Origin of the sequence: Flavobacterium antarcticum DSM 19726 (assembly GCF_000419685.1) — a bacterium.
Taxonomy (GTDB): domain Bacteria; phylum Bacteroidota; class Bacteroidia; order Flavobacteriales; family Flavobacteriaceae; genus Flavobacterium; species Flavobacterium antarcticum.
The window spans coordinates 288,358-332,738 of record NZ_ATTM01000005.1 but is presented as its reverse complement, the minus strand read 5'-3'; the positions used below and the strand labels follow the sequence as shown (position 1 = coordinate 332,738).

Annotated in this window: 39 protein-coding genes and 3 tRNA genes (1 of these 42 running past the window's edge); 17 read left to right on the top strand and 25 right to left on the bottom strand. The window is 35.3% G+C overall.

The window, feature by feature from the left end:
• Window positions 1-4,225 precede the first annotated feature (4,225 nt).
• The 4 genes from folE (at window position 4,226) to lgt (ending at window position 7,767) form a co-directional block, all read left to right on the top strand.
• Window positions 4,226-4,897, top strand: coding sequence for a GTP cyclohydrolase I FolE (gene folE, locus YWA_RS0110920; RefSeq protein ID WP_022828546.1), 672 nt, complete (start codon window positions 4,226-4,228; stop codon window positions 4,895-4,897).
• Between the two features lie 112 nt (window positions 4,898-5,009).
• Complete coding sequence (gene cysS, locus YWA_RS0110915) at window positions 5,010-6,488, top strand: cysteine--tRNA ligase (RefSeq protein ID WP_022828545.1); 1,479 nt, start codon at window positions 5,010-5,012, stop codon at window positions 6,486-6,488.
• A gap of 23 nt (window positions 6,489-6,511) precedes the next feature.
• A complete protein-coding gene (gene yidD / locus YWA_RS0110910) occupies window positions 6,512-6,760 on the top strand; it encodes a membrane protein insertion efficiency factor YidD (protein ID WP_022828544.1) in 249 nt (82 codons plus the stop codon).
• Between the two features lie 71 nt (window positions 6,761-6,831).
• The gene (gene lgt, locus YWA_RS0110905; RefSeq protein WP_022828543.1) at window positions 6,832-7,767 is read left to right on the top strand and encodes a prolipoprotein diacylglyceryl transferase; all 936 of its coding nucleotides are present in this window, start codon (window positions 6,832-6,834) and stop codon (window positions 7,765-7,767) included.
• Between the two features lie 343 nt (window positions 7,768-8,110).
• Here the strand turns inward: lgt and typA are convergent, their stop codons facing one another.
• On the bottom strand, window positions 8,111-9,907 hold the full coding sequence (gene typA, locus YWA_RS0110895; RefSeq protein WP_022828541.1) for a translational GTPase TypA: 1,797 nt from the start codon (window positions 9,905-9,907) through the stop codon (window positions 8,111-8,113).
• A gap of 175 nt (window positions 9,908-10,082) precedes the next feature.
• Between typA and YWA_RS0110890 the strand changes: the two genes are divergently transcribed.
• Window positions 10,083-11,798, top strand: coding sequence for a PAS domain-containing sensor histidine kinase (locus YWA_RS0110890; protein ID WP_022828540.1), 1,716 nt, complete (start codon window positions 10,083-10,085; stop codon window positions 11,796-11,798).
• Window positions 11,798-12,214 (top strand): response regulator, encoded by a 417-nt coding sequence (locus tag YWA_RS0110885; RefSeq protein ID WP_022828539.1) that lies wholly within the window; start codon window positions 11,798-11,800, stop codon window positions 12,212-12,214. Before YWA_RS0110890 ends, YWA_RS0110885 begins: the two co-directional genes overlap by 1 nt.
• 78 nt (window positions 12,215-12,292) lie before the next feature.
• Here YWA_RS0110885 and rpsT read toward each other — a convergent pair whose 3' ends face one another.
• The 5 genes from rpsT to proS all read right to left on the bottom strand — a co-directional run bounded on the left by rpsT (window position 12,293) and on the right by proS (window position 14,569).
• Window positions 12,293-12,544, bottom strand: a complete 252-nt coding sequence (rpsT, locus tag YWA_RS0110880; protein WP_022828538.1) for a 30S ribosomal protein S20 — start codon at window positions 12,542-12,544, stop codon at window positions 12,293-12,295.
• 157 nt (window positions 12,545-12,701) lie between these two features.
• A tRNA-Glu gene (locus tag YWA_RS0110875) sits at window positions 12,702-12,773 on the bottom strand.
• A 51-nt stretch (window positions 12,774-12,824) separates the two neighbouring features.
• Window positions 12,825-12,896: transfer RNA gene (locus YWA_RS0110870), tRNA-Glu, on the bottom strand.
• Window positions 12,897-12,941: 45 nt separating this feature from the next.
• A tRNA-Glu gene (locus YWA_RS0110865) sits at window positions 12,942-13,013 on the bottom strand.
• 77 nt (window positions 13,014-13,090) lie between these two features.
• Complete coding sequence (gene proS, locus YWA_RS0110860) at window positions 13,091-14,569, bottom strand: proline--tRNA ligase (protein WP_022828537.1); 1,479 nt, start codon at window positions 14,567-14,569, stop codon at window positions 13,091-13,093.
• Window positions 14,570-14,670: 101 nt separating this feature from the next.
• On the opposite strand from proS, the gene YWA_RS0110855 reads away from it, so the two are divergent.
• The 4 genes from YWA_RS0110855 to YWA_RS0110840 all read left to right on the top strand — a co-directional run bounded on the left by YWA_RS0110855 (window position 14,671) and on the right by YWA_RS0110840 (window position 19,199).
• Window positions 14,671-15,609, top strand: coding sequence for a hypothetical protein (locus tag YWA_RS0110855; protein ID WP_022828536.1), 939 nt, complete (start codon window positions 14,671-14,673; stop codon window positions 15,607-15,609).
• A gap of 76 nt (window positions 15,610-15,685) precedes the next feature.
• Window positions 15,686-17,176 carry an OmpP1/FadL family transporter gene (locus tag YWA_RS0110850; protein ID WP_022828535.1) on the top strand — a complete coding sequence of 497 codons (1,491 nt, stop codon included), beginning with the start codon at window positions 15,686-15,688 and terminating at the stop codon, window positions 17,174-17,176.
• Window positions 17,177-17,400: 224 nt separating this feature from the next.
• On the top strand, window positions 17,401-18,717 hold the full coding sequence (gene rimO, locus YWA_RS0110845; protein WP_022828534.1) for a 30S ribosomal protein S12 methylthiotransferase RimO: 1,317 nt from the start codon (window positions 17,401-17,403) through the stop codon (window positions 18,715-18,717).
• A 17-nt stretch (window positions 18,718-18,734) separates the two neighbouring features.
• A complete protein-coding gene (locus tag YWA_RS0110840; protein ID WP_022828533.1) occupies window positions 18,735-19,199 on the top strand; it encodes a hypothetical protein in 465 nt (154 codons plus the stop codon).
• Between the two features lie 11 nt (window positions 19,200-19,210).
• On the opposite strand, the gene YWA_RS0110835 is transcribed toward YWA_RS0110840, so the two are convergent.
• Complete coding sequence (locus tag YWA_RS0110835) at window positions 19,211-21,400, bottom strand: B12-binding domain-containing radical SAM protein (protein WP_022828532.1); 2,190 nt, start codon at window positions 21,398-21,400, stop codon at window positions 19,211-19,213.
• Between the two features lie 143 nt (window positions 21,401-21,543).
• Here YWA_RS0110835 and bshC point away from each other — a divergent pair, with 143 nt between their 5' ends.
• Together bshC and YWA_RS0110825 are read left to right on the top strand one after the other, a co-directional pair.
• Entirely contained in the window at window positions 21,544-23,133 is a 1,590-nt protein-coding gene (bshC, locus tag YWA_RS0110830; protein WP_022828531.1) for a bacillithiol biosynthesis cysteine-adding enzyme BshC, read from the top strand.
• 100 nt (window positions 23,134-23,233) lie between these two features.
• A complete protein-coding gene (locus tag YWA_RS0110825; protein WP_022828530.1) occupies window positions 23,234-23,653 on the top strand; it encodes a nucleoside-diphosphate kinase in 420 nt (139 codons plus the stop codon).
• A gap of 95 nt (window positions 23,654-23,748) precedes the next feature.
• Here YWA_RS0110825 and YWA_RS0110820 read toward each other — a convergent pair whose 3' ends face one another.
• From YWA_RS0110820 to YWA_RS0110755, 13 genes are all read right to left on the bottom strand, one after another.
• Entirely contained in the window at window positions 23,749-24,045 is a 297-nt protein-coding gene (locus tag YWA_RS0110820; protein ID WP_022828529.1) for a DUF721 domain-containing protein, read from the bottom strand.
• The gene (locus YWA_RS0110815) at window positions 24,045-24,467 is read right to left on the bottom strand and encodes a lipocalin family protein (RefSeq protein WP_022828528.1); all 423 of its coding nucleotides are present in this window, start codon (window positions 24,465-24,467) and stop codon (window positions 24,045-24,047) included. The genes YWA_RS0110820 and YWA_RS0110815 overlap by 1 nt, the downstream gene beginning before the upstream one ends.
• Window positions 24,468-24,590: 123 nt before the next feature.
• Window positions 24,591-25,571, bottom strand: a complete 981-nt coding sequence (ftsY, locus tag YWA_RS0110810; RefSeq protein ID WP_022828527.1) for a signal recognition particle-docking protein FtsY — start codon at window positions 25,569-25,571, stop codon at window positions 24,591-24,593.
• A 136-nt stretch (window positions 25,572-25,707) separates the two neighbouring features.
• Window positions 25,708-25,860: a DUF4295 domain-containing protein gene (locus YWA_RS15555; protein ID WP_022828526.1), complete on the bottom strand. Its 153-nt coding sequence runs from the start codon at window positions 25,858-25,860 to the stop codon at window positions 25,708-25,710.
• A gap of 73 nt (window positions 25,861-25,933) precedes the next feature.
• The gene (rpmG, locus tag YWA_RS0110795; RefSeq protein ID WP_017495179.1) at window positions 25,934-26,116 is read right to left on the bottom strand and encodes a 50S ribosomal protein L33; all 183 of its coding nucleotides are present in this window, start codon (window positions 26,114-26,116) and stop codon (window positions 25,934-25,936) included.
• Window positions 26,117-26,142: 26 nt separating this feature from the next.
• On the bottom strand, window positions 26,143-26,379 hold the full coding sequence (rpmB, locus tag YWA_RS0110790) for a 50S ribosomal protein L28 (RefSeq protein WP_022828525.1): 237 nt from the start codon (window positions 26,377-26,379) through the stop codon (window positions 26,143-26,145).
• 71 nt (window positions 26,380-26,450) lie between these two features.
• On the bottom strand, window positions 26,451-27,704 hold the full coding sequence (locus YWA_RS0110785; protein ID WP_022828524.1) for a CinA family nicotinamide mononucleotide deamidase-related protein: 1,254 nt from the start codon (window positions 27,702-27,704) through the stop codon (window positions 26,451-26,453).
• Window positions 27,705-27,713: 9 nt separating this feature from the next.
• Window positions 27,714-28,061: an Hpt domain-containing protein gene (locus YWA_RS0110780; protein WP_022828523.1), complete on the bottom strand. Its 348-nt coding sequence runs from the start codon at window positions 28,059-28,061 to the stop codon at window positions 27,714-27,716.
• Window positions 28,062-28,673: a fumarylacetoacetate hydrolase family protein gene (locus YWA_RS0110775; protein WP_022828522.1), complete on the bottom strand. Its 612-nt coding sequence runs from the start codon at window positions 28,671-28,673 to the stop codon at window positions 28,062-28,064.
• 69 nt (window positions 28,674-28,742) lie between these two features.
• Window positions 28,743-29,114: a four helix bundle protein gene (locus YWA_RS0110770; RefSeq protein WP_022828521.1), complete on the bottom strand. Its 372-nt coding sequence runs from the start codon at window positions 29,112-29,114 to the stop codon at window positions 28,743-28,745.
• Window positions 29,115-29,179: 65 nt separating this feature from the next.
• Window positions 29,180-29,950, bottom strand: a complete 771-nt coding sequence (locus YWA_RS0110765; RefSeq protein ID WP_022828520.1) for a 3'-5' exonuclease — start codon at window positions 29,948-29,950, stop codon at window positions 29,180-29,182.
• 445 nt (window positions 29,951-30,395) lie between these two features.
• The gene (locus YWA_RS0110760; protein ID WP_022828519.1) at window positions 30,396-31,703 is read right to left on the bottom strand and encodes a dihydrolipoamide acetyltransferase family protein; all 1,308 of its coding nucleotides are present in this window, start codon (window positions 31,701-31,703) and stop codon (window positions 30,396-30,398) included.
• A gap of 76 nt (window positions 31,704-31,779) precedes the next feature.
• The gene (locus YWA_RS0110755) at window positions 31,780-32,904 is read right to left on the bottom strand and encodes a glycosyltransferase family 2 protein (protein ID WP_022828518.1); all 1,125 of its coding nucleotides are present in this window, start codon (window positions 32,902-32,904) and stop codon (window positions 31,780-31,782) included.
• A 134-nt stretch (window positions 32,905-33,038) separates the two neighbouring features.
• Here YWA_RS0110755 and YWA_RS0110750 point away from each other — a divergent pair, with 134 nt between their 5' ends.
• The gene (locus YWA_RS0110750) at window positions 33,039-34,889 is read left to right on the top strand and encodes a CocE/NonD family hydrolase (RefSeq protein WP_022828517.1); all 1,851 of its coding nucleotides are present in this window, start codon (window positions 33,039-33,041) and stop codon (window positions 34,887-34,889) included.
• A gap of 664 nt (window positions 34,890-35,553) precedes the next feature.
• On the opposite strand, the gene YWA_RS0110735 is transcribed toward YWA_RS0110750, so the two are convergent.
• Complete coding sequence (locus tag YWA_RS0110735; RefSeq protein ID WP_022828514.1) at window positions 35,554-35,772, bottom strand: hypothetical protein; 219 nt, start codon at window positions 35,770-35,772, stop codon at window positions 35,554-35,556.
• Window positions 35,773-36,038: 266 nt separating this feature from the next.
• Here YWA_RS0110735 and YWA_RS0110730 point away from each other — a divergent pair, with 266 nt between their 5' ends.
• Window positions 36,039-37,901, top strand: coding sequence for an ABC-F family ATP-binding cassette domain-containing protein (locus tag YWA_RS0110730; protein WP_022828513.1), 1,863 nt, complete (start codon window positions 36,039-36,041; stop codon window positions 37,899-37,901).
• Window positions 37,902-37,961: 60 nt separating this feature from the next.
• The gene (locus YWA_RS0110725) at window positions 37,962-38,471 is read left to right on the top strand and encodes a hypothetical protein (protein WP_022828512.1); all 510 of its coding nucleotides are present in this window, start codon (window positions 37,962-37,964) and stop codon (window positions 38,469-38,471) included.
• 142 nt (window positions 38,472-38,613) lie between these two features.
• On the opposite strand, the gene YWA_RS0110720 is transcribed toward YWA_RS0110725, so the two are convergent.
• Both YWA_RS0110720 and YWA_RS0110715 read right to left on the bottom strand, forming a co-directional pair.
• The gene (locus tag YWA_RS0110720) at window positions 38,614-39,027 is read right to left on the bottom strand and encodes a type II toxin-antitoxin system VapC family toxin (RefSeq protein WP_022828511.1); all 414 of its coding nucleotides are present in this window, start codon (window positions 39,025-39,027) and stop codon (window positions 38,614-38,616) included.
• The gene (locus YWA_RS0110715; RefSeq protein WP_022828510.1) at window positions 39,027-39,266 is read right to left on the bottom strand and encodes a DUF6364 family protein; all 240 of its coding nucleotides are present in this window, start codon (window positions 39,264-39,266) and stop codon (window positions 39,027-39,029) included. The genes YWA_RS0110720 and YWA_RS0110715 overlap by 1 nt, the downstream gene beginning before the upstream one ends.
• 306 nt (window positions 39,267-39,572) lie before the next feature.
• Between YWA_RS0110715 and YWA_RS0110710 the strand changes: the two genes are divergently transcribed.
• Window positions 39,573-40,829: a BamA/TamA family outer membrane protein gene (locus YWA_RS0110710; protein WP_022828509.1), complete on the top strand. Its 1,257-nt coding sequence runs from the start codon at window positions 39,573-39,575 to the stop codon at window positions 40,827-40,829.
• 4 nt (window positions 40,830-40,833) lie between these two features.
• Here YWA_RS0110710 and YWA_RS0110705 read toward each other — a convergent pair whose 3' ends face one another.
• A complete protein-coding gene (locus YWA_RS0110705; protein ID WP_022828508.1) occupies window positions 40,834-42,381 on the bottom strand; it encodes an SDR family NAD(P)-dependent oxidoreductase in 1,548 nt (515 codons plus the stop codon).
• Window positions 42,382-42,575: 194 nt separating this feature from the next.
• Between YWA_RS0110705 and YWA_RS14955 the strand changes: the two genes are divergently transcribed.
• On the top strand, window positions 42,576-43,427 hold the full coding sequence (locus YWA_RS14955; protein WP_022828507.1) for an O-methyltransferase: 852 nt from the start codon (window positions 42,576-42,578) through the stop codon (window positions 43,425-43,427).
• Here YWA_RS14955 and YWA_RS0110695 read toward each other — a convergent pair whose 3' ends face one another.
• Window positions 43,428-44,381 carry the 3' end of an inorganic phosphate transporter gene (locus YWA_RS0110695; protein ID WP_022828506.1) on the bottom strand. It continues 1,296 nt past the right edge of the window, so 954 of the gene's 2,250 nt are visible here — the last part of the coding sequence; its start codon lies beyond the right edge, outside the window — the gene reads right to left on this strand; its stop codon occupies window positions 43,428-43,430.

Sequence of the window (44,381 nt, the reverse complement as noted above, 5' to 3'; positions counted from 1 at the left end):
GTAGATGGTGTGTCTTCTGCTATGGTAGCAAATGGCAATGGTTTTACTAGTAAGGTTACCGTTACCGTTTTAATATTGGGACACGATGCACTTGTAATTTCACAATAGAAACTTCCACTGTCTGCTTCGGTAGCATTTTGAATCGTGTAGGTATCTGTAATTTCTCCTGGAATTGCTGTTGTTCCTTTGTACCATTGGTAGGTCAAGTTTGTTCCTGTAGCGCCAACATAAAACATAGTTGTACTGCCTACGCAAATTTCTTTGTTGGTAGGTTGTGTNGCGATTCCTGGTGCTTGGTTTACTGTTACTGAAGCCGTGTTTGAGNTGATGACTCCACAAGAGGCAACAGTTACTTGACAAACATAATCTCCTGAATCAGCTACGGTTGATGCNGTNAAANTAAAAGTGGTTGCAGTCGCACCTGCAATTGGGTTTCCGTTTTTGAACCATTGNTANCTTACGCCTGTNCCGCCTGTTGTGGCAACNCTTAGTGTNACCGGTTCGCCTGAACAAACGATTGTAGTTGGTACNGGTTGTTGNGTAAATGTNGCTCCTTGGTTTACATTCACTACCGCTGGGGCTGAAGTGACTGCTGGGGCACAGATTCCGCTTACCGTTACCGTATAGTTTCCTGCTTCGGCAAGAGTCACAGTTGCATCACTATACGTATTGGCTGTTTCTCCNGGAAGNAGGGTTCCATTTAAATACCATTGGTAAGTAATTCCTGTTCCTGTTGCCGTAACGCTCAAGTTGATGCCTTGTCCTTCACAAATGGTTGTTCCTTGTGGNTGANCNGTTATCGCTGGTAATTCGTTTACAATTACTTCGGCNGTAGTGGATGTTANACTTTGGCATGGGTTTGTNATTACTACGGTATATATTCCTGCACTGGTTGTAGTTGCAGAGGTAATNTTCAATGTTGTATTCGTTTCTCCTGTNAAAAGAGTCGCTCCTTTAAACCATTGGTACGTTAAATTTGTTCCTGTTGCTGTAACGCTTAAATTAATAGGTTGTCCCGCACAAACTGTAGTAGAGGCTTGGGGNTGAACTGTTATGTTNGTTACTTGTGTAATCACTAGGGTNGCNGGATCTGAAAGTACAGGCGTTCCACAAATTCCCGAAACTTCTACTGTGTAATCTCCTGCATCCGCTACGGTTGCATTGGTTACGGTGTAATTAATGCTTNTTGCTCCTGGAANTANTGTTCCGTTAAAGAACCATTGGTAGGNTAAACCATCTCCTGTTGCTGCAACGCNAAATNTNTTGTTTGTATTTACACAGATTGTAGCTCCTGCAGGTTGTGTGGTNATTACCGGGTTTTTATTTATTGAAATCACTACATTTCCGGTAAGGGTTTGTGAACAAAGTACGGTATTGGTCACTTCAACGCTTANTAATGTATACGTAGTTTCTGTGGAAAGTAAAGGCGTATCAAAAGATGCATTTCCTGTTGCGTCTAAAGTGATGGTTGCATTTGCAGTTCCATTGTTATATGTCACAATAGCGTTTGGCGTTCCGTTGAAGTTTAGGGTCGCTTTTGTTCCTTCGCAAATCGTAGTATTTACAGCAGCCATTGTTGCCGTTGGCAATGCATTTACAGTTAAAACAGCACTTTGTCCTGTGATTGCGTCTGAACAAGGTGGCGTACTGTTGCTTTGTACGTTCGTTAACTCATAAGTATAAGAACTTGTTGCCGTTACGGTTTGAATACCTGTTGGAATTGTAAAACTTCCTGAGGCAGGAATTTCAACTGTAGCTTGCGTTACACCGTCTCTAGTGTAAGTCACCGTCGATCCCGGTGTTCCCGTGATTTCTAATCCTGTTGCTGTTCCTGAACAAATTACAGCGTCGGTAAATTTGACGATGGAAGCCGTTGGCAAACCTACCGAAATTAATATAGAAGCATTTAAATTTTCCACACAAGCAGGTGTCGTGGTTCCCGTAACATCTACTAAAGTAAAAGTGGTATTTACACCTAAAGCTGAAGTGTCAAAACTCCCATTTCCTGTTGCATCTAAAGTCACTGGATAAGTAGTCGTTCCATCACTAAATGTAACTAAAGCTAGAGGAGTTCCGCTGAATAATAAAGTAGTTGAAGCATTGGTACAAATTGTAGTTGAAGTGGATACAAAACTAGCAGTAGGTTTTGGGTGAACGGTTAAAATAGTAGTAAAAACTTCTGACGGCGTACCGTTCTGAGTAATTACAAGTGTATAATTAAATGTTCCCGCGGTTGCTGGTACAGGTACACCAACTGGATCTTGCACTGTAGATACTACAACTCCGTCGTTATCTTTCCACTCATAAGTAGTAGTTTGTCCCACCACTTCCGTGTAATCAGCAAATAAATCAAACGTTAACGTTCCCTGACAAACAGGCCCCGAATTACTAACAGTTGCAGACAAACACGATTCTATAACGACGATTGTACTGGCATTAAAAGCCGGACAACCACCTGGTGCTGTGTTTTCAGCAATGTCATAATTAATAGTATACGTTCCCGCTGCAGCACCCATTAGATCTAATACTCCAGTGGTTGGATTGATACTTAATCCTGTAGGTGGGTCAACTGTATAAATTCCTCCATCTGTTAATCCGTCTACTGGATCGAAAACCGGTGCTAATGCATTTGTAGAATTAAAACAGAACGTAGAAGTGTCCACATTTGTATCACTTGCATCTTCAGGATAGGTAAAATCTCCCGCTGGAGTACCGCCTATTACTTTAAAAAGTCTGACATTTATACAAGAACCTCCAAATGCTTCTCGAATCAAAACAAAAACATTAACTGGATCACCGTTTTGAATAAAAAGTATAGTTTCGTTCCCTACGGTCGGTATTTGATTAGTATCTAATTGATTCTGGGCATCTTCTACATCCAAGAAATATAGTATTTCATAATCAGAAGCATTAGGCACTCCGTCCAACATCGCTGCATTTTGATTTATATCTACTCCATAAGGAAATACATTGGTACAAATATTTATGTTTTGCGGATCTAAAACAGGCAAAGGATCTGCAATCTCCAATAAAAAATAATCAGGATCCGTTGTAACGGTACTACCATCACATCTTGTAAATGTTGCCGTAACGGAATAAGTTTGAGCAAAATCAGGGCAAACTTCAATTGTGCTAAAATCTGCACCTGTACCTTCAAGAATAATCACCCCTGCCTCATTTTTCCAAACAAATTTAACTGTTTCTGTTCCCGTTCCTGAAGGAGTAAAACGCCAAGCTTCATTATTTGTGGCCCAAGTTCCTGTATTTCTATTTGGAGTTCCTACAGGAGATCCAGGCATTCCTGGCCAAGCGGCTTTTGTTCCAGTTGCATTTTGAATTCCTAAAACACCTTCGTTCCAGCTTGCAGTACTAGGGAATCGACGCATCACTAAAATATCAATAATATTAGTGGTTTCGTACAATACAATCTGTGTCGTCTGTTTATTAGAACCATTAGACCCAGCGGGCCATTGCGGCACTCCAGATACATTCATAACGAACGCTCTGTTTGGATACGTTCCAAAAACCTTATAATTAATACTTCCAATACCGGAGCCAAAATCAATATCCTGATAAACGCCGTAAATAGCATTTAATACTTTATTACCTGAACTTGGAAAATTCGCATTAGGGATTAAAATATCATTTAGATTGTAAGGACAAAACTGCCCTTTGATCGCATTTAATTCAGCTAAAGGACCAAATTTCAGTACACCATTAGAACCCACAAGTAAGTTATCATAATTTACTCCGTAGAAACAAAATGGAAAAATTAGTGGAAATACGTCCTTTGACCAAAAATCATCTGTATTCCCTGTCGTTGGAATTGGAATCTGTAATGCTGTTGGATCATCGAAATCAAACAGTGGAGAATAAATGATTGGCGCTACCGTATAGTCGGTTGTAGGCTTGGCTCCACTGTATAAAGTTGTTAAAGTGGTACATGCACCAGGATAACACGGCAAAGCTCCCGGCTGTATTTCAACAAAGACATCTGGAGCCTGTTGTGAGTAGGACAAAAAGCTCATAAACATTAGAAAAAATGCTATAAAGTAATTATTTTTCATATAACTTATAATTTTAGGCGCTGAAATTTACAAAAAAATAACGTATTAATTATTGTGATTTGTTTAATTTTTAATTTTAACACCTTTAGAATTTCTTAAGATATTATTATTTATCTTTGCCTCTTTCTTTTTAAAGACAATAAAAACAAAAACAATTCATGATAAATACCAACGATTTGCAAGACGAAATTGGAAGCAACCACATTGCAACGAGTGCAGAAAATCCCGTTAGAAAAGATGCCTTTGAATTAACGGATGACGAAAAAATTGCATCAATTAAAGTTGATGTTGAAAAAATTTTACAAACCTTAGGAATGGACCTTACAGATGATAGTATCCAAGGCACTCCAAACCGTGTAGCTAAGATGTTTGTACAGGAATTATTTGGAGGATTGAACCCCGCTAAAAAACCAAGTGCTTCTACATTTGAAAACAACTACAAGTACGGCGAAATGTTAGTTGAAAAAAACATTACCTTATATTCCACTTGTGAACACCACTTACTTCCTATAATAGGTAGAGCACATATTGCTTATATTTCAAGCGGTCGCGTAATTGGTTTGTCAAAAATGAATCGGATTGTAGATTATTATGCTAAACGTCCACAAGTACAGGAACGCTTAACCATGCAGATTGTTCAAGAACTTCAAATTGCCTTGAATACAGATGACGTGGCTTGTGTAATTGATGCAAAACACCTTTGCGTAAATTCAAGAGGAATTCGTGATATTGAAAGTAGCACAGTAACTTCTGAATTTGGAGGAAAATTTAAGGAAGAAAGTACACGACGTGAATTTCTGAACTACATTCAGATGGATACCAAATTTTAATTTCGGAAACAGAATCCATAGCCCTGATAGCAGTGGCATCCTTTTTCTTGCTTCTTTAGCAAGGAAAAGATAAAACGTATAGCAGGAAACAGCTCCAAAAAAACAAACCAAAATGCCATTATATAAAGACCAATTGCTTACTATTTATAATTCCCTTTCAGGTGAAAAAGAGTTGTTCAAACCTATTCACGAAGGAAATGTGGGAATGTACGTTTGTGGACCTACGGTTTACAGCAATGTGCATCTTGGTAATGTGCGGACTTTCATGTCTTTTGACGTTATTTACCGTTATTTATTGCATTTAGAGTATAAGGTTCGGTACGTCAGAAATATTACGGATGTAGGTCACATGGTGGATGATGCAGATGAAGGTGAAGATAAAATTGCAAAAAAGGCGCGTCTCGAAGCATTAGAACCTATGGAAATCGTGCAACGCTACTCTGTAGATTTTCACGATATTTTGAAGCGTTTTAATTTTTTGCCGCCAAGTATTGAACCTACAGCAACTGGCCATTTAATTGAGCAAATTGAAGTAATTAGAAAGATCATTGAAAATGGTTTTGGTTACATTTCAAATGGATCCGTCTATTTTGATGTAAAAAAATACAACGAAAACAACCATTATGGTATTCTAAGTGGCCGAAATTTAGAAGACATGATGGCAAATACCCGAATACTTGACGGGCAAAGTGACAAGAGAAATCCACAAGATTTTGCACTTTGGAAAAAAGCAGAACCGCAACACATCATGAGATGGCCTTCTCCTTGGAGTGATGGTTTTCCGGGTTGGCACTTGGAATGTACGGCAATGAGTACGAAATATTTGGGAAATCATTTTGACATCCACGGTGGCGGAATGGACTTGAAATTTCCGCATCACGAATGTGAAATTGCACAAAACCAAGCTTGTACTGGAAATACACCGGTTAATTATTGGATGCATGCCAATATGTTAACGCTGAACGGCAAGAAAATGGCAAAGTCGACTGGAAATAATATTTTGCCTGGCGAATTATTATCAGGAGACAATACGATTTTAAGCAAGGCATTCTCCGCCTCAGTTACGCGTTTTTTTATGCTTCAAGCACATTACAGAAGTGTTTTAGATTTTTCTGATGATGCTATTGTTGCTGCTGAAAAAGGATACAATCGATTAATGGAAGCGGTCTCTAATGTGAAAGAAATTTCCGGTCAAGCCAAATCTACACTTGACATCAAGAAATGGAAACAAGATTGTTATGATGCGATGAACGACGACTTTAACAGTCCCATTTTAATTGCACATCTTTTTGAAGGCGTTCGATTCATCAATATTTTGAAAGAAGGAACGGCAACATTAACAAACTCTGATTTAGAAAATTTTCAAAAAACATTTAACGCCTTTATATTTGACGTTTTAGGATTGGAAAATGTAAAAGATAACGCTGAAACTTCTGACAAAGTAGAAGGATTGGTAAATATGCTGATTGGAATGCGTAATTTGGCTCGAGCCAATAAAGATTTTAAGATGTCTGATGCAATTCGCGATCAATTAACTGGTTTGGGCATTCAGTTAAAAGACGGAAAAGACGGAACTACGTTTACCATCTAAAAAACTTTTCAAGATTTTACGACATGATAAAAAAGATATTGATAGCACCTTTTGTACTCTTAATTCGGTTTTATCAGCTAGGTATTTCTCCTTTTTTACCTTCCGCTTGCCGGTTCGAACCTACTTGTTCTCAGTATACATTGGAAGCACTGAAAATTCACGGACTCTTTAAAGGTGGATTTCTTGGTGCAAAAAGGATTTTGAGTTGCCATCCTTGGGGAAAGCGCGGCTACGATCCTGTGCCTCCAAAAAATTGCAATCATAAACATTAATATAATTTTAGATGGGTTTTCATTTCAAAATTCTATTTTTACAAAATTAAAAACAAAATAAAATTACACTAATGCATATATTGGGAATAGTTTGGAATCCTTCAGAAGGAATAGATTTGGGTTTTTTTATGGTTCGCTATTACAGCCTGATGTTTGTTATTGCTTTTGGACTGGGATGGTACATTATGAAACATATTTTTCAAAATGAAAATGAACCCATAGAAAAATTAGACTCATTGTTCATTTGGACTGTTCTCGCTACTTTACTTGGAGCCCGATTGGGACACGTTATTTTCTACCAACCGGAATTGTTTTCTCAAGATCCGTTGAGTGTTTTTCTTCCGTTTAAAACACAACCTCATTTTCAATTTACCGGTTTTAGTGGTTTAGCAAGTCATGGTGCTGCAATAGCTATTATCATTTTCATGTTTTACTTCAGCAAGAAAGTAATGAAACGTCCTTTGTTATGGGTTTTAGACCGTGTGGTAATTCCTGTGGCAAGTGGCGCAATTTTCGTACGATTGGGAAATTTTTTCAATTCTGAAATTTACGGTCATACCACTTCTGGTGATAATTTCTATGCGGTGAAATTTGTCCGCGAAGATGAATTTTGGGCAGGCAGAAATGTAGAGCAAATAACAGGCGTTCCAAATCAAAATGCAGCTTATCACGCTTTGGAAAACAATAATCAGTTTGCAGATACTTTAGCGGCAATTCCATTTAGACATCCGTCTCAATTGTATGAAGCGTTTGGATATATCTTTGTGTTTTTAGTATTATTTTACGGATATTGGAAAACGGATATGAAAGAAAAACAAGGACTATTGTTTGGCTTATTCTTGGTTTTATTATTTACCGTTCGTTTTATTGTTGAGTTTGTAAAAGAAAGTCAAGGCGGTTTTGAATCTGCTTTGGGAATGCTTTCAACAGGACAATGGCTGAGTATTCCGTTTGTAATTATTGGATTGTACTTTGTGGTAAAGGCAAAGAAAGTTACTTATATGTAGGAGAAAACTGCTGATGTTTTTTTTTTTCAATTAAAAGTTTTTAATATATCTCGCAAAGGCGCCAAGACGCAAAGGTTGGAATAATTAACTGGTTACTAATTTACGTTTTATACAATTTCAAAAGCCAAAGATTTTTCATCTTTGGCTTTTTTTTTAGCCCGGATAGAAATGGAAATCCTTTTGTTTTTTTCTTTAAAAAACAAAAGATTGAAATGGATAGCCGGATTAGCTCCTGAATAAAAAAACCAATTCTAAAAATTCCAAATTCCAAAAACATGCATAAAAAAAATCCCAAACTCCATTTACTGAAATTTGGGATTTTAAATATTTGAATTTAAAAAACTTAGATTTTAAATCTTTTTCTATCTGTTTCTGTCAAATATATTTTTCTCAAACGAATCGATTTAGGTGTAACCTCAACATACTCGTCTTTCTGAATGTATTCTAAAGCTTCTTCTAAAGAAAAAATAACTGGAGGAATAATTCTCGCTTTTTCGTCATTTCCAGAAGAACGAACGTTAGACTGTTTTTTCATTTTAGTCACGTTCACACTCATATCATCGCTACGAGAGTTTTCTCCGATTACTTGACCTTCGTAAATTTCATCATTCGGATGAACGAAGAATTTCCCTCTGTCTTGTAATTTATCGATAGAATAAGGAATTGCTTTTCCGTTTTCCATAGAAATTAACGAACCGTTGTTACGACCTGGAATTTCACCTTTAAATGGCTCATATCCAATGTAACGGTGTGACATAATCGCCTCACCTGCAGTTGCAGTTAATAGTTGATTTCTCAAACCAATAATTCCACGAGATGGAATGTTAAATTTGATGATCATACGCTCTCCTTTTCCTTCCATAGAAAGCATTTCTCCTTTACGGATGGATACAAATTCTACAGCACGTCCTGAAAGATTTTCGGGTAAATCGATTGTTAATTCTTCAATTGGCTCACATTTTTTACCATCAATTTCTTTGATAATAACTTGTGGTTGACCAATTTGCAACTCGTACCCTTCTCTTCTCATTGTTTCAATAAGAACAGATAAGTGAAGTACACCACGACCGAAAACCATGAATTTATCAGCAGAATCAGTTTCTCCTAACTTCATTGCTAAGTTTTTCTCTAACTCTTTTGTCAAACGTTCTCTGATGTGGCGAGAAGTTACAAACTTTCCTTCTTTACCAAAGAATGGTGAATCGTTAATTGTGAACAACATACTCATCGTAGGCTCATCAATAGCAATGGTTTGCAAGGCTTCTGGATTGTCAATATCGGCAATTGTATCACCAATTTCGAATCCTTCAACTCCAATAATCGCACAAATATCTCCAGCAATTACTTCTTGTACTTTCTTACGACCAAGACCTTCAAAAGTATGTAATTCTTTAATTCTAGATTTGATTACTTTTCCGTCTCTTTTTACCAAAGAAACTGGCATTCCTTCTTTCAAAACACCTCTTTCAAGACGACCAATAGCGATACGACCTGTAAAAGCAGAGAAATCTAAAGATGTAATTAACATTTGTGGTGTTCCTTCAGAAACTTTAGGAGCAGGCACATTTGCAATAACCATGTCTAATAATGGCTCGATATTTTCAGTTTGGTTTCTCCAATCGTCAGACATCCAGTTGTTTTTAGCTGATCCGTAAACTGCTGGGAAATCCAACTGCTCTTCAGAAGCACCTAATTCAAACATTAAGTCAAAAACTTTTTCGTGTACTTCCTCTGGCGTACAATTTTCTTTGTCTACCTTATTAATAACTACACATGGCTTTAGACCTAAATCGATTGCCTTCTGCAATACGAAACGCGTTTGTGGCATAGGACCTTCAAAAGCATCTACTAACAGACAAACACCGTCGGCCATGTTTAAAACACGTTCTACTTCACCACCAAAATCGGCGTGACCAGGAGTGTCAATAATATTAATTTTTGTTCCTTTATACTGAACTGATACGTTTTTAGAAGTAATAGTAATACCTCTTTCACGTTCCAAGTCATTGTTATCAAGGATTAAGTCACCTGTATTTTCGTTATCGCGAAAAAGTTGACAGTGATACATAATTTTATCCACCAAAGTAGTTTTACCGTGATCGACGTGGGCAATAATTGCAATGTTTCTTATAGATTCCATCTAATATTTTTTGTGGGTGCAAATGTACGCTTTTTTTAAAAAAATAATTAAAAAAAATGCACTTAACTGTTTAATAATGTAATTAATAGAATTTAGTGCAAAAAAATAAAGCAGAAATTACCCATAATTGCCGAAATTTTTAAATTATCGCAAGTTTTTTTTTATATTTGAGGAGATGAAAAACAAAGCCAATAGAGTTACTCTTTTATTTATACTAGCGTCAATTTTACTTGCAATCGCCAGCGTATTTATTATTAAAGTGATACCAAACTCTACCGATGCGCTTTTTTTTCACTTTTTCTCTTACCTCATTTTTATAATTCTCAGCGGTCTTACCTTCAGGTATTTAATTACAAAAAACATAAAGGAGAGTTTAAACCTTGTTAAGCGACAAAAAGCAGTAAACGACGAAATCAAAGAATCGAAAGAACGCTATGATATTGTTGCCAAGGCTACCAGTGACACCGTTTGGGATTGGAACGTATCTAGCAACCAAATTACATGGAACAAAGGAATTCAGAATGTCTTTGGTTACGAAGAATCAGATGTTGAGGAAACATCGCAATGGTGGTTTGATCGCATCCATCCGGAAGACAGCATTAAGATGTCCGTAAAACTATATTCCTTTCTTGAACAAAAAGTAGAGAAATGGCAAGACGAATACCGGTTCATGTGTAAAAACGGCACGTACAAATACATTCTTGACCGAGGCTTTTTAGTGATTGACAAGAATAATTCAGCCGTAAGAATGATTGGTGCGATGCAAGATATTTCTGGAAAAAAGCAAGAAGAGGAACGATTGAAATTGTTAGAAACAGTAATCACAAATGCAAAAGATGCTATTTTAATAACCGATGCTGAAATTTCCAACCAATTAGCACCTAATGTAATATTTGCTAATGAAGCCTACACTCAAATGTCTGGTTATGAATTTTCTGAAATTGTCAACAAATCAATGCTTGACACCTTGCAAATGGACGAAGGAAGTCCGGTTTTCAAAGAACTTTCAGATTGCTTGAGAAAGAAACAAGAATGCGAGATCGAGACATTGAGCTATAGAAAAAATGGTGAAGAATACTGGGTAAAATTCAGCATGGTTCCTGTATTCAACAAGGAAAATGAACATACCCATTGGATCTCCATTAAAAGAGACATTACACAAGAAAAGAAACAAGAAAAAGAAAAGGAGCAACTTATTAGTGAATTGACTCAAAACAATAAGGACTTGCGGCAATTTTCCTATATAACGTCACACAATTTAAGAGCGCCACTTTCTAATTTAAAAGGACTTCTCCGCTTAATTGAGGACATCGAAATAAAGGACGAAGAACTGCAAATTATTATTGATGGTTTTTCAAAATCAACAAAGCTTCTGAATGAAACAATTTCCGATTTAGGAAGAGTCGTGATTATTCGAGACAATCCTTCTATTGAAAAAAGCAATATAAATGTCTCAGAGTCGATAAAGAATGTGCTGACACAAATAAACAGCCTAGTAGAAAAAAATAATCCTGACCTTCAATTAGATATTAAGAAAAGTGATATTATTTTTTCTAATAAAGCATATTTGGAAAGTATTTTACTTAACTTGCTGACAAATGCACTGAAATATCATTCAAAAAAGCGCCGATTGGTAGTACATATAAAATTAATTCGTAGTGAACATACCACTGAATTAATTTTTGAAGATAACGGAATAGGCATTGATTTGAAAAAATATAAGGATAAACTATTTGGATTGTACCAACGATTCCATAATTATCCTGGAAGTAAAGGACTAGGATTATACTTAGTGCGTTCTCAAATTGAAAGCATGGGTGGCTCCATTTCCTTAGAAAGTGAAGTTGACAAAGGAACTCGTTTTACAGTAATTTTTAAAAACAGCAATTAATGAAAATTGAAAAGGTAATGTGTGTTGACGACGATCCGATCGCGTTGCTACTATCAAAACTAGTATTGTCAAAAGCGGAATTTTCTTCACAAGTGATTACGGCGGCAAATGGCGAGATAGCCATTGAATACTTAGAACGGCCAGCGGTGATAGAGGAAAATCAAAATTCTAAAACACCGTTAGTAATTTTACTTGACCTCAACATGCCTGTAATGGACGGATGGGAGTTTTTAGAGCAGTTTAGCGCGACACTTTACAGACAATATTACGAGACTACTAAAGTAATTTTACTTTCCTCCTCAATTGACCCTAACGACATTGAACGTTCAAAGGAATTTTCAATGGTTGTAGACTTTCTACCAAAACCACTGACAAAAGAAATGCTCCAAATTATCTTAAATCGTATAAAAGAATAAAAAAAGCAGACATTTATAAGCATAAAAAAAGCACTCATCCCTGAGTGCTTTTCTTTATATATAACTAAAAGTAAATGATTACAATTTAGCTACGTGTTTCGTTAACTTAGATTTTAAGTTTGAAGCTTTGTTACTGTGAATGATGTTTCTTTTAGCCAATTTATCTACCATAGAAATTACAGCTGATAATTTAGCAGTAGCATCAGATTTCTCAGTAGCTAAACGTAAAGCTTTAATTGCATTACGAGTAGTTTTGTGTTGGTATCTGTTTAATACTCTTCTTTTTTCGTTGCTTCTAATTCTTTTTAATGCTGACTTATGATTTGCCATTTCTTTTTAATTTTTAGATGTAATAATTATTATAAATACTAGTTAAAAAAGAAAAACCTCCCACAATTGAAAAACAATCACTTTGGTTTTAACTAACAAAACAAAAAACCGAGACACCAGTTTTTTATTTTATAAAACTTATTTACAACTAATTCAGTAGTCCGTAAGGGAATCGAACCCCTGTTACCAAGACGAAATCTTGGCGTCCTAACCCCTAGACGAACGGACCATTATTCTCTAAGTTCTTTTTTCAATCCAAAAAAAATCAGATCTTATTTTGTAGCCCGTAGCGGAATCGAACCGCTCTTACATGGATGAAAACCATGCGTCCTAACCGATAGACGAACGGGCCATATCACTTTTAGAGTTAGTGCAAACTTCGATTCAAGAAAATTAGTAGCCCGTAGCGGAATCGAACCGCTCTTACATGGATGAAAACCATGCGTCCTAACCGATAGACGAACGGGCCCTGCTTGTTGAATGCGGATGCAAAAATACAACTATTTTTTATTCACGCAAGCCTAAAGTGAAAAATTTTTAAAATTTTTAATATGCTTTCGCAAAAAGCACCCTTCCTTCACTTGGATTACCAGTAAACATGCAACTTCCCGACTCTTTCACACGGTCTAAAGCGATGCATCTAATCGTTGCTTTAGTCAATTCTTTGATCTTTTCCTCTGTCTCCGGAGTTCCATCCCAATGTGCTGATATAAAGCCACCTTTATCCTCTAAAACGGTTTTAAATTCCTCAAACGAGTTCACTTCTGTGATGTGATTATTTCTGTACGACAGTGCTTTTTGAAATAAATCGTCTTGGATTTTGTCCAATAAAGCACTTACATGATTCACAATTTCGTCTTTCAAAATAATTTCTTTTGTCAACGTATCACGTCGTGCTATTTCAAAAGTACCATTTTGCAAATCTTTTGGTCCAATCGTAATTCGAACCGGAACTCCTTTTAATTCCCATTCTGCAAATTTGAATCCAGGCTTTTGCGTCGTTCTGTCGTCAAACTTTACAGAAAGCTTTAATTTCTTGAACTGACTTACTAAAGTATGTGCTGCATCAGCAACCGCTTTAAATTCTTCATCGGTTTTATAAATAGGAACGATTACAATTTGAATTGGCGCTAAATTTGGCGGCAAAACCAATCCATTATCATCTGAATGCGTCATCACTAAAGCACCCATTAAACGTGTTGACACACCCCAAGATGTTCCCCAAACGTATTCTTGTGTTCCTTCTGCTGTTGCAAATTTTACGTCAAAAGCTTTTGCGAAATTTTGACCCAAAAAGTGCGAAGTTCCCGCTTGAAGGGCTTTTCCATCTTGCATCAACGCTTCAATACAATAGGTTTCTTCTGCACCTGCAAATCGCTCCGTTTCTGTTTTCAATCCTTTTATCACCGGAATTGCCATGAAGTTTTCAGCAAATTCAGCATAAACATTCATCATTTTTTCTGATTCTTCAATCGCTTCAACTCTAGTAGCGTGAGCGGTATGTCCTTCTTGCCATAAGAACTCTGCAGTTCGTAAAAACAAACGTGTTCTCATTTCCCACCGAACCACGTTTGCCCATTGATTGATCAGTAATGGCAAATCACGATACGATTGTACCCAACCTTTATACGTAGACCAAATTATGGCTTCACTTGTTGGCCGAACTATAAGCTCCTCTTCCAATTTCGCATTTGGATCTACCATTAATTTTCCTGGTTTATCAGGATCATTTTTTAATCGGTAATGAGTCACAATTGCACATTCTTTTGCAAATCCTTCTGCGTTTTTTTCTTCCGCTTCAAACATACTTTTAGGAACAAACAAAGGAAAATAAGCATTACTGTGTCCTGTTTCTTTGAACATTCGATCCAATTCCGCTTGCATTTTTTCCCAAATTGCATAACCGTAAGGCTTGATCACCATACAACCTCGCACCCCTGAGTTTTCTGCAAGATCAGCCTTGACAACCAGCTCGTTGTACCATTTGGAATAATCTTGTTCCCGTGTTGTTAAATTCTTACTCATAATGAATAGATTGGCATAAAAATTGTTTAACTTATTTTAACTAAATAGTTTGGCAAAACTAACTATTTTTGTATAGACCAACAATAAAAACCCCAATAGATATGAAAACTTATTATAATTTACCCAAACGTTTTTCTCATTTCCTATTTGCTGGATTTCTTGCACTGGGAATTGTTTCCTGTGGAAGTTATCAAAACACTTCGCAAGACGATAGAGATGGTATTTATTCTAATTCTCAAAGAACAACTGAAAATAGAAATAACTCCGGTAATAATTTTGCCTATAAAAACTATTTTGAGTCTAAACAAGAAGTAGAGGTTTTAACAGATGTTGACAACTATTCTTCTAATAATTACGACCAAGAAAATCCAAATTATAATGAAAACTATGCAGGTTGGGGATCTAACTCCGATAATGTAACGGTTAACATTTATGAAGATTCGTGGGGTCATAATAATTATTGGGGTTACAACAGTTGGTATGCACCTTATTGGGGATTTAGTTCTTGGTATGGACCAAGTTGGGGATTTGGTTGGAACAATTATTACGGCTTTAACAGCTATTACGGTTGGGGTGGCTATTATGGCTGGAACAATCCTTACTATGGTGGTTGGTACAATAACCACTACAATCCTTATTACGGAAATAACTACTACGGCAATAATTATGCAGCAGGTGTAGGTCGCCGAAATAACGATTATTTGAATACCCGAAATTCCTACAACACAAGAAATACAAACAGCATTAGAAGTAATTCGACTCGAAATTATAATTCAACAAGAGGAAATTCGACTCGAAACAATAATTACACGCCTACAAGAAACTATAACGATACTAGATCAACTACTCCTGTGAGAAACAGCACAAGAAATGTTCCGAATAATACAGCTCCAACGCGAACTTCTCCAAGAACCACAACGCCAACAAGAACAACAACTCCTACGAGAAATTATACTCCTTCTACTCCAACACGTTCTTCTGGATCGTCAAGTGGTAGTTCATCAGGTGGCGGAAGATCTTCAGGTAGCGGACGACGATAAAGTACTTTCTACACATATTGCCTATGGTTCATGCTTGTGTGACATAGGCTTTTTTATGAATTTAAATTAAAACAAAATGAGAAAAATAATTTTCCTATTATTAATCGGATTGACTTTTACTGCTGCAAAAGCACAACAAACTTCAGATGCTTTGCGGTATGCCCAAGATGATGTTACAGGAAGTGCACGATACAGAGCGATGAGTGGTGCATTTGGCGCATTGGGTGGCGACCTTTCTGCATTGAATGTCAATCCTGCAGGTTCAGCGGTTTTTGTAAATAATTTTGCTTCAGTAACGTTGTCTAATTCTAATTTAAAAAATAATTCTACTTACTTCGGTACGCAAACCGATGCTAAGGATTCTTCTTTTGACATGAATCAATTGGGTGCTGTTTGGGTTTTTACCAATCAAGACACGAATAGTAAATGGAGTAAGTTCTCATTAGCGATGAATTACGACAAAACAAATAACTATGATAATTCCGTTTATTCGCAAGGCTATAATCCCACAAATTCTGTAGCAAACTACTTTAGCAGTTACGCTAACGGTATTCCGGAAAACGTTCTAACAAATAATCCTTACGAAACCTTGTCCTATAACGAACAGCAAGCATACTTGGGTTACAATGCGTACCTAATTAATCCTGCTGCTGGAAACCAATATACGTCTGCGGTAAATCCAAATGGAAATTACTACCAAGAAAACAGTATCGAATCAAAAGGTTATAATGGCAAACTTTCGTTTAACGTAGCGACAGAGTACGACAATCGGTTTTATTTTGGAGCCAACTTAAATGCGCATTTTAATGATTTTCAGACAACGTCCAGTTATTATGAAGATTATTTAGATTCTCCCGGAAATGATCCAGCAACAGGCGTTCAAGCGTCAAGATTTACAAATCAATTGTACACTTATGGAAACGGATTTTCATTTCAAGTCGGTGCGATTGCAAAAGTTACCAATGAATTCCGAGTGGGTTTAGCGTATGAATCACCAACTTGGTACGATTTAAACGACGAATTAAAACAAACCCTTTCAGTTAATTGTGCGGATTGTGGAACGAATGGAACCAGTTTCTTTGCAGATCCGAATGTGGTTGTTTTCTACCCTACCTATCGTTTGCAAACGCCTTCAAAATATACCGGAAGTGTGGCTTACATTTTTGGTGGTTCAGGACTGATTAGTATCGATTATAGTTTGCGCGATTACAGTAATGCAAAATTCAAACCTGCAAATGAATTCCGTACCGCAAATAATTCCATAAATACAACTTTAGACGTTTCAAATGAAGTGCGAATTGGAGCTGAATATAGAATTAAGCAATGGAGCTTGAGAGGTGGTTACCGCTTTGAGGAAAGTCCGTATAAAGAGAACAATACCATTGGCAATTTAAATAGTTTTTCAACTGGTCTTGGTTATAATTTTGGTTCGGTGAAATTAGATATGGCGTACACGTATGCGAAACGAGAGAATAATCAAGCCTTTTTCTCGCAAGGTTTAACTGATACGGCGAACATTGAGGCCATCCAGAATAATGTGACCTTGACGCTTGGTTTTGAATTATAATAACTTTAAATAGATAAAAGTCTGCTTTAGAACATTTTGAAGCAGACTTTTTTATATACCCAAACGCCGCGACCCAGCCCCGAATGGTGGGAACATCCTCCCGTTTTTTCGGGAGATGTGGAAGGAATGCGGGTCCAAACTTTCCTAAAAAAGCCAAAAGTGACTCGCTTCTAAAAATAAATATGTAATTTTGCACCCTCTAAAAAATTCGAGAACTTAATACTATGAGAACCAAATCTTTAAAAAAGAATAAAATTAACGTAATTACACTTGGCTGTTCTAAAAATGTTTACGACAGTGAAGTATTGATGGGACAACTGAAAGCCAGTGGAAAAGACGTAGAACACGAAGCTCCTGCTGAATCAGAAGGAAATATTATTGTAATCAATACGTGTGGTTTTATTGACAATGCAAAAGCGGAATCAGTGAATATGATTTTAGAATATGCAGAAAAAAAGAAACAAGGATTAGTAGACAAAGTATTCGTAACCGGATGTTTATCTGAACGCTACCGACCAGATTTAGAGAAAGAAATTCCGGATGTAGACCAGTATTTTGGAACTACAGAATTGCCTGGACTTTTAAAAGCGCTTGGTGCAGATTATAAACACGAATTATTAGGAGAACGTTTAACAACAACGCCTAAAAATTATGCCTATTTAAAAATTGCAGAAGGTTGCGACAGACCTTGCAGTTTTTGCGCCATTCCTTTAATGAGAGGAACCCACGTTTCTCAACCTATTGAAAAATTAGTTAAAGAAGCACAAGGATTAGCGAGAGATGGTGTAAAAGAATTGATTTTGATTGCACAAGATTTGACCTATTATGGTTTAGATATTTACAAAAAACGAAATTTAGCTGAGTTACTTGAAGCATTAGCAAAAGTAGAAGGTATTGAATGGATTCGTTTGCATTATGCCTTTCCTACGGGATTCCCAATGGATGTATTGGACTTAATGAAACGCGAACCTAAAATATGTAATTACATCGATATTCCGTTGCAACATATTTCTGATTCAATTTTGAAATCAATGCGACGTGGAACTACACAAGCGAAAACAACTAAATTGCTAAAAGATTTCCGTGAAGCAGTTCCTGGAATCGCGATTAGAACGACGCTTATTGTAGGTTATCCAGGTGAAACGCAAGAAGATTTTGAAACGTTGAGGGATTGGGTACAAGAAATGAAATTTGACCGAATGGGTTGTTTCGCTTATTCTCATGAAGAAAATACGCACGCTTATTTATTAGAAGACGACGTTCCTGCTGATGTAAAACAAGCTCGTGCAAATGAAATTATGGAATTGCAGTCGCAAATTTCATGGGATTTGAACCAAGAAAAAGTGGGACAAGTTTTTAAATGCATTATCGACCGAAAAGAAGGAACGCATTTTGTAGGTAGAACAGAGTTTGATAGTCCAGATGTGGATAATGAAGTATTAATTGACGCTACAAAAACGTACTTAAAAACAGGCGAGTTTGTGATGATCAAAATTACAGAAGCAACTGAATTTGACTTGTACGGCGAACCCGTAGAATAAGTAAAAATGATACCCGTATGATGAATATTTTTTCTAAAATAGTTGTTTTGTTTATTGTCTTTTCAAGCGTACAATCTTATGCTCAATATTACAATCCCAATAGCAGAGGTGGTCTTGACAGAAGCATTGGTGCCGAAAACCGATACAGTAAAGAGCCAAAAAAAGAACCGGTAGATTACGTAAAAGTGATGGCCGATAACTTAACGGACAAGCTTAAATTAGATGGTTTTCAAAGTGCGATTGTAAAAAATCTGATTGAAGAATACGTGAAAAATGTAAACGAAATTGGGTTGGAGAATATTCCAAACGATGCTAAAGTAGAGAAAAGCCAAATTGCTAGAACTACAATGGAGGAAAAGTTTACGGCTATTTTTAGCGAGAAACAGAAAGTGCTTTTTGAAGAATTAAAAGACAAAAACACAAGTAAGAAGAACGACAAAAAGAATAAAAAATCAAAAAAGAAATCAGAAGAAAGCGAATAATTTCAACTGAATTATAGTACCAATAGTCCAAAGGACTTAATGGTTTTGAGTGGTTTTGAATGCCAAAACAACTCAAAATTTTCAAGTCCTTTTTGTTCAAAATCACTTTTCACTTGTAAATAGGACTTAGGCTTCGTGTTTGCAACAGATAATTCTTCTAATATCTCCATAAACCATTCGCCTTCTTCCCTATTCATTTGGATTGAAAATGATTCTTTCTTATCGTGAAAAGTCAAACTCACCACTTCCCAAGATTTTCCTTTTTTAGATTTCGTTGTGTAGGCTACTGTTGGTTTTCCACCAATCCACACTATTTTCGCATTAGATTTCACCTCTAGTGAGTCAGGTGCTGTAATTGCATTTTCGATGAAATCAGATGGGATTTTCGTTTTTGGAATTTTAAATTCGAACCAATCTTGTAAGGGATAATCAAAACAAATTCCATGCATGAAGTTGTATAATGATTTTGACAAGCCAAAACTAAACTTCTCATGATCAATACCGGTTATGTCCTTAAATTCTACATCGTTGTTTGCGAAAGTTCCAATATCCATGTTTCGAATTACGCCAAATTTCTCCGGATACATTCCCACCGGACTATGAGCTGTTAACGCAAATTGATGCCAAAATCCGGATTGTATCACACCGGTTTCAAACAATTGCCGAACCATTTCTAAACTATCAATGGTTTCTTGAACCGTTTGCGTAGGATATCCGTACATCAAATACGAATGCACCATTATTCCCGCTTCGGTAAAATTGCGATTCACAATGGCGACTTGTTCCACTGTAATTCCTTTGTCAATAAGTTTCAACAAGCGATCAGAAGCTACTTCTATACCACCTGAAACGGCGATACATCCCGAAGCTTTCAATAAAACACATAAATCTCTTGTAAATGCTTTTTCAAAACGAATATTGGTCCACCAAGTCACGGCAATTTTTCGTCGCAAAATTTCTAATGCCAAAGCTCTCATTAATGCTGGTGGTGCTGCTTCATCCACAAAATGAAATCCATTTTGCCCCGTAGCGGCAATTAATTCCTCTATTCTATCGCACAACAGGTTTGCAGCAATGGGTTCGTAAATTTTTATATAATCTAACGAAATGTCGCAGAAGGTACATTTTCCCCAGTAGCAACCGTGTGCCATTGTGAGTTTGTTCCATCTGCCGTCACTCCACATGCGGTGCATTGGGTTTACGATTTCGATTACTGAGATGTATTTGTCTAGTTGCAAATCAGAATAATCTGGGGTTCCAACTTCTGATTGTTTGTAATCACTTTTAGCCGAATCATTTCTATAAACGACTTTACCTTCTTCTACCAATAAAGTTCTTTTGAACGTGTCGTAGTCCGAATTTTCGATATTGTTTATTAATTCTTCAACAGGAACTTCTCCGTCGTCTAGCGTAATAAAGTCTAGAAATTCAAATACCCTAACATCTGACAAGGAACGGAGTTCGGTATTTGGAAAACCGCCACCCATTGACACTTTTATATGCGGAAACTTTTTCTTGATCAATTGTGCAGAACGAAATGCGGCATATAAATTTCCAGGAAAGGGAACTGAAATCAAAACCAATGTTGGCTCTACGTCAATAATCCTTTCTTCTAGAATTTCTAGTAGAATGTTGTCAATATAAGTTGGTTCAGTTTGCAAGCTTTCATACAATTCATCAAATGTACTTGCGGATCGACCCAATCGTTCAGCATAGCGGCTGAAACCGAAGTTGTTGTCGACACATTCTACGATTAAGTCGGAAAGGTCTTCGAGGTAAAGTGTGGCAAGGTGTTTTGCTTTATCTTGTGTTCCCATGCTTCCAAATGCCCAATCCAGCTCATCTAGTTGTGCGAAGCGTGAGGCTTCAGGAAGAAAATCTTCTTGGCAAATGGATAATGCTAATGTTGGGTTTTTTCCTTGTAAAAATAAAATTACAGCATCAATTGTATTGATGTAATACGCTTTCAACGCGATAATTCGAAAACTATTTTCTCCTGGATTTTCAAATTTTTCTGCTTGCGCAAAAAGATGCATAAGTCCTTGCTTTGAAAACATTTTTAAAATCACTTCAATACCTAAATCAGCTTGAACACTAGGAATATTCTTGGTATTCAAAAATCCTTTAATATAGGCCGTGGCCGGATACGGTGTGTTTAGCTGTGTGAAAGGCGGCGTGAAAAGAAAAAGTTTAGTTTGCAAATCAGAAACGAATTAAGGTGCAAAAATACGTGATATAAACTGATAAACAACTGCAGCTAAATATATTTCACAAGCATTTGTTAAACCAAAAATAGGTCCAATTAATTTTAGTTAATTTTACGAAAATTATAGACTTCTAAATTATGCCAACCGACTGTATTAGCTATCAAGATTCCGGGTATTTCACTCCAATTATGAATGATTATTTGGATCAAAAAGAACAATTACAATCGTTATACAACAGATTTCCTACCTTGGAAAACTTTAAAACACAAATCATTGAAAAGCAATCCAATTATGCAGATGCAAATCGTGCCGTATTGGTTTCAGTATTGAAAAACCAATACGCAAATATTACCATTTCTGATTTGACTTTAGAAAACATCGCAGCGTTAGAACAGACAAATACGTTTACTATTACTACGGGACATCAGTTGAATTTGTTTACAGGACCGTTGTATTTTTTATACAAAATCATTTCGGTGATTAATCTCACCAAGGAATTAAAAGATACCTATCCCGATAAAAATTTCGTTCCGGTGTATTGGATGGCAACGGAAGATCACGATTTTGATGAAATCAATTATTTCAACTTTAAAGATAAAAAACTTCGATGGAACAGAGAAAGTTCTGGTCCGGTAGGTCGATTGTCGACAGATGGACTGAGTGAAGTTTTTAAAACTTTTAGTGGGGAATTGGGCATGGGTAAAAATGCTGAAGAGTTAAAAAAATTATTTGAAGATGCTTATATAAATCATGCAACTTTGGCGGAAGCCACACGATTTTTAGCAGATAAAATCTTCGGCTCCTATGGATTGGTTATTTTGGACGCGGATGATGCCGACTTAAAAAAACGATTTATTCCTTATGTGAAAGAGGAATTACTGCACCAAACCTCGCATCAAAAAGTGGCAGAAACTGCTGAACTACTATCGGCTTATAAAATTCAGGTGAATCCAAGGGAGATTAATTTATTTTATATTGAAGATGATTTTCGAGAGCGAATTATTTTAGAAGATGGCGTTTATTTAATCAACAATACTGAAATTAAGTTTACTGAAAAAGAGTTGTTGAACGAATTAGAACAGCATCCAGAAAAGTTTAGTCCAAATGTGATAATGCGACCGCTGTATCAGGAAGTTGTTTTACCTAATTTAGCTTACATCGGTGGTGGTGGAGAATTAGCGTATTGGTTAGAATTGAAATCATATTTTGAAGCTTCTAAAGTAACGTTCCCTGTCTTATTATTGAGAAATTCCGTCTTGTTAGCCACTGAGAAGCAAGCGAAGAAAGCAGATAAATTAGAATTATCTTGGAACGATTTATTTAAAAAACAGTTTGATTTAAAAGAGAAAATTGTAAAAAAAGCTTCAAAATTTACATTAGATTTTTCAGAACAAAAGCAGTTTTTACAAGCGCAATTTGACACCCTTCGAAAAATGGCTCAAAAAACAGATTCTTCCTTTATTGGCGCTGTAAACGCTCAAGAAACAAAACAAATTAAAGGCTTGAATGCACTAGAAAAAAGAATGATTAAAGCGGAAAAAAAGCATTATGCCGATATATTAGAACGCGTTACTGATTTACAAAACGAATTATTTCCGAATCAGAGTTTGCAGGAACGAAAAGCTAATTTTTCTGAATTTTATCTTGAAAGTGGCGATACAATGATTGAACAATTATTTGCTGCTTTGAAACCTTTGGAACAACAGTTTGAAATCGTTGTGGTATAAAGTGAACTCAGCTGGGTTTTAATTTTCAAATTAAATAAACGAACGTTTTATTTATAAATTATAAAAAACTATTTTTGCACCGAATTAAAAAATAAAAAAAATGGCTACAAATAGAACATTTACAATGATTAAGCCGGATGCAGTTGCAAACGGACACATCGGAAACATTTTAGCAATGATCACAAATGCAGGTTTCAAAATCGTTTCTTTGAAATTAACGCAATTGACTACTGCTGACGCACAAAAATTTTACGACGTTCATGCTGCTCGTCCGTTTTATGGCGAGTTAGTAGAATTTATGTCAAGAGGTCCAATTCTTGCTGCAATTCTTGAGAAAGACAATGCAGTTGAAGATTTCAGAACATTGATTGGCGCTACAAATCCTGCTGATGCAGCGGAAGGAACAATCAGAAAAGCGTATGCAACTTCTATTGGAGAAAATGCAGTTCACGGTTCTGATTCAGATGAAAACGCAGCTATCGAAGGTGCATTTCACTTTGCAGGAAGAGAAAATTTCTAGTAAAAAGTTTTCAGGTTTTTAGTGTTCAGTAATGGATGTTAAAAATTGGCCTAAAAATATAAAGCCGATTCAATTTATTTTGAATCGGCTTTTTTTTATCTTAATACTACTTCTTTAATAAGGTCCCGCCGAAGTTCTTCGTTGAGCATTGCAATTATTTTAGACTTACCAAAGCTCAGCTCTTCTCGCAACACCGCTGATGATAATTCTACATAGAGAATAGTTCCTTTGAGAACGACGCTTTTAGTATAACTATTGACGCCATTTCCCATCAAAGACTGCCAAGCTTCCTTAACCGAAATTTGATCCATTCCAGGTTGGAGTCGGTTTTCTTTAATGATGTACTTTAAAACGTCGCCTATTGTGTTTTCATTATTTAATCGTTTGGCCATTATTTTACGGTAAAAGGAATTGGTCGTTTGTATTGGTATTGCAAGTTTTGATCATTCTCTAAAACCAGTTGCTCTTCTGTCAGCGTCTTGATTTCTTCCTTCCAAGTGGCATAATCCGTTTTGTAAGAAATGAAAGTTCCTTCTGCTGATTTTTCTATTTTTATTTCTTCTTCAGAATCATTTACCAAATAGGTTCCGTCCAATTGAGGTTTTACTTTTTTACGAAAACCGCTGTCGTTTTTTACTTCGAAAAAATCTACTGTTTCGCTCATCTTGTATTCTTTCTTGGTACCGTCCGCCATTGTGACTTGTTCGATTTCCCAATATCCATTTAATAGATTTACATCAAAGGTTTCCGCTTTTTTCTCTTGGCAAGAAGTTAAAATAAATACTGTAAAAAGTGAAAGAATAAAATTTTTCATGGTTGAAATTTAAAAAAATAAAATTACTGTTTTAATGTAGGATAAAAAAATGAGACCGATTATTTATTACATAAAAAAAGCTCAAAATATATTTGAGCTTACTATTTTATACGGATTAAAATTTTATTTAAAAAAAGAATCAACAAATTCAATTTTATTAAAAACTTGCAAATCTTCGATTCCTTCTCCCACTCCAATATATTTTACGGGAATTTGAAATTGATCTGAAATACCAATCACAACTCCCCCTTTTGCAGTTCCATCTAATTTCGTTACCGCTAAAGATGTCACTTCAGTTGCTGCAGTAAATTGTTTGGCTTGTTCAAAAGCATTTTGTCCAGTTGAACCATCTAAAACTAACAATACATCGTGTGGAGCATCGTCAATTACTTTCTGCATGACACGCTTCACTTTTGTAAGTTCGTTCATCAAATTGACTTTATTATGCAAACGTCCTGCGGTATCAATAATAACCACATCAGCCTCTTGGGCAACGGCTGATTTCAGAGTGTCAAATGCTACTGAAGCGGGATCACTTCCCATTTCTTGACGAACCATAGGAACGCCAACACGATCCGCCCAAATTTGCAATTGATCAATTGCTGCAGCTCTAAAAGTATCTGCGGCACCAAGAACAACTTTGTAGCCTGCTTTATTAAATTGGTACGCAAGTTTTCCGATTGTCGTCGTTTTACCAACACCATTTACACCAACGACCATTAAAACGTAGGGCTTCTTATTTGCAGGTATTTCAAATACGGATGAATTCGTATTATTGGTTTCAGAAAGTAGACCAGCAATTTCATCACGAAGAATTTGATTTAATTCTTCTGTTCCAACGTACTTATCTTCTGAAACTCTTTTTTCAATCCGTTTGATGATCTTCAATGTCGTATCAACTCCTACGTCAGAAGCTACTAGTATTTCTTCAAGGTTATCTAAAACCTCATCATCCACTTTTGATTTTCCAGCAACTGCTTTTGTAAGTTTAGAGAAAAAGGAACTTTTGGATTTCTCCAAACCTTTATCAAGCGTTTCCTTAGCTTGTTCATTTAAGCCTGATTCCTTTTTTTCGGAAGAAAATATTCTTTTAAAGAAGCTCATATTTGTTTTGTTCTATGTTCTGTATTTGTGTTCTTTACTCTATGAGAAGTGGTGCTCAAAAATTTAACGACAAATATAAAAATAAAAAAGCTACTTTCGGGTGGAAAGTAGCTTTTCTATAAAATTGTAGTTTGAATTATTTCTTTTTCAAGAATTCATCAACAAGTTCTGGTGCCATGATTGACTCAACGAATGTATATGCACCTGTTTTTGGAGATTTCACCATTTTGATGGCTTTTGATAATCTCTTTGAAGCTGTCTGTAGGGTTGCTACGGTTTTCTTTGCCATGATTTAAATGTCTTTTAATTTTAATAAAATAGATAAATGCAAACACCTATCGTTTTATAAAAATCTTAAATTATTATTTAATTTCTTTGTGAACAGTTACTCTTTTCAAGATTGGATTAAATTTCTTAATCTCTAATCTGTCTGGAGTATTTTTTTTGTTCTTAGTTGTGATATATCTTGAAGTACCTGCAACACCTGATGTTTTGTGTTCTGTACATTCTAAAATTACTTGGATTCTATTACCTTTCTTTGCCATCTTGCTATATATTTATTGAGGAAGATTTATTTGATAAATCCGTTTGCTTTAGCAGTTTTTAACACTGCGTCAATTCCGTTTTTGTTGATTGTTTTAATTGTAGATGCAGCTACTCTAAGAGTAATCCATCTATCTTCTGCAGGAAGGTAAAAACGTTTTTTAAGTAAGTTTACAGAAAACTTTCTTTTCGTTTTGTTCATCGCGTGAGAAACGTTATTTCCCACCATAGCTCTTTTACCTGTAAGGTCACAAACTCTTGACATTATGCTTATCTTTTATCGTTATTCAAAATCAGGGTGCAAAGAAAAGAAAAATAAACCTTTATACAAAATAATTATTGTACATTTTTTAAAATTTCTTTCATTAGCAATTCAAAACTTTTATTTACCGTTCTATCTATCACTTTTTCACGTGGTTGGCCAAAATTAAATTTTTCTACAAAAATAGATTCTGGTGTTGCCAATGCGATAAAAACGATTCCAACCTCTTCATTCGTAGCGTCTTTTGTAGGTCCAGCATTTCCAGTTACCGCAATCGCATAATCCACATTCATTATTTTCTGAATATTGCGAACCATCTCCCTAGCAACTTCCTCACTTACAACTGAATATTTCGCAATCGTTTCTTTAGAAACCTGCAATACATCCGTTTTGACTGATTCGGTATAGCAGACAATACTTCCTTTAAAATAAGCGGAAGCTCCTGGAACTGCTGTAATTCGTTGTGCTATTTTCCCACCCGTACAACTTTCGGCTGTTGCCAACGTTTTATTATGCTTCGTCAGTAATCGACCGAGAACCACTTCGATTGTGTCGCTATCGTCGTAGCCAACAATTATGTCACCAATAATTGCTGTAAGTTGCTTAATTTGCTCCGCAAGCGTGTTATTTAATAAATTTTCGTCTGTACCTCTTGCTGAAAGTCGGAGTCGAACCCGTCCCGGACTTGGCAAATACGCCAACTTAATAAATTCAGGTAAATTATTTTCCCAATCTTCAATCCGTTCCGCGACCATACTTTCACCTTGACCGTACGTTAACACCGTTTGATGAATGATAAAAGGGCGTTTATATTCCTTAACGATTTTTGGAACAATTACATTATCTACGATGTCTTTCATTTCATAAGGAACACCCGGAAGCGATATAAATACCGTATTTTCCTTCTGCATCCACATTCCTGGAGCAGTTCCGTTTGCATTGGTTAAGATGGTACATTTGGACGGAACTAATGCTTGATCGCGGTTCATTTGACTGATCGGTCGTTTGTAAAAACCTTCAATTATTTGGGTGACATGTTGCAAAACTTCTGAATTAATTACTAATTCGTCTTCAAAATAATCACAGAATGTTTTTTTAGTAATATCGTCTTTTGTTGGCCCTAAACCACCGGTAATCAACACTAAATCAACTTTATTTTGCAAACTGGCGAAGGTGTCTAAAATATGATTTTTATCATCAGAAATCGACAGCATTTCAGTGATTTCAATGCCAATTTTATCTAAGGCTTTTGCCATATAGCCCGAATTTGTATCTACAATTTGGCCTATAAGAATTTCGTCGCCAATAGTAACTATCGCTGCTTTCATAAGTGTGTTTTAATGTAAATTGAAATCTTTTCTTATTTCCTTAACCGCTTTTTCAATGTGGTGTTCCAAACTTTTATACGTGTCTTTTATTTCCTTCTTCTTGCCTTTTTCACGGGTCCAGTTTTCAATACAAAGATTCTCTTCATAAGCAATTGTCATCCCTAATAAATCGAGAGATGGCTTCATTTTATGCGAAAAGCTATAGGCTTCTGAATGTTTTTTCTCCTTAATTGCCGCAATCATTTCTGACAAATCACTCGGCACGTCGCGTACGAATAACTTTAAAAGTTCAACCACAAATTCAGTATCGTTATCTGAAATTTCGTGCACTTTTGCTAAATTGTAGTGTAATGCCATTTATTTAACTTGTATTCTAAAGATTGATTCTCCTTCAATGAAACCTTCTAAAACGTCATTTGTATTTACTTTAGCAACACCTTCTGGCGTTCCTGTAAAAATAACATCTCCAATTTTTAACGTAAAATATTGCGAAACATAAGCGATTAACTCATCTATTTGCCACAACATATTTGACGTACATCCTTTTTGAACCGAAGTTCCATTATTGGTTAATTCAAAATTAATCGAATTTAATGATTCAAACTTCTCTTTGGGTAAAAAATTTCCAATTACTGCCGAACCGTCAAATGCTTTCGCTTTCTCCCAAGGCAAGCCTTTTTCTTTCAATTTTGCTTGCAATTCTCTTGCAGTAAAATCAATACCCAAACCGATTCCGTCGTAATATTTGTGTGCAAATCTCGGCTCAATGTGCTTCCCTACCCTATTAATCCGAACTAAAATCTCCACTTCATGGTGAATGTCGTCCGAAAAATCAGGAATAAAGAAAGGCATGTTTTTAGGCAAAATTGCCGTATCCGGTTTCAAGAAAACAACCGGCTCCGTTGGACGTTCATTTTGCAATTCCTCGATGTGTTTGGTATAATTTCTACCGATGCAGATTATTTTCATGATGTTTAAGTTTTCAGTCGCGGTTTTCAGTCGCAGTCTATAGTCGTAATTTCAGTTTTCAATTCTCTTTCATTTTGGTGTACATCCAAATTTTTCAGGATTATTGATCATATAATTAATTAATTTTCCCACTTCTGCAGCTTTCTGCGTAAAATCTTGATGGATTTCTAATGAGATATAGTTGCATTCAAAAGAAAAATCCAACCACACAGAAGTTTCAGAATTTTCTCCATCACAATCCGTTAATTTACTAATAAAGTGATTGATATATCTTCTTTTTCGATAAGCTTCCGCCATATTTGCACATACACTTCTTGATGATCTTCTAATTTGATCTGTCAATGCAAATTTTTCTTCTTTTGGAAAAGAATCAGTACTTTTCTTAATTTCCATAGCCAATGAAAATGCTTTTTTATAAGCCAATAAATCTTTAAAATCCATAAAAATACTTTCTATTATTACTAAAATTTAGCGACTGTGACTGAAAACTGCGACCGTGACTGAACCTATTTCGTATTTAACTTCCTCAATTTAATAGCAGTTAAAACTTTCTTAGTGTAAAGTGGGAAATCAGCGTTTTGAATCCAACTGAAATAACCAGGCTCGGTTTCTAAAATATCATTTACTTTCTTTCCTTTATTTTTTCCAAAGCTAAATGCTTCGTCACCATCTTTATCTACGATTATAAACCCGGCAAAATCGGCTGTTTTTTTACGAGTCGTATATTCTGAAAGTGATTTCATGTCCTGAGGTAAATCATCGTAGCGATCAAACTGCGACTTTAAGATTTCATACGTTGCCATTGTATCGGCTTCTGCGGAATGCGCATTTTCCAAAGTTTCTCCACAATAGAATTTATATGCAGCTGCTAAAGTACGCTCTTCTTTTTTATGAAAAATTGTTTGAATGTCTACAGAAACTCTATTTTTCATGTCAAAATCGACTCCAGCTCTTAATAATTCTTCCGCTAATAATGGAATGTCAAATCTGTCAGAATTAAAACCTGCTAAATCTGAATCTTTAATCATGTTGTAAACCGCTGAAGCTAATTCGGCAAATGTAGGTTCATTAGCTACTTTTTCATCCGAAATCCCGTGAATTGCAGTTGTATCTGCTGGAATTGGAATAGTGGGATTTACGAGCCAAGTTTTACTTTCCTTATTTCCGTTTGGATAAACTTTAAAAATGGCGATTTCAACTATTCGATCCGTTGTAATGTTAATTCCTGTGGTTTCGAGGTCAAAAAAGCAAATTGGTTTCGATAATTTAAGTTCCATTTAGATTGTTTTATTAGGTTTACAAATATAGCGGTTTAGATTTGTTTGCTTTGCTAATTTTGTTTTAAAATCGGTTTTGAATTGACAGTATTTCAACTTTAAATTTCCTTTTGCAAAATCGTTTTAAGAGATTAAAAAACCATTAAGGCACTAAGAAACATTAAGACTTAATTTTCTTAATGCCTTAATGATTTAAAAAATAGCTGATGTTGATCAGAAAACTTAATTATTATTTTTAAAGCCCAAAGACAAAAGAAGCCGAAAGATTTTAGTTTAGCCCCGATAGGAGGGAAAATCCTCCTGATTTTTCATCAGGAGATTTGGAAGGAAAGCGGGAATATGGATTAAAAAAGAAACTACCGATTTGCTGCAAATAAAAAACCCAACACTTTTCAGCGATGGGTTTGTATGATTTTTGAACCTGAAACGAGTTCACATTCTAAAATTAGTAATCTCTATTTACGTCAAACGCTTCCAAATATTCAGCTACACGTTTTACAAAACTTCCTCCTAAAGCACCATCCACGACTCTGTGGTCATAAGAGTGCGATAAGAACATTTTCTGACGGATTCCGATGAAATCGCCTTCTGGAGTTTCAATAACTGCCGGCACTTTACGGATGGCTCCAAGAGCAAGAATCCCAACCTGTGGCTGACTGATGATTGGTGTTCCGAAAACGCTACCAAAAGTTCCGACGTTTGTAACGGTATACGTTCCGCCTTGTGTATCGTCTGGTTTTAGTTTTCCTGCTTTTGCACGTCCACCTAAATCATTAACGGCTTTTGCCATTCCCACTAAATTCAACTGGTCTGCGTTTTTAATTACAGGCACAATTAAATTCCCGTTTGGTAAAGCAGCTGCCATTCCAAGGTTGATATTTTTTCTTTTGATGATGTGATCGCCATCCACAGAAATATTCATTCCTGGGAAATCTTTCAATGCTTTCGCAACGGCCTCCATCATGATTGGTGTAAAAGTTAGTTTTTCACCTTCACGTTTTTCAAAGGCTCCTTTTACTTTATCTCTCCATTTTACGATGTTCGTTACATCGACTTCGATGAACGATTGAACGTGAGCCGAAGTTTGAATTGACGCGACCATGTAGCCAGCAATCAATTTTCGCATACGGTCCATCTCAATGATTTCGTCGCCACCATTAACTGAAACTGGTGCTGATTTAGCAGCCGCTATCGGTTGTGGAGTTGAAGCTTTTTGTTGAGCAACTGGTGCCGCAACTGGCGCTTTAGTTATATTTTTCTGGTCAGAAATGTAATTTAAAATATCATCTTTAGTCACGCGACCGTCTTTTCCTGAACCTGCAATTGCTTCTAATTGAGCAACTGAGATACCTTCTTCTTTAGCAATATTTTTTACTAAAGGTGAAAAGAATTTGTCAGAATCATTAAAATTTGTTGGCGCTACAGTTTCCTTTGCAGTTTCTACTTCTTTTTCAATAGTAGCAGCTGCTGCAGTAATTTTGGCTGACGGTGCTTCTGTCGATGCTTCTCCACCTGCAACTTCAATTATTGCAATGGTTTGCCCCACTTGAACTACATCGTCCACTTGAAATAAAATTTCTGTAAGTATTCCTGAAACCTCTGATGGCACTTCTGAATCTACTTTATCAGTGGCAATTTCAAGTACCGCTTCATCTGCTTCAATAGCATCGCCGACGTTCTTAAGCCAGTTGGTAATTGTTGCTTCTGCAACGCTTTCTCCCATTTTAGGAAGTTTCAATTCAAACTTTGCCATATATGTAAACTAAAGTTGTGTTTTTAATTCTTGATTGCAAAATTAGTGATTTTATCTTCATTTTATAAAGAATGCACTAATTTTTTATGTGTATAATTTCTCCTCTATCGATTGAATTATTACTTCCTATTGCATATTTCGAATCAGGAATATAATTCTTAAATGTTAAATTTTTGCTTTTATTCAAATTCATAAAATTAATGAGGTCTTTGTAAGTTACTGAATTTGTGTCAAAAATGATTTCAATATTGGAATTTGTATCATTTTTAAAGTGCGAAAAATCAGTTAGCGTTTTGTGTTTTTTAGGCAAATTCAATTTTAAATCTTCTTTCGAGAAAATAATGTATTCGTTAATTTGTCGCTTCGATTCAGTCGCTTGATTCTTTTTGATTTTTGTAAAAACAAAAGCACCAACTTTCATTAAATAATCAAATGCAATTGACTTCTTAAAATGTTTTTTATAAAAAAATTGCATTGCTTCTTGAAAGCGTTTCATATATTTTTCGTCCCGAACCGTACTTTCGCCTTTGTAATGAATCACAGTGGTTTCGTGGAAATAATAGTTGTATTTTCCCTTTTGCAAAACCATATAACTCAAGTCGATATCATCCGAATACATGAAGCAATTTTCATCAAAACCGCCTATTTCATCATACAACGCTCGTTCCATAATCATAAAAGCACCTACGAGAATTTCGACTTTTCCCGATTGATTTTCGGATATATGTTGGGCATAATATTTCCCAAAAAAATCAGAAATTTTGTACAATCCGAATATTTTTGTGACCGCAACCCAAGGAGTTGGAATGCCGCGTTTGGATTCCGGGAGAAAATTTCCTGTTCCGTCGATGAGTTTGCAACCGATGATTCCATTATTTAGTTGCCAGTTATTAGTGTTCAGTATTTTAGAAAACGTATCTTCCGCAACAACGGTATCGGGATTTAAAATGCACAGATATTTTCCTTTTGCTTGTTTTACGCCAATGTTATTTCCCATTGGAAAACCCGTATTTTCTTTATTTTCAATTAAAATTACGTTTGGAAACAATCTTTTGATCATTTCACAGCTGTCGTCAGCTGAATTATTATCAATGACAATAATTTCCGCATCGAGTTCTGAAATTGCTTTCTGAACACTAATAATACATTGCTCTAAAAAATAGCGAACGTTATAATTGAGGATGATTACGGATAATTGCATAAAGCAAATATAACCGCATTTTTAAACAACTTAAAAATATCATAATAAAATATTAACGTAATTTGGCAAAAGAATTAAACCTAGTATCTTTCGACTGCTGAAATTAATTCAACAACGAAATTCAATCCTAATTTATGAAGCATATTTTACAAGCACTACTTTTGTTCGTTTCCCTTTCTGTTTTTTCGCAGACAAGTAGTAAAGAAAATTACGACAAGAAAGAAGTTTACATTCCAATGCGAGATGGAACAAAATTATTTACTGCAATTTACACGCCTAAAGATATTTCAAAGGATAAAAAATATCCAATGATAATGCAGAGAACATGTTACAGTATCGCACCTTATGGCGAAGAAAATTTTAAAAGGTCTCTAGGCCCCAATTCATTTTTAGAAAAAGGCAAGTACATTTATGTCTATCAAGATGTTCGCGGAAGATATATGAGCGAAGGTACTTTTACGAATATGACGCCACAAGTGGAACACAAAACCAAGAAAGACGTGGACGAAAGCACTGATACGTACGATACTGTGGACTGGTTAGTGAAAAATCTAAAAAACAATAATGGAAAAGTAGGTCAATACGGAACTTCCTATCCAGGATTTTATACAGCCGTTGGAACGATTTCTAATCATCCTGCTTTGGTTGCCTCGTCTCCACAAGCACCTATTTCCGATTTCTTCTTTGATGATTTCAGACATAATGGTGCTTTTTTAATGGGCTATTTTAGAACTTTCCCTGTATTTGGGGTACAAAAAACAAAAGCTGAAAAAGAAGGTTGGTACTCCGACCAAATGATAAAATCGACCTCAAAAGATGGTTCTATTTTCTATGGTGAATTAGGAACGTTAAAAGAGGGAGCCGACAAATATTATAAAAACAACTTTTTCATGCAAGAAATTATGGATCACCCGAATTACGATTCATATTGGCAATCTAGAAATCTGCTACCTCATTTGAAAGGTATTAATCATGCAGTGATGACTGTTGGCGGTTGGTATGATGCAGAAGACTTGGCTGGACCTTTAAACATCTACAAAACGATTGAAAAGAACAATCCAAAAGCGAAAAACACAATTGTAATGGGACCTTTTTCGCATGGCGCTTGGGGAAGAGAAACAGGAAAACATTTTCATAACGATATCTATTTTGGCGATAGCATTGCGACCTTTTATCAGAAAAATATTGAGTATAAATTCTTCCATCATTATTTAAAAGAAAACTCAAAAACTGCTGTTGCTTTACCAGAAGCCTATATGTTTGATACTGGAAATAAAGTGTGGAATGAATTCACGACTTGGCCACCAAAAGAAAGTACGAAATTAAACTTCTATTTGAGTTCCAACGGAAAACTAGACAAAGAGAAATCGCAGAAAACAGGTTATTCTGAATATTACAGCGATCCGAATAATCCGGTTCCAAGTAGCGTTAATTATTCAGATTTCAACGGATTTACGCCACGAAATTATATGAGCGAAGACCAACGTTTTGCTTTGAGTCGACCAGATGTTGTTAGTTTTACTACAGAATATTTAACCGAAGATGTGACTTTAGCTGGAGAAATTATGGCGAAATTAAAAATCGCTTCTTCCTCTTCTGATGCAGATTTTGTGGTAAAATTAATTGACATTTATCCTGCTGATGAACCTCAAAATAAAGACAAACCAAACGTGCTTTACGCGAATTACCACCAAATGGTGCGAAGTGAAATTATGCCATCTCGTTTTAGAAATAGCTTTGAAAAGCCTGAAGCTTTGACACCAAATCAAACAACTGAAGTGAATTTTAAACTGCAAGATGTTTTACATACGTTCAAAAAAGGTCACAAAATTCAAATCCAAATTCAAAGTTCTTGGTATCCTTTGATGGCAATTAATCCGCAGAAATTTTTGGAGAATCCGTTTTTAGCTACTAAAGAAGATTATACTAAAGCGTTTATAAAAGTTTTTGATGATAGTGTCATTGAGGTGGATGTAATAAAATAATGTGGAAAAGCTGTCTGAAAAGACGGCTTTTTTTATGCCAACTACTTTTGATTCAAAAAATACTTGAACAACCGATAAATTTAGAATTTTAAAATATTTGCCCAATTGAGAAGAAACAACAATGCAATAGTAATCGAACTACTAACAAATAATGCACCTTCCCAATAGTAGATATTAGTTCGCAAGCTTCGTTTCGACTTAACTTTGTATTTCTTTTTGAGATAGTTACTTGTAATTTTCCAGTAAAAAAAAGTAACCGTTAAAAAAAGTAAACCTGCTAGCATAAATAGTGTAGTGTGTTCCATTTTCTTAATTTTTAATTGATTACAGCCTACAAGATACAAAAATTGATTAATTATGTTATTAATTACTGTAACGATTTGGGATTTTGCTTATTGTTCCAAAATAACAAAAGTTCTATTTTTAATTCGTTCTCGATAACTTTATAGAATAGAGTGGTTTGTTTTGAAATTACAAATGAACAAGTATCGTACTTTTTTGAATAAATTCCGATTGTTGGTTTTTGGGATAAAGTTTCTAAAAAATCATAAACTAAACCTATGAATTTTTCAACTTCAATTATGTTCCATTTTCTAAATATAAAATCTAATTCTTCGTAATAGCTAATTTCAGCTTCGTGCAACTAAGAAATTTCATACATAACTTATGACAAATTAGATTTTGCTTTAACTTCCGCCATAACTTGAGTATGAGGTTTCCCTAAGCCTTTTGCACTTTCTTGTAGCGCTTCTTCTAAACGTTCTTTCACATGTGCTGGTAAATAGTCAAAAGCATCTACTTGTTCAGTTTCAGATTTTGATTTGTAAATCGTTTCAGGTTCGTTTACTTTTTTTTGCAAATTATTTTTTGATGGAGTTACCATAATGGTGGACTTTAAATATTAAATATACGAAAAAAAGACAGCCAAAAACTCCCACAAAAACGCAACAATCTCACTCTGATAACCCGGATTGCAGTGAAATCCTTTTCTCTTTTTTCTGTAAAGGAGAAAAGATTGGAACGGAAAGCCGGAATAAGGATTGCTGAAAAAGCCCGAGCCATTCGTTCCTAAAAATATAAAAAGGCGTTGCTAGAGAAAAGATTGGTTAATGCCTTGTAATGACTTACTTTTGCAAAAAATTTATTATTGTGAATTACCTTTCAGTCGAGAATATATCGAAGTCATTTGGAGAACGTACGCTTTTTAAGGACATTTCTTTTGGGATTAATAAAGACCAAAAAATTGCTTTTATAGCTAAAAATGGTTCGGGGAAAACGTCTATTATGAAAATAATTAATGGCGAAGACGAATCGGATACGGGAAATGTGGTGATTCGGAAGGATATTAAGATGGCGTTTTTGTCGCAGGACACGAATTTGCAAGAGGAATTGACGATTGAGGAAAGTATTTTTGCTTCGGATAATCCGATTTTAGATGTGATTCATCGGTATGAAAAAGCATTGGAAAACCCGGAAGATGAGGAAGCGTATCAACGTGCTTTTGACGGAATGGACGCTCATAATGCTTGGGATTTTGAAACACAATTCAAGCAGATTTTGTTTAAATTAAAGTTGGAAGATTTTAGTTTGAAGGTAAAAAATATGTCGGGTGGACAGAAAAAAAGACTTTCGCTAGCGATTGTTTTAATCAACCGTCCGGACTTGTTGATTCTGGATGAACCTACGAATCACTTGGATTTAGAGATGATTGAATGGCTGGAAAGTTATTTTGCCAAAGAAAATATTACGTTGTTTATGGTGACACACGACCGTTTCTTTTTGGAACGTGTTTGCAACGAAATCATCGAATTAGACAACGGAAAATTATACCAATACAAAGGAAATTACTCGTACTATTTAGAGAAAAAAGAGGAGCGAATTGCTTCGGAAAATTCGAGTGTGGATAAAGCGCAAAACCTGTTCAAGAAAGAATTGGAATGGATGCGTCGTCAGCCAAAAGCGCGAACTACAAAATCGAAATCGCGTCAAGATGACTTTTACGTGATTAAGGAAAAAGCGGAAAGCAGACGAAAAGAGAACCAAGTTGAGCTTGAAATCAACATGGAACGAATGGGAAGTAAGATTATTGAGTTGCACAAAATTTCGAAGAAATTTGGCGATAAAGTAATTTTGGACAACTTCAGTTTTGATTTTCAACGTGGCGAACGCATTGGAATTATTGGTAAAAACGGAACGGGAAAATCGTCTTTCTTGAATTTATTGACTGGAACGCTTCCGCTTGATAGTGGAAAAGTGGTGGTTGGTGAGACGATTAAAATTGGATATTACACACAAAGTGGTATCAATCCAAAACCGGGACAACGCGTTATTGACATCATTAAGGAATACGGCGAATATATTCCGTTGACGAAAGGGAAAATCATTTCGGCTTCGCAATTGTTGGAGCGTTTTCTTTTTGACAGCAAAAAACAATATGATTTTGTTGAAAAATTGAGTGGTGGCGAATTGAAACGTTTGTACTTGTGTACGGTTTTGATTCAGAATCCTAACTTTTTGATTCTGGATGAGCCAACGAACGATTTGGACATTGTAACTTTGAATGTTTTAGAGAGTTTTTTGCTTGATTATCCGGGTTGTTTGTTGGTGGTTTCGCACGACCGTTATTTCATGGATAAGATTGTAGATTACCTTTTTGTATTTAGAGGCGAAGGTGTTGTCGAGAATTTCCCTGGAAACTATTCGGATTTTAGAGCCTATGAAGACAGTGCTGATGTGCAACAAAAAGAAGACAATAAGGCTGATAAAAAAGCATGGAAACAAAGTAATCCAACTGGAAATTTGACGTTCAACGAACAGAAAGAATACCAAAAATTGGAACGTGAAATCAAGGATTTAGAAATTGATAAAAGAAAAATTGAACTTTTGTTTTCTGATGGAAAAGTAGCAGATGCAGAGATTGAAGGTAAAGCTAATGAACTGCAATCTATTATTAAGAAAATGGAAGATAAGGAAGAAAGATGGTTTGAGTTGAGTGCGAAGATGGAGGAATAGGTTTTTTTTACACGAATTTCACAGATTTTCACAGATTCGAAAGGTCGACAAAAGATATAAATGGAAAAATATTTAAAACAATTAATTTCGATAAAATTTGAGGATAAGAAGTTAATTTCTAGAGGCTTTCTTATTGGTTATTCTTCTGAATGGATTCTTTTGAAAAGTAATCCAGTTGATTATGTTATCGACGGTTATGTTATTTTGAGAAATAAAAACATCAAAACTATCAGTCGATATGAAGCGGAAATATTTACTGAAAAAGTAATAAAGCTTAAAGGTTTTGAAATTGAAGATAGAGATATAATTCCACTTATTAATTTAACTTCAATTTTAAATTTTCTAAATGACAAATATGAAGTTTTTCAAATAGCCACTAAACGTGAAAAGGCTGTATATTTAGGTAAACTTATTGAAATTAGTGAAGAAGAATTAAAAATTGATTTTTTAGAAACTAGAGGAGCTTTTGGTGGAGAAATGAGTTTTAATCCAAATAAAATAAGAGTTATTGAATTCGATACAGATTATATAAATTCATTAAAACTTGTTATAAATGATAATAAAGAATAATGGCAAGTTTTACTAATAAAAACAGCAATGGATTTACTATCCTTTAGGAAATTTCATTGATTTTACGAGTTTTTGAATATTGATCAAATCTATTAAAAAGACTTGAAACCTTACCTTCAAAAACCAAATACAAAAAATCTCATTAACCCCTTTTACTCAAATATTCTCCAGCTGTCATAACAGGAATTTTCGAATTTATAAAATCTTTTTTGTTTCGAGTAATTATGATATCAGCTTCGTTGTCCATGGCTATAAAATACTGCAAACCATCTTCGAAATCTTTAAAATCGGATGCTAAAGCTAATTCGATGGCTTTGTCTTCTAATGAAAGAATGGTTACTAATACCTTAAATTTTGACAAGTATTTCTTTGCGTCAACTTCTTTATGATGTCTGACAATAGAATAATAGGCGTTTGCAAAAGTTAATGAAGAGATGAAAAGATTCACTTCTTTTTTGTCGCCAAGTGTGAATAAATCTTGGGCTTCTTTGTAAAAAGGTTCCCGTTTCGCCAAAAGGTCGATAACTATATTTGTATCTATAAAAATATTTTCCATCAGGAATATTTTTGGTCAATATAATCTCTGTAATCGTTTTTCTCATCATATTCAGATGGAATAATTCCAGTCAAACTCTCGACTAAAGGACTAACGGTTGACTTACTTTTTGAATTTCTCGTAAGCGAATTAAGATAGTTTTCAATAAGTTTTGATAAGCTTACACTTTGACTTTTAGCATATGTTTTCGCTTCTTCAATTATTTCTTTATTAAGATTTAATGTCAGTTTTGTATTCATAATAAAACATTTTAAATTACACGTGTAAATATAATAATTAATCACGTATGAAATTAAAAAAATGGCAATTCTTACACACCAAATTTTCGTTTGATACTTTTTAAATCTTTTGTTTGATACTTTTTACAATAGTATTGTGAAATTATTTTAAAATGTAAGTAGCACAATAATCCGATAGCAGATAATAGAAAAATCATTACCCCTTCTAATTCCCAACCAATCCTATAACCATTTCCCTAAATTATATAAATTTATCTAACCACATTTCGATTATATTTGTCCAAATTTAAGACATAACTCTACCTTATGAATTTTACAAATACTCTGCAATCCAAAATCATATTGGTATCTTTATTATTTCTTTCATCATTTGCTTTTTCGCAAGAGGAAAATACAGCACCTGCCAAAGATTCGATTCCCTACGTAACTTTATACGACTTGTTTAAAAAGAAAGAAAATCGTGTGGACGAGCCGGAATCACTTACCAACTTTATCATTTTGCCAACCATTGGTTTGCAACCTGCAAGCGGGTTTACGGGAGGTTTTATCAGTCAGTATAGTTTCAGAGAAAAAATGGAAAATAAAATTTCGTTGATTGCAGGAGGTGCTTCTTACAGTACCAAAAAGCAAATTTTGACGTATTTAAAAAACAATATGTACCTGAAAGACAATACTTATTTCTTGACTGGCGACATTCGGTACTATGTTTTTTCGCAGTCTAATTATGGTTTAGGTTCGGATATTGTTCCTTATGGTGATGCTTTCGACAACTTCAGTTATGAAGATATCGAAGAGCCGATGAAGTATAATTATTTTAAATTCCACCAAACGGCAAACTATAAAATTATTGAAAATGTGTATGCAGGATTGGGCATTCACATTGACAGTTATGATAGTATTGACGACGAACTTTTAGATGTTGCCAATGGAGAACTGACTGAACATTACAAATATTCTCAAGCTTACAGATATAACGACAAACATTACACCGTTGCCGGAGGAAGTTTAAATTTGATTTACGATGGTCGCGATAATTTGATAAACACAAATTCCGGGCTTTATGTAAATTTAAGTTACCGTTTCAATCCTGAACTAAATACATCGCAACAAAACAGCACGACGTTGACTTTAGATTCCCGCTATTTTATTCCTTTGAGCAAATCTAATAAACAACACGTTTTGGGATTTTGGACGTATGGACAATTCTTGACAAGCGGAAATTTACCTTATTTAAATTTACCCGCAATTGGTTGGGACCAAAACAGCCGAAGCGGAAAAGGATATACACAAGGTTTGTTTCGAGGTGCGAATCTGATTACTTTCGAAACAGAATACCGTTTTCCGATTATGAAAAACCAATTGATTAGCGGAACTGTTTTTGCAAACGCAACTTCTGCAAGTGACGTGGAAGGAAATTTGCATTTATTCCATACTTTTCAACCCGCAGTTGGTGTAGGATTACGCATTTTATTGGATAAAAATACGTTAACTAATTTCGTGATGAATTTTGGTTTAGGACGTGATTCTAAAACCTTCTACTTCAACGACGGCGAAGGATTTTAAGCCTTTACCAAGCAATCGGATTGTAATCCTTTAAGAATTTTCCACACCAATGTTTGCCCGAATTAATTCCGTCAAATAACGGGTCCATAACTCTTGCCGCTCCGTCAACAATATCAAGTGGCGGTTGGAAATCTTGTTCTTCCTGCTTTCTTTTCGCCATTGCCGCAGGGTCTTCGTCGGTAACCCAACCCGTGTCAACAGCGTTCATAAATATACCGTCTTTCGCCAAAGTTCCAGCGGCAGTATGGGTCAACATATTTAAAGCAGCTTTTGCCATATTCGTATGTGGATGTCGGTCTTCCTTGAAATCTTTGTAGAATTTCCCTTCCATCGCCGAAACATTAATGATGTGTTTCTTGCCTGTTTTGTCTTTCTTCATCACTTCTGAAAGTCGGTTGCAAAGCACAAATGGAGCAACAGCATTTACCAATTGCACTTCAATCATTTCGGTTGTTTCAATTTCGCCTAATTTCAATCGCCAACTGTTTGTTTTTCGTAAATCGACTTGTTGTAAATCTGCATCTAATTCTCCTTCGGGAAAAACTTCTTTTGAAACCAATCCTTTGTCGAACGAATAGGGAATCTGCGATAATTTGGCGGAAGCCCTCAAACCAATTCCAGGTTCAGGACCGTGCCAAGTTACCGGCATATTTTGATTGGACGAAGCGCCAATTGTCAGTGATTTTAATTCTTCCAAACAATTTAAATGGTCGTTCAGCAAACTTTGAACATCCTTATTAAATTCAGAAATCGGCAATTCTTCGTTACGCATTAAATGCGAATAAAATCCGGATGGACGACGAACTGTTTGGGCTGCATTATTAATCAAAATATCCAATCGACCGTATTTTTGTTCGATGAAATTGCAGAAAATTTCCACACTCGGAATGTGTCGCAAATCTAATCCGTGGACTTTCAAGCGATGTCCCCAATCCTTAAAATCAACCTCTTTTGCAAAGCGAATCGCAGAATCTGCAGGAAAACGCGTCGTTGCAATAACCGTCGCGCCACCTCGCAACAACATCAATGTAATGTGATAACCAATCTTTAAACGAGAACCCGTAATAACAGCAACTTGACCGTTTACATCGGCAGTTTGAAAACGTTTTGCATAATTGAAATCTCCGCAATCGGTACACATCGAATCGTAGAAATGATGCATTTTTGTGAATTTAGTTTTGCAGACGTAACAGATTTTCGGAATTTTTAATTCCAATACTTCCTTGTTTTCCAAAATATTTGAAGCCAATAACTTTGGTGCCACAAAAACACTTGCTTCACGAGCGGAACGAATTCCTGTTTCTTTTCGGGCAACTCTATCTCTAGTTTCCTCTTTCTTTTTTGCTAAAGCTTTTGAGTCTTTCTTTCGGCGTGAAAATTCTTCACGGTCGGGTCTGGAGAATTGTCCCGCAGCTTTGATTAGTGCGGTTCTTTGCTCTTTTGGAATGTCAAATATCTGCGAAGTTTCCGCATTTAATTGTTCTAAAACAGCGATGCATTTGTTGATTTCTTCAGCAGAAAGTGTATTTAATGTAGGATTTTCTTGGTTCATTCTTATGGATTTGAAAATGCTTTTGGTGCAAATTCTGAAGTGGCAAAGATAGATTTTTAATACTATAATTTGAAAAGGAGATTTTACACAGATTTCACGAATTTACACGAATTCTAATTTCAAATAAATATACAATCTAAATAAATTTCACAGAATATCATTGTACTTTGTATCTTCGCCCGACTTTGTAGATTATGCAACACCTATTCAAATCATATTTAAAATTCATTTGGAATTCAACCAACGCTCACGGAGTGCATTCGCCGTTTGTGTTTAATTTGGTGCAGAAGTGTTTTTATGATAAAACAAATTATTCTGAATATAACATCCTCTACAAATATTGGTTTTCATTAGTTGAAGATAATAGAACTATTTTAGTTACTGATTTTGGTTCAGGTTCTAGAGTTTTTAAATCAAATAAAAGGAAGGTTAGTCAAATTGCGGAAATTGCAGGAATTTCACAGAAACGTGCAAAATTACTTTTCAGAATAACGCAATATTTTATGCCAAATACTATTTTAGAAATTGGAACGTCATTAGGATTAGCTACTTCTGCCCTAGCGCTGGCAAATAAAAATCTATCTATTACTAGTTTAGAAGGTTGTCAAGAAACATTGTCAGTTGCAAAAGAAATGTTCCAATTTCGAAGTTTTAATTTGCAATCTGAAAGGGTTGCATTTATAAATACCGAATTTTCAAAACAACTCACAACCTACAACCTACAACCTACAACGTACAACTTAATTTTCTTCGACGGCAACCATTCCAAGAAAGCAACTTTAGAGTATTTCGAATTATTATTACCAACAATTGATAACGAAACCGTTTGGATTTTTGATGACATTCATTGGTCTCAAGAAATGGAAGAAGCTTGGGAACTTATAAAAAAACACCCCAAAGTAACGGTCACGGTGGACACATTTCAGTGGGGAATTGTTTTTTTTAGAAGCGAACAAGTCAAAGAAAATTTTATTGTTCGAATTGATAAATCGTTCTTTTTAGATAACGTTTTAGGAATTAAAAACCTTTGGGGATTACTCCATTAATTACTTTTTATTCAACTTATTAAATTCTTTGAAAAGCTCTAATAAGTTCATTACCGATTTCACTAAATCGTTTGTTTCTAACAATAAAGCAAAATACAATTTACTGTTTTTTGGACTCGTTTCGGTAGTACGAATTCTATTGATTTGCTTTGAAATTAATTCAGAAACGGTATCTAACAAAACTTGTTTGTCTTTTAGAATAAGGTCAATTTTATAAAAATCGTCGTTCTTAAAACTATCTTCTAACAATTGTAATAAACGCTGTAATTGGCGGTCAATCGTTTTCAAATCTCGAATTTGATTAAACTTCAACGGCTTGTGATTATTATTGACATGCGAATAACTATTCGATGTAATAAAATCAATCGATTGCACCATATCTTGCAAATAACCTAAAATCAGAATGTAAAATTTACTCGCTTCAACGGAATTATCGTCCAAGTTTTTGATTAAGTAAAAGACATTGTTTTTTAGTTCATCAACTTCTTTTTCTACCTTCTTTTGGTCTTTTTTATTCTCTTTCAACTTTGGCAAATCCTGCAAACTTAAATTGTCTACTACATTTGAATACAATGCACTTGTTTTGCGGAATACTTTTGCAATTTGAGCAGAACTTTCGGTAATCATTTCGTTAACCGTCCCAATATCTTCTTTGCGTAAGCTCTTAATTTCAGCTTCAATTTTGACTTTCTTTTTATGCTTACGTGAACTTCTGTAAAGCATAATTCCCAACATTAAAAGTAAGCCTACGAAAGCAAATACTTCACCGACTTTTAAAATGTAAGCCATAACGAATGCAAGAAAAAAGGCAATAAAAGCGGTAAAGAACCAACCTCCAATAACATTAAAAACACCTGCAATTCTGTAAACCGCACTTTCTCTGTCCCAAGCTCTATCTGCAAATGAAGTTCCCATTGCCACCATAAATGTCACATAAGTCGTAGAAAGTGGAAG

What these genes read in the sequence shown, in the direction of transcription:
- lgt (WP_022828543.1), top strand. Translation starts at nt 6,832, where the DNA reads ATGCATATATTGGGAATAGTTTGGAATCCTTCAGAAGGAATAGATTTG.
- YWA_RS0110755 (WP_022828518.1), bottom strand. Translation starts at nt 32,904, where the DNA reads ATGCAATTATCCGTAATCATCCTCAATTATAACGTTCGCTATTTTTTA.
- rpmG (WP_017495179.1), bottom strand. Translation starts at nt 26,116, where the DNA reads ATGGCAAAGAAAGGTAATAGAATCCAAGTAATTTTAGAATGTACAGAA.
- YWA_RS0110850 (WP_022828535.1), top strand. Translation starts at nt 15,686, where the DNA reads ATGAGAAAAATAATTTTCCTATTATTAATCGGATTGACTTTTACTGCT.
- bshC (WP_022828531.1), top strand. Translation starts at nt 21,544, where the DNA reads ATGCCAACCGACTGTATTAGCTATCAAGATTCCGGGTATTTCACTCCA.
- YWA_RS14955 (WP_022828507.1), top strand. Translation starts at nt 42,576, where the DNA reads ATGCAACACCTATTCAAATCATATTTAAAATTCATTTGGAATTCAACC.
- YWA_RS0110820 (WP_022828529.1), bottom strand. Translation starts at nt 24,045, where the DNA reads ATGGCCAAACGATTAAATAATGAAAACACAATAGGCGACGTTTTAAAG.
- ftsY (WP_022828527.1), bottom strand. Translation starts at nt 25,571, where the DNA reads ATGAGCTTCTTTAAAAGAATATTTTCTTCCGAAAAAAAGGAATCAGGC.
- YWA_RS0110885 (WP_022828539.1), top strand. Translation starts at nt 11,798, where the DNA reads ATGAAAATTGAAAAGGTAATGTGTGTTGACGACGATCCGATCGCGTTG.
- typA (WP_022828541.1), bottom strand. Translation starts at nt 9,907, where the DNA reads ATGGAATCTATAAGAAACATTGCAATTATTGCCCACGTCGATCACGGT.
- YWA_RS0110825 (WP_022828530.1), top strand. Translation starts at nt 23,234, where the DNA reads ATGGCTACAAATAGAACATTTACAATGATTAAGCCGGATGCAGTTGCA.
- YWA_RS0110705 (WP_022828508.1), bottom strand. Translation starts at nt 42,381, where the DNA reads ATGAACCAAGAAAATCCTACATTAAATACACTTTCTGCTGAAGAAATC.
- YWA_RS0110840 (WP_022828533.1), top strand. Translation starts at nt 18,735, where the DNA reads ATGATGAATATTTTTTCTAAAATAGTTGTTTTGTTTATTGTCTTTTCA.
- cysS (WP_022828545.1), top strand. Translation starts at nt 5,010, where the DNA reads ATGCCATTATATAAAGACCAATTGCTTACTATTTATAATTCCCTTTCA.
- YWA_RS0110720 (WP_022828511.1), bottom strand. Translation starts at nt 39,027, where the DNA reads ATGGAAAATATTTTTATAGATACAAATATAGTTATCGACCTTTTGGCG.
- rpmB (WP_022828525.1), bottom strand. Translation starts at nt 26,379, where the DNA reads ATGTCAAGAGTTTGTGACCTTACAGGTAAAAGAGCTATGGTGGGAAAT.
- YWA_RS0110770 (WP_022828521.1), bottom strand. Translation starts at nt 29,114, where the DNA reads ATGGATTTTAAAGATTTATTGGCTTATAAAAAAGCATTTTCATTGGCT.
- YWA_RS0110735 (WP_022828514.1), bottom strand. Translation starts at nt 35,772, where the DNA reads ATGGTAACTCCATCAAAAAATAATTTGCAAAAAAAAGTAAACGAACCT.
- rpsT (WP_022828538.1), bottom strand. Translation starts at nt 12,544, where the DNA reads ATGGCAAATCATAAGTCAGCATTAAAAAGAATTAGAAGCAACGAAAAA.
- YWA_RS0110710 (WP_022828509.1), top strand. Translation starts at nt 39,573, where the DNA reads ATGAATTTTACAAATACTCTGCAATCCAAAATCATATTGGTATCTTTA.
- YWA_RS15555 (WP_022828526.1), bottom strand. Translation starts at nt 25,860, where the DNA reads ATGGCAAAGAAAACCGTAGCAACCCTACAGACAGCTTCAAAGAGATTA.
- YWA_RS0110785 (WP_022828524.1), bottom strand. Translation starts at nt 27,704, where the DNA reads ATGAAAGCAGCGATAGTTACTATTGGCGACGAAATTCTTATAGGCCAA.
- YWA_RS0110760 (WP_022828519.1), bottom strand. Translation starts at nt 31,703, where the DNA reads ATGGCAAAGTTTGAATTGAAACTTCCTAAAATGGGAGAAAGCGTTGCA.
- YWA_RS0110775 (WP_022828522.1), bottom strand. Translation starts at nt 28,673, where the DNA reads ATGAAAATAATCTGCATCGGTAGAAATTATACCAAACACATCGAGGAA.
- YWA_RS0110750 (WP_022828517.1), top strand. Translation starts at nt 33,039, where the DNA reads ATGAAGCATATTTTACAAGCACTACTTTTGTTCGTTTCCCTTTCTGTT.
- YWA_RS0110890 (WP_022828540.1), top strand. Translation starts at nt 10,083, where the DNA reads ATGAAAAACAAAGCCAATAGAGTTACTCTTTTATTTATACTAGCGTCA.
- rimO (WP_022828534.1), top strand. Translation starts at nt 17,401, where the DNA reads ATGAGAACCAAATCTTTAAAAAAGAATAAAATTAACGTAATTACACTT.
- yidD (WP_022828544.1), top strand. Translation starts at nt 6,512, where the DNA reads ATGATAAAAAAGATATTGATAGCACCTTTTGTACTCTTAATTCGGTTT.
- YWA_RS0110765 (WP_022828520.1), bottom strand. Translation starts at nt 29,950, where the DNA reads ATGGAACTTAAATTATCGAAACCAATTTGCTTTTTTGACCTCGAAACC.
- proS (WP_022828537.1), bottom strand. Translation starts at nt 14,569, where the DNA reads ATGAGTAAGAATTTAACAACACGGGAACAAGATTATTCCAAATGGTAC.
- YWA_RS0110780 (WP_022828523.1), bottom strand. Translation starts at nt 28,061, where the DNA reads ATGGCATTACACTACAATTTAGCAAAAGTGCACGAAATTTCAGATAAC.
- YWA_RS0110725 (WP_022828512.1), top strand. Translation starts at nt 37,962, where the DNA reads ATGGAAAAATATTTAAAACAATTAATTTCGATAAAATTTGAGGATAAG.
- YWA_RS0110715 (WP_022828510.1), bottom strand. Translation starts at nt 39,266, where the DNA reads ATGAATACAAAACTGACATTAAATCTTAATAAAGAAATAATTGAAGAA.
- YWA_RS0110855 (WP_022828536.1), top strand. Translation starts at nt 14,671, where the DNA reads ATGAAAACTTATTATAATTTACCCAAACGTTTTTCTCATTTCCTATTT.
- folE (WP_022828546.1), top strand. Translation starts at nt 4,226, where the DNA reads ATGATAAATACCAACGATTTGCAAGACGAAATTGGAAGCAACCACATT.
- YWA_RS0110815 (WP_022828528.1), bottom strand. Translation starts at nt 24,467, where the DNA reads ATGAAAAATTTTATTCTTTCACTTTTTACAGTATTTATTTTAACTTCT.